General features: G+C 37.3%; 43 protein-coding genes and 1 tRNA gene (1 of these 44 running past the window's edge). 16 read left to right on the top strand and 28 right to left on the bottom strand.

What is annotated here, in order from left to right; all coding sequences use genetic code 11:
* The 7 genes from G466_RS0106815 to G466_RS0106785 all read right to left on the bottom strand — a co-directional run.
* On the bottom strand, positions 1-56 hold the 5' portion of the coding sequence (locus G466_RS0106815) for an efflux RND transporter periplasmic adaptor subunit (protein ID WP_026812990.1). It extends 1,072 nt beyond the left edge of the window; the window shows 56 of its 1,128 coding nt (coding positions 1-56); its start codon is at positions 54-56; its stop codon lies beyond the left edge, outside the window.
* A gap of 83 nt (positions 57-139) precedes the next feature.
* Positions 140-628, bottom strand: a complete 489-nt coding sequence (locus G466_RS0106810) for a GbsR/MarR family transcriptional regulator (RefSeq protein WP_026812989.1) — start codon at positions 626-628, stop codon at positions 140-142.
* A 200-nt stretch (positions 629-828) separates the two neighbouring features.
* On the bottom strand, positions 829-1,722 hold the full coding sequence (locus tag G466_RS0106805; protein ID WP_026812988.1) for a DMT family transporter: 894 nt from the start codon (positions 1,720-1,722) through the stop codon (positions 829-831).
* A gap of 116 nt (positions 1,723-1,838) precedes the next feature.
* Positions 1,839-2,666 (bottom strand): META domain-containing protein, encoded by an 828-nt coding sequence (locus G466_RS0106800; RefSeq protein ID WP_034234895.1) that lies wholly within the window; start codon positions 2,664-2,666, stop codon positions 1,839-1,841.
* A 109-nt stretch (positions 2,667-2,775) separates the two neighbouring features.
* On the bottom strand, positions 2,776-3,264 hold the full coding sequence (locus G466_RS0106795; RefSeq protein ID WP_026812986.1) for a GbsR/MarR family transcriptional regulator: 489 nt from the start codon (positions 3,262-3,264) through the stop codon (positions 2,776-2,778).
* A gap of 142 nt (positions 3,265-3,406) precedes the next feature.
* Positions 3,407-3,910 (bottom strand): GreA/GreB family elongation factor, encoded by a 504-nt coding sequence (locus tag G466_RS0106790; RefSeq protein WP_026812985.1) that lies wholly within the window; start codon positions 3,908-3,910, stop codon positions 3,407-3,409.
* A gap of 306 nt (positions 3,911-4,216) precedes the next feature.
* Positions 4,217-5,719: an aldehyde dehydrogenase family protein gene (locus G466_RS0106785; protein ID WP_026812984.1), complete on the bottom strand. Its 1,503-nt coding sequence runs from the start codon at positions 5,717-5,719 to the stop codon at positions 4,217-4,219.
* A gap of 601 nt (positions 5,720-6,320) precedes the next feature.
* Between G466_RS0106785 and G466_RS0106780 the strand changes: the two genes are divergently transcribed.
* A complete protein-coding gene (locus G466_RS0106780) occupies positions 6,321-7,520 on the top strand; it encodes a CynX/NimT family MFS transporter (protein ID WP_051315555.1) in 1,200 nt (399 codons plus the stop codon).
* Positions 7,521-7,539: 19 nt separating this feature from the next.
* On the opposite strand, the gene G466_RS0106775 is transcribed toward G466_RS0106780, so the two are convergent.
* Complete coding sequence (locus G466_RS0106775) at positions 7,540-9,045, bottom strand: aminotransferase class V-fold PLP-dependent enzyme (RefSeq protein ID WP_026812982.1); 1,506 nt, start codon at positions 9,043-9,045, stop codon at positions 7,540-7,542.
* Between the two features lie 355 nt (positions 9,046-9,400).
* On the opposite strand from G466_RS0106775, the gene G466_RS0106770 reads away from it, so the two are divergent.
* Positions 9,401-10,999 (top strand): arylsulfatase, encoded by a 1,599-nt coding sequence (locus G466_RS0106770; RefSeq protein ID WP_157373823.1) that lies wholly within the window; start codon positions 9,401-9,403, stop codon positions 10,997-10,999.
* Between the two features lie 187 nt (positions 11,000-11,186).
* Entirely contained in the window at positions 11,187-12,485 is a 1,299-nt protein-coding gene (gene nhaA / locus G466_RS0106765; RefSeq protein WP_026812980.1) for a Na+/H+ antiporter NhaA, read from the top strand.
* Between the two features lie 415 nt (positions 12,486-12,900).
* On the opposite strand, the gene G466_RS0106760 is transcribed toward nhaA, so the two are convergent.
* The 3 genes from G466_RS0106760 to G466_RS21570 form a co-directional block, all read right to left on the bottom strand.
* Positions 12,901-14,496, bottom strand: a complete 1,596-nt coding sequence (locus G466_RS0106760) for a sulfatase family protein (protein WP_034234893.1) — start codon at positions 14,494-14,496, stop codon at positions 12,901-12,903.
* Positions 14,497-14,799: 303 nt separating this feature from the next.
* Positions 14,800-16,539 (bottom strand): RagB/SusD family nutrient uptake outer membrane protein, encoded by a 1,740-nt coding sequence (locus tag G466_RS0106755; protein WP_026812978.1) that lies wholly within the window; start codon positions 16,537-16,539, stop codon positions 14,800-14,802.
* 12 nt (positions 16,540-16,551) lie between these two features.
* Positions 16,552-19,665, bottom strand: coding sequence for a SusC/RagA family TonB-linked outer membrane protein (locus G466_RS21570; RefSeq protein WP_084418759.1), 3,114 nt, complete (start codon positions 19,663-19,665; stop codon positions 16,552-16,554).
* A 252-nt stretch (positions 19,666-19,917) separates the two neighbouring features.
* On the opposite strand from G466_RS21570, the gene G466_RS0106745 reads away from it, so the two are divergent.
* Positions 19,918-22,902, top strand: coding sequence for a ligand-binding sensor domain-containing protein (locus tag G466_RS0106745; RefSeq protein WP_026812977.1), 2,985 nt, complete (start codon positions 19,918-19,920; stop codon positions 22,900-22,902).
* A 1-nt stretch (position 22,903) separates the two neighbouring features.
* Here G466_RS0106745 and G466_RS0106740 read toward each other — a convergent pair whose 3' ends face one another.
* Together G466_RS0106740 and G466_RS0106730 are read right to left on the bottom strand one after the other, a co-directional pair.
* Positions 22,904-25,516 (bottom strand): sodium:solute symporter family transporter, encoded by a 2,613-nt coding sequence (locus G466_RS0106740; protein ID WP_026812976.1) that lies wholly within the window; start codon positions 25,514-25,516, stop codon positions 22,904-22,906.
* Between the two features lie 1,124 nt (positions 25,517-26,640).
* On the bottom strand, positions 26,641-27,807 hold the full coding sequence (locus G466_RS0106730; RefSeq protein ID WP_026812975.1) for an AGE family epimerase/isomerase: 1,167 nt from the start codon (positions 27,805-27,807) through the stop codon (positions 26,641-26,643).
* 176 nt (positions 27,808-27,983) lie between these two features.
* Here G466_RS0106730 and G466_RS0106725 point away from each other — a divergent pair, with 176 nt between their 5' ends.
* Entirely contained in the window at positions 27,984-28,703 is a 720-nt protein-coding gene (locus G466_RS0106725) for a FadR/GntR family transcriptional regulator (RefSeq protein WP_026812974.1), read from the top strand.
* 54 nt (positions 28,704-28,757) lie between these two features.
* Here G466_RS0106725 and G466_RS0106720 read toward each other — a convergent pair whose 3' ends face one another.
* The 9 genes from G466_RS0106720 to G466_RS0106675 form a co-directional block, all read right to left on the bottom strand.
* Positions 28,758-29,894: a sialidase family protein gene (locus G466_RS0106720; protein ID WP_034234891.1), complete on the bottom strand. Its 1,137-nt coding sequence runs from the start codon at positions 29,892-29,894 to the stop codon at positions 28,758-28,760.
* A 59-nt stretch (positions 29,895-29,953) separates the two neighbouring features.
* Complete coding sequence (locus tag G466_RS0106715; protein WP_034234888.1) at positions 29,954-30,730, bottom strand: creatininase family protein; 777 nt, start codon at positions 30,728-30,730, stop codon at positions 29,954-29,956.
* A gap of 91 nt (positions 30,731-30,821) precedes the next feature.
* Positions 30,822-31,475, bottom strand: a complete 654-nt coding sequence (locus G466_RS0106710) for a GDSL-type esterase/lipase family protein (RefSeq protein WP_026812971.1) — start codon at positions 31,473-31,475, stop codon at positions 30,822-30,824.
* A 13-nt stretch (positions 31,476-31,488) separates the two neighbouring features.
* On the bottom strand, positions 31,489-33,540 hold the full coding sequence (locus G466_RS0106705) for a family 20 glycosylhydrolase (RefSeq protein WP_026812970.1): 2,052 nt from the start codon (positions 33,538-33,540) through the stop codon (positions 31,489-31,491).
* Positions 33,541-33,585: 45 nt separating this feature from the next.
* A complete protein-coding gene (locus G466_RS0106700) occupies positions 33,586-35,655 on the bottom strand; it encodes a GDSL-type esterase/lipase family protein (RefSeq protein WP_169720738.1) in 2,070 nt (689 codons plus the stop codon).
* A 71-nt stretch (positions 35,656-35,726) separates the two neighbouring features.
* On the bottom strand, positions 35,727-36,629 hold the full coding sequence (locus tag G466_RS0106695; protein ID WP_026812968.1) for a dihydrodipicolinate synthase family protein: 903 nt from the start codon (positions 36,627-36,629) through the stop codon (positions 35,727-35,729).
* A 706-nt stretch (positions 36,630-37,335) separates the two neighbouring features.
* Positions 37,336-38,643, bottom strand: a complete 1,308-nt coding sequence (murA, locus tag G466_RS0106685) for a UDP-N-acetylglucosamine 1-carboxyvinyltransferase (RefSeq protein WP_026812967.1) — start codon at positions 38,641-38,643, stop codon at positions 37,336-37,338.
* A 15-nt stretch (positions 38,644-38,658) separates the two neighbouring features.
* Positions 38,659-39,312, bottom strand: a complete 654-nt coding sequence (locus G466_RS0106680) for a DUF4290 domain-containing protein (protein WP_026812966.1) — start codon at positions 39,310-39,312, stop codon at positions 38,659-38,661.
* Between the two features lie 93 nt (positions 39,313-39,405).
* Complete coding sequence (locus G466_RS0106675) at positions 39,406-39,693, bottom strand: DUF493 family protein (RefSeq protein WP_026812965.1); 288 nt, start codon at positions 39,691-39,693, stop codon at positions 39,406-39,408.
* 103 nt (positions 39,694-39,796) lie between these two features.
* Between G466_RS0106675 and G466_RS0106670 the strand changes: the two genes are divergently transcribed.
* The 5 genes from G466_RS0106670 to G466_RS0106650 all read left to right on the top strand — a co-directional run bounded on the left by G466_RS0106670 (position 39,797) and on the right by G466_RS0106650 (position 44,309).
* Positions 39,797-40,339 carry an AAA family ATPase gene (locus G466_RS0106670; protein ID WP_026812964.1) on the top strand — a complete coding sequence of 181 codons (543 nt, stop codon included), beginning with the start codon at positions 39,797-39,799 and terminating at the stop codon, positions 40,337-40,339.
* Positions 40,339-42,240 (top strand): RecQ family ATP-dependent DNA helicase, encoded by a 1,902-nt coding sequence (locus G466_RS0106665; RefSeq protein WP_026812963.1) that lies wholly within the window; start codon positions 40,339-40,341, stop codon positions 42,238-42,240. Before G466_RS0106670 ends, G466_RS0106665 begins: the two co-directional genes overlap by 1 nt.
* A complete protein-coding gene (gene fmt / locus G466_RS0106660) occupies positions 42,240-43,187 on the top strand; it encodes a methionyl-tRNA formyltransferase (protein WP_026812962.1) in 948 nt (315 codons plus the stop codon). The genes G466_RS0106665 and fmt overlap by 1 nt, the downstream gene beginning before the upstream one ends.
* 176 nt (positions 43,188-43,363) lie before the next feature.
* Complete coding sequence (locus tag G466_RS0106655) at positions 43,364-43,636, top strand: HU family DNA-binding protein (protein WP_026810360.1); 273 nt, start codon at positions 43,364-43,366, stop codon at positions 43,634-43,636.
* A 112-nt stretch (positions 43,637-43,748) separates the two neighbouring features.
* Positions 43,749-44,309: a YqgE/AlgH family protein gene (locus tag G466_RS0106650; protein ID WP_026812961.1), complete on the top strand. Its 561-nt coding sequence runs from the start codon at positions 43,749-43,751 to the stop codon at positions 44,307-44,309.
* Positions 44,310-44,324: 15 nt separating this feature from the next.
* On the opposite strand, the gene G466_RS0106645 is transcribed toward G466_RS0106650, so the two are convergent.
* Positions 44,325-45,170, bottom strand: coding sequence for an aminotransferase class IV (locus G466_RS0106645; protein WP_026812960.1), 846 nt, complete (start codon positions 45,168-45,170; stop codon positions 44,325-44,327).
* A gap of 52 nt (positions 45,171-45,222) precedes the next feature.
* Positions 45,223-45,606: an START-like domain-containing protein gene (locus tag G466_RS0106640; protein ID WP_026812959.1), complete on the bottom strand. Its 384-nt coding sequence runs from the start codon at positions 45,604-45,606 to the stop codon at positions 45,223-45,225.
* Between the two features lie 142 nt (positions 45,607-45,748).
* Here G466_RS0106640 and G466_RS0106635 point away from each other — a divergent pair.
* A tRNA-Met gene (locus tag G466_RS0106635) sits at positions 45,749-45,822 on the top strand.
* A 736-nt stretch (positions 45,823-46,558) separates the two neighbouring features.
* On the opposite strand, the gene recD2 is transcribed toward G466_RS0106635, so the two are convergent.
* Complete coding sequence (recD2, locus tag G466_RS0106630; protein WP_051315552.1) at positions 46,559-49,099, bottom strand: SF1B family DNA helicase RecD2; 2,541 nt, start codon at positions 49,097-49,099, stop codon at positions 46,559-46,561.
* 207 nt (positions 49,100-49,306) lie between these two features.
* Positions 49,307-50,146, bottom strand: a complete 840-nt coding sequence (locus tag G466_RS23060; RefSeq protein ID WP_051315551.1) for a M23 family metallopeptidase — start codon at positions 50,144-50,146, stop codon at positions 49,307-49,309.
* 62 nt (positions 50,147-50,208) lie between these two features.
* Between G466_RS23060 and G466_RS0106620 the strand changes: the two genes are divergently transcribed.
* From G466_RS0106620 to G466_RS0106600, 5 genes are all read left to right on the top strand, one after another.
* Positions 50,209-51,432: a hypothetical protein gene (locus tag G466_RS0106620; protein ID WP_026812957.1), complete on the top strand. Its 1,224-nt coding sequence runs from the start codon at positions 50,209-50,211 to the stop codon at positions 51,430-51,432.
* A gap of 123 nt (positions 51,433-51,555) precedes the next feature.
* Complete coding sequence (locus tag G466_RS0106615) at positions 51,556-52,398, top strand: hypothetical protein (protein WP_026812956.1); 843 nt, start codon at positions 51,556-51,558, stop codon at positions 52,396-52,398.
* Positions 52,399-52,464: 66 nt separating this feature from the next.
* Positions 52,465-54,021 (top strand): DUF3991 domain-containing protein, encoded by a 1,557-nt coding sequence (locus tag G466_RS0106610; protein WP_026812955.1) that lies wholly within the window; start codon positions 52,465-52,467, stop codon positions 54,019-54,021.
* Between the two features lie 90 nt (positions 54,022-54,111).
* Positions 54,112-56,637, top strand: a complete 2,526-nt coding sequence (locus tag G466_RS21560; protein ID WP_051315550.1) for a type IV secretory system conjugative DNA transfer family protein — start codon at positions 54,112-54,114, stop codon at positions 56,635-56,637.
* A 20-nt stretch (positions 56,638-56,657) separates the two neighbouring features.
* Positions 56,658-57,056 (top strand): hypothetical protein, encoded by a 399-nt coding sequence (locus G466_RS0106600; protein WP_026812954.1) that lies wholly within the window; start codon positions 56,658-56,660, stop codon positions 57,054-57,056.
* Between the two features lie 10 nt (positions 57,057-57,066).
* On the opposite strand, the gene G466_RS0106595 is transcribed toward G466_RS0106600, so the two are convergent.
* Together G466_RS0106595 and G466_RS0106590 are read right to left on the bottom strand one after the other, a co-directional pair.
* A complete protein-coding gene (locus G466_RS0106595; RefSeq protein WP_157373822.1) occupies positions 57,067-57,411 on the bottom strand; it encodes a DNA-directed RNA polymerase subunit alpha C-terminal domain-containing protein in 345 nt (114 codons plus the stop codon).
* Between the two features lie 21 nt (positions 57,412-57,432).
* Positions 57,433-57,671 (bottom strand): ATP-binding protein (locus G466_RS0106590; protein WP_026812952.1); only part of this gene is annotated, 239 nt, incomplete at its 5' end.

The following is a 57,671-nucleotide window of genomic DNA, read 5'->3' as shown; positions in this document are numbered from 1 at the left end:
GAAGCTAAAATCGTTAATAATAAAATGGGAATAGCGGTTTTAAAAGTTGTTTTCATGTGCTGTGTAAATTATTCTTAGTTTAAAATGAGCAATAAAATTTTAGTGCGAAATTGTTGCGGTGATGGAATACAATAATTAATTATATAGATTGATTCTGTAAGGCGCTGATTTCCTGAATTTTCTGATCGATAGACTCCAACTGCGCTATCAAGTGTTCTTGATACATCAACCCCACTGTCTTATCACTATAATATTTTTCAGGATTGTTTAATTGATTGAAGGTTCTTACCTTATTAATGACTTCCAACTCCTTTTTAAGTAAACTTCCATAATGACTCATCGCATTTTTTACAAAATTCGGAGAAGTTTTAAAGTATCGTTTTCTGTCCCCAGTTTTTGTATAAAATTCCACATAATCTAGTTGCAACAAAACATTTAAGTTACTTGAAACAGAGCTTTTACAAGCTGCTGTTATCTCAATAATCTCATCAAAGGTTAAGCCTGCATTAGAGGAAAGTATTAATGTGGCATATATACGTGCCGCTAACGGGGCCAAACCGGCCCTTTCCTCCAAAGTAAGTCCTATCTCTTCAATAAGAACCTTTTTTTCTTGGAATACATCTGACATACCATCTAAATTTTACTGCAAAAATAGACTTAGTTCGTAACCTTACGAACTAATTGAACATAATTTTTTGTTAATAGTTTAATTAGTTATAAAAATAGGGTCAAGTAGCATTAGATAGCTACTACAAAGAAGAAAATAAACTGGCTAGTTAACCCTATTAAACGAGTGCCGTGAACCCTTAAAATAGAGGGCATTTAATTTTATGAAAGAAGTTTGGGTTTCTTGTTTTTTCCAATTAAATAGATTCCAATCAGGATTAGGATTCCCCCCACCATATACCATATTGTAAAGCGCTCACCATCCAGCAAACCCCAAATTACTGCCACTAAGGGTAGTAAATAGGTTACGGTGCTGGCAAATACGGGCGAAGTATTCTGTATGAGTTTGTAATATAAAATCATGGCTACAGCCGTCCCCATAATCGTTAGAATCCCAAGGTAGCCCAAGGCTTCATAAGTTGGGGTGCTGGCTTCAAAGTTTTGAAAAAAACCAGATAAAACTAGAATAATAAATGACGGAACCATCCATACAGAGAATACGGCACTTGATAATTGCAAGGAAGGAATATCTTGTAATTTTTCTTTAATGATAAGAGCATTAACAGCGTAACAAGCAGTAGCCAAAACAACTAAAAAGGCATAGAATAGTTGAGATTCCTCTCTGTTTGCTTCCGAAAAGTACATTAGGCTTCCCGCCCCAATAAAACCGATAATCGCTCCAATAAATTGAATCCATCTACTACGGATTCCAAAAAACAAAAATCCGAATGTCAGAACAAAAACGGGAACTAGTGAATCTAAAATTCCTGCAAGGGAACTACTAACCTGTGTTTGTGCCAAAGGAAAAAGAAACATAGGGAAAAAGTTTCCAAAAAATCCCGCCAGTATAACCCAAAACAGTACTTTCTTAGACATCTTCCGCAATGCGGGAATTCCAATATATGCCATTAACAAGCCAGAAACACCTACCCGGATAGCACCAATTTCATATGGCGTAAACACTAATAAGGATTTTTTGATCAGAATAAAAGAACTACCCCAGGTCAGTGCAATAATGAGGAGGAGAAACCATTTGTTTTCAATTAATTTTCCCATAGGTCTGTAAAGTTAAAAAGCAATTGCACCATGCAATTGCTTTTTAATAAATATTATCCTTTAATTATTTTGACAGGAATTTAACCTCCTGTTTATAAGCAGTATAAAGTATAACCTTAGTCTAGATAAACTGCCTCAAAAACTGCCAAAGGAGCTCTTCGTCCCACATTAAACATTAAAATATCTCCATCAATAGTATAGTTATCGGTAAGTTCAAAAACTTTAAAAAATGCTGCTTCATCAACATCAACATCTAGACAAGCCTTCATTGTTGAGAATACTTGAGAGAACCTAATGCGATTCCCTTCTTCAAGAGTATATCCTCCTCCAAATGTATTACAACCAGCAAATCCAGTAAGCCTATTTTCATTTGTCTTAAGAATAAAATAAATCTCACCCTCTTGATTATCGGCCATTTTTACTTCTTTCCCTTCTAAGGTCTTCAATTTCCAATATTTTTCTGTAATCAGGTCCTTTTGTACTTCCGCCTTTTTAAAAACGGCTAAGGGAGCCCTTCTACCCACATTTAACCTAAGCGTGTTCCCATCTAACGTATAATTGTCGGCAATATTAAATACTTCCAATACCTGAGACTCCTTTATAGACTCCTCAGGACAGGCCATACGGGTTACCCCAATTTGACTAAACCGAATCCTATTTCCTTCTTCTAAACTAAAATTTCCAAAACCAGAATTACATCCGAAAAAACCATTAAAGGTATTATCCTCAGCGTTCAGTATAAATCTAATATTTCTATCTTGGGCTTGGTCTAGAGCTACTTTTTCCCCTTCTAGTTCTGTAAGAATCCATTCTGTATTGGTTATTCCTAAATGTTCTTCCATTTCACTTTCCTTATTTGGAGCGGTTTCCGTATTTACTTTTTGAGTCTTACAACTAAGAACACTGATGGTAATCAGCAATATTGGAATCAATTTTATTTTCATTTTATTTATGAATTAAATTTACAAGCACAAAAGTATCTTTTAGTTCGTAACAATTAGAACCTCTAAGGATAAGATTTTGTTAAATATCTCAGTTATCAATAAATGGGAGTTACTGATTTTGATCTTCAAAAAGAGCAGTCATTTTTTTCAATGTAGTTTCCACTAGGTCATGCTGGGCCTTGATGTATTCTTCCATCAAGGTACCCATCGACTTTTCATTTACAAACTTCTCTGGGTAATGCTGTAGATTGTAGGCATTTATTTTGGAAATGAGTTCCGCTTCGCTATTTAAAGTCTGTGCATATTGCATTAAATACTTCTTCTGAAAAGATTTAGATACTTTAAAATATCGCTTTCTATCCCCCGGTCTAGTGTAATACTCAACAAAATTAAGTTGGGTGAGGACGTTAAGGTTAATGGAAGTAGAACTTTTACTAGATCCCAATGCTTCCCTTACCTCTTCAAAAGTGAGGCCGTCATAAGATGAAAGGGTTAAAAGCCCATAAATTCTTGCTGCAAGTGGGGACACCCCCATACGATCCCCAAAGCCCAGACCTATTTGTTCTATAAGCTGTTTTTTCTCTTCCGAAATATTCAAACTAATTGTTGTTTTAAAAATTTAGACCAAGATAATGAACTTATACCTCTAATTATGGAGATATCATCAAATGAAAAAATTTATCTGACGTCTACATATTTATTACTAAGGGAATTGATACACTATCCTTTCTTTTTCCTTCCTATATATAGCTAATATATAAAATTTGAAAAACCCTCTCCTCCTTTGCCAATTGCAAAATTGCCATGTCCCCTACTTTCTTTTCGATTAATATTTTTGCTATTGGAGAGACGAAGGAAACTTTTCCTTTTGTAATATCGGCCTCATCAACACCCACTATCTGAAATTTTTGAGTTTTGTTGGTAGCCATGATTTTTAAGGTAACCGTTGCCCCGAACCTAACTTCATCTTGTGGTTGATCTGCTAGATGTATTACCTTAGCGGTGGAAATTCTATTATTTAGCAATTGCAATCTTGCATTGTTATGGTTAATGGCAATCCTGCTTTCATTTTCATTGGTTCGATCTACATTAACAATCTCCTCCATTAGCTCTTCTTTCTCTGCCAATAATGCGTCTAACCCTATTTGTGTTACATAATTAGTAACCCCATGCGGTAAATCTGCTCTCGGAGGGACTATTGGAATTTCCTCCTGATCTTCTTCTCTTATAAACCCTCTACTCATAATAATGTTCTTGTTATAAAGCACATACTAGGCCATACCTTCACTATAAATTGGTAAACAGTTTATTAATTATCTTCGATATCACCAAATAAAACGAATTATTCAGGATTAAAAACATCAATAGAAACTCAATTTCGGTCCTTTTTTCCATCTACTTTATTAAGTTTTAGAATTTTTAACCCCACTGCCAATAATACAATGGAAATTGGTAAGATCAACCATTCCCATTTTAAGTTGCCAATATCGATAAAACAACAGAACCCCGGTTGTCCAGGGCTCTGCTAAGTGCTTAAGCCTAAACTTCAATTAAAAGAATCCCATAGGCTTTTTATCGTAGGAGATCAACATATTTTTTACAACACGATAGTGATCTAGTGCCATTTTATGGTTCTCACGTCCAAAACCAGATTCCTTAACGCCACCAAAGGGAGCGTGTGCAGGATAGGTATGGTATTGATTTACCCAAACCCTACCCGCTTGAATAGCACGAGGAACTTGGAACAATTCGTGGGAATCTCGGGACCAAACAACTGCACCTAATCCGTAAGGGGTATCATTGGCGATAGCGATGGCTTCTTCCGTAGAACTAAAAGTAGTAAGGGCTACAACTGGTCCAAAAATCTCTTCTTGGAAGACACGCATATTGTTCTGTCCTTTCAGTACCGTAGGCTGAATGTAGAATCCTTTAGAGAGTTCCCCTTCGTAATTACCAGCATCCCCACCAGCTAGTACCATTGCACCCTCTTCTTTACCAACGTTGATGTAGTTTAGGATTTTGTCATACTGTGCCTTGGATACCTGAGAACCTATCATTGTTTCTGGATCTAGTGGATTACCGGTCTTAACGTCTTTTAAACGTTCCTGCATCCTTTCTATGAAGAGATCGGCAATACGCTCGTGTACCAAAATACGCGATGGAGCAGTACAGATTTCTCCTTGATTAAGGGCGAACATTAATGCACCTTCAATAGCTTTGCTAAAGAAATCATCATCATGATCTGCAACAGACGGGAAGAAAATATTAGGAGATTTTCCACCTAGCTCCATGGTTACGGGAATAATGTTTTCCGCTGCATTGTGGTAGACCTTACGACCAGTTTTTGTTGATCCAGTAAATGAAAGCTTTGCAATTCGGTCAGAAGTTGCTAAAGCTTGTCCTGCTTCTGCTCCAAAACCAGTTACGATGTTCAATACACCAGCGGGAAGAATGTCACCAATAAGTTCCATTAAGGCGATAACACTAGTTGGGGTTTGTTCTGCTGGTTTAACAACAGCAGTACAACCAGCCGCTAGAGCCGGGGCTATCTTCCAAGCCAACATCAATAATGGAAAGTTCCAAGGTATAATCTCACCAACCACACCAATAGGTTCATGTAATACAATACTCACCGTGTTCTTATCGTGTTCCGAAATTGTTCCTTCATCAGCACGTATAACACCTGCAAAATAACGAAAGTGATCAATACAGTATGGGATATCCGCAGCACGGGCTTCACGAATTGGCTTCCCATTATCGATAGTCTCTAAAGTTGCCAAGTACTCAAAATTATCTTCCATCACTTGTGCTATCTTTAAAAGCGCATTGCTACGTTCTGTTGCCGAAGTAGTACTCCAAGATGGGAATGCCTCGTGGGCAGCATCAAGAGCAAGATCAATATCTTCCTGTGTGGATTGGGCAGCTTGAGTAAATACTTTACCATCTACTGGAGATACATTGTCAAAATAGTGTCCTTTTACTGGAGCGACGAACTTTCCGCCAATAAAATTTTCATATCTCTCTTTAAATTTGGGTTTTGTTACATTTGCCATTATTGTGATATTAAATTAGTGTTAGTGAATACAGCTCGTTTTAAGAGCACTTTTAATCAGCTATTCGCATAATCAACCTTTGCTTCTACATTTCTATTGTACTTGTGATGAATAGTTCAAAAACGATTTACCGTGGGGAAGAATAGAATGGATTTGAACATCACTCACGGGATTAAATACATCGGAAAGCCAACCCAATAAAATGTTATGGCAATAAATAGTGGTTGGAAAATTGAGTGAAGCTAGTAAGAACGTTTAAAGGTTATTCTCTTTAAAGTTGGCCTTACCTATTCCCATAAGAACATCCAAAAACGCCTTATTGGCATATTTAGCTTTAAGGTACGTATTATAATTTTAAAATAGGTCCGCGCAAAAGCTATTTATTTCAATATATAATAGGAATGGTGAATTTACGACCATTGAAAATAAAGTGATGTTCTAAGGCGGTAAATCATCTAAGTAGAGTCACTTAAACGAAAAATGTACTAGTTTATGTCACTATATTCAACTTTGTCGCCATAAATAAAATGGAAATAGCTCAAATCATCTTTAGGCTTTGATTAGTTTAGTATTGGCTATATTATTAACCATAAGCAGACCAATGTCAGAACAAAAGTCCTCTATTAAAAAGCGAAGATTTAGCTCCAACGATATCTTATTGATAGTAGGAATACTATTCATTGCCATAAATCTTAGACCTGCCCTGGCTAGCGTTGGCCCTTTGGTAAATCATATTAGGGTGTCAACAGGACTTTCCAATTCTATGTTGGGATTACTGACTACCCTGCCTTTGATAGCTTTTGGGATTTTCTCTTCCCTTACCCCTTTGTTTACTAGACGTTTTGGCATTGCTCGAACATTATTCGGCGCCCTACTTTTAATGGCCATTGGGATAGGAATTAGATCTTTGCAGGGTATATTCCCCCTATATTTAGGTACGCTTCTCTTTGGAATTGCCATAGCATTCGGCAATGTTTTACTACCTAGCCTTACTAAGCGAAATTTCTCATCAAACTCCGGTTTTATCACTAGCCTTTATTCTAGCGTAATGGCTATTGGAGCCTCCTTAGCTGCAGGAATTAGTGTTCCTCTGGCCGATAATACCAATTTAGGCTGGAGGGGTTCTTTAGCTGTATGGGCTATATTGGCTTTTATAGGTTTTCTAGTATGGATTCCTCAACTATCTCGGATAAGTATATCGGATCAAAAGCGCAATTATAAGGCGGCAATGAAAGCGCTCGGAAAAGCACCAAAAGCATGGAAAATAGCTTTTTTTATGGGTTTACAATCCCTTACTTTTTATGTGATTCTTGCATGGCTACCCGCCATTATCCAAAGCCGTGGATATGATGCCGATTATGCTGGCTGGATGCTTTCCTTATCACAGGCAACGGGAATTCTTGGATCCATAATTATTCCTCTATGGGCGGGAAAAACAACAGATCAAAGGTCTATTGTAATCATTTTAATGCTCGTAGAAAGTATAGGGGTATTGGGATTGTTACTTCCATCTCTAGGATACATTGCACTTTGGGTATCCTTAATCGGTTTTGTCCTGGGAGGTACATTTGGATTAGCGCTCCTTTTTATAGTCCTAAGATCAAAGGATTCTGATACCGCTACGGAACTATCCGGTATGGCGCAATCCATAGGTTACATGGTAGCCGCTACCGGACCCTTTATTTTTGGTAGTTTGTTCGATTTTACAGGAGGGTGGACCTACTCTCTAATCCTCCTATTTGTGGTTATCATCCTTAAAATGTATATGGGGATTGGTGCAGGAAAACCGGGGAAGCTATAATTGTTCCCCGATATTCATTTTATATATTAAACCATTCCTTAACCTCTTCAATAATCCTGTTATCGCCCTGTTCGCATTCATATTCGTTGCTGGCATTATTATACACGTAAGGGGTACTCCAATGTTCTATGTTTTCTGCGACCAATGCTATGGCATTACAGATCCGTATCACCTCCTCATCGGTCATTATCGGATGTAGTGAGATCCGTACCCATCCGGGTTTGTTGGTTAAATTCTGATTGTAAATTCCCTGTGTCATGGTTTTAGAATCATCCTGATCTATATTAAACAAATGATGACCGTAGGTACTAGCACAAGACCAACCACCGCGTACCTGAATCCCAAAACGATCGTTAAGCAATCTTACTATTAAATTATAATGGATGTTCTGAATTCCGAAAGATACACAACCGATGCGTTTTTGGTCCTTACAACCCAAAATGTAAAGTCCGGGGATATCTTGTAGCATATTAAAACAAAGTTGTAATAGTTCCTCTTCACGTTCCCTCATCTTATTAACATCCATTTTCTCTTTTAGCCCCATGGTAAGCGCAGTACGCATCACCTGAAGAAAGCCTGGTGTACCCCCATCTTCCTTGGTTTCAATATCATCATTATAGGCAAATCCTCCCCATGGATCGGTCCATTTTACATTACCTCCACCAGGCACATCGGGAACCTGTGTATTGTATAGTTGTTTATTAAAAACTAACACCCCACAGGTTCCTGGTCCGCCCAAGAACTTATGGGGAGAGAAAAATATAGCATCTAATTGCGCTTCGGGGTCAGCGGGGTGCATATCCATTTTTACATAGGGAGCCGAGGCTGCAAAATCCACAAAACAGTATCCCCCGTGCTGGTGCATAATTTTTGCAAGTTCCCCATAAGGGGTAATGATCCCTGTAACATTAGAGCAGGCCGTAAAAGATCCAATTTTAAGGGGACGATCTTTATATTTATCTAGTTCCAAGCTCAACTGCTTTGGATCTACCAATAAATTTTCATCGGAAGCTAGGATTACCACATCCGCTATAGTTTCCATCCACGGCACATGATTGGAGTGATGTTCCATATGGGTAATGAACACCACAGGTCTTTCTTTCTCGTGTAATGTAATTTTATTTTTAACCACATCTGGCCACCGAAGCCCCATAATGCGCTGTAATCGCGCTAGGACCCCTGTCATTCCCGTACCACAGGTCACCAATACATCATTTTCGTTAGCGTTTACATGCTTTTTAATAAGGTCTCTAGCGTGCTTATAGGCGTAGGTAGATGCCTTTCCTGTTTCACTGGAAAACGAATGGGTATTAGCCACCATTGGTCCAATCTTATTACACATGATATCTTCTATAGGCGCATAAAGTCGGCCGCTAGCGATCCAATCTGCATATAGCAGTTCTTGTTTCCCGTTCAATGATTTAAAAACATGTGAATTCCCAATAATATGGGGTCTAAACTGTTGAAAGTGATTTTCTAAACTTGCTAATTCCTTTACTGTAGTACTTTTAGACGCTCTCTTCATTTTCTAATTATGTATTCTATTCTCAAAATAGGCTCTCGGATTTATAACTCTTTATCACATAAAAGAAATTATCAAAACCCCATAAAAAACCATACTTCAAAAGTAAGGCTATTTGCCATTTTGGGGGTATGGGAGTTGAAGAATTTTTTAATCCTATAACTTTTCTTTCACCAGTGACTGCTAAAATATGCCGGTCCGTAATGGAGAGCAATCCCGGGTTTTAGATTTATATTATTAGTAATCACCACTGGAATTCGTATAACAAGATATTCTTCTTTGTTCTGGAAATATAACTGTAAAGTGAGTGTTCCAACCATCTAATAGATTCCTTACCTTTAAATTATATTAACTGACGATGTCATCTGATAAAAAATCCATGCATAATCAAATTAATCCCCGTCCTATCATTCTCTTTTCCAGAAATTATGGTTCCTTATTATATGTACTCTTCCTTTCCATCAGCTTATTAGGTTGCACTAATCAAAACGAGCGAGATAAGCCTAATATTATCCTGATTTCTGTTGATGATATGGGTTGGTCGGACTTAGGATGCTACGGTGGGGAAATAAACACTCCCAATTTGGATCAGCTAGCCCAAAATGGAATGCGATTTAGGAATTTCTACAATGCGGGAAAGTGCTTCCCCTCCAGAGCCGCCTTATTGACCGGCGTGTATGCCCATGATTCTGGATATGACCAAACGCATACCAATCCCATTCGCAATGCGGTAACCCTAGGTGAGGTACTACAAGAGGCCGGTTATGCCACTTATTACTCAGGGAAACACCACGGAATTGACAATCCATATGATAGGGGGTTTCAACGTTTTTTTGGTTTAATAGATGGGGCCTTTAACCATTTTAACCCAGGTCAACAAAGGGAGGGAGAACCTCCGCCAGCACAAAAAAGAAATGATCGGCAATGGGGAATAGATAGTATTATTTATAGCCCTTACACCCCAAAAGAAAGGGATTTTTACTCCACAGATTATTTTACCAATTATGCCTTGGATTACTTGGAAGAAAATAAAAGCAACCCTTTCTTTTTATACCTTTCCTATACCGCGCCACACGATCCGCTAATGGCTTGGCCAGAGGATATAGCAAAATATAAAGGAAAGTATAATCTCGGCTATGACCATATTAGACAAAAAAGGTTTGAAAAACAGAAGTCGACTGGTTTGTTAGACGATAAGGTAACTCTCCCTGAACCTACTCATAGGAATTGGGATAGCCTGTCCCCCAAAGAACAAGAATATGAGGCATCTGTTATGGAGGTTTATGCGGCTATGATAGACCGTATAGATCAGAATATAGGTCGACTTTTGGCGAAGTTGGAAGAAATTAACGCTAGTGAAAACACTATAATCCTTTTTGTATCAGACAATGGAGCTTCGGCAGAGGTGGTGGATTTAAAAGATGATGATGATAATGCACCTCTAGGATCCATAGCACGATGGACGTCTCTAAAAAAGGACTGGGCCAATGTGTCCAATACTCCCTTTAGATTGTACAAGAATTATAATAATGAAGGTGGAATAAATAGTCCGCTTATTGCTTATTGGCCAAAAAGGATACACCCCAATACTTTTACAAACTATCCGGGACATTTTATAGATTTCATGGCCACTTTTATTGAAATTTCGGGGGCTACTTATCCAAAAAGTTTTAAAGGCGAGAAAATCACCCCCCTCCGCGGCAAAAGTCTTGTACCCGTTTTTAAAAATCCAGAAATGGAACGGGAAGGCCCTTTATTTTGGGAGTGGAGAAATAGTCAGGCAATGCGACTCCAAAACTGGAAGATTGTCCGTAACGATAAAAATGCTCCTTGGGATTTATATAATATGGCAAATGATCTTACGGAAATCAACAATATAGCAGGAGACCATAAAGAGATGGTATTGAAGCTTAATGATATATATATCAATTGGGTTTTAAAATACAATCAGGAATAAAAGAGTACATCAAATTCAGCAGGTAAAAAACACGGCATAATTTTTCAGAAATCATAATGAAAACCCCAGTAAACAGGTTTAAATCGGAGATTATGAAAAGTTAAAAATAAATACTGCTACCTAATTGAATTCTAAAGAATATTACTATTTTTGAGAGTATAATGTATAAATACAACAAAATTTCAGAATGTTAAAGAGAAGAATACTTATCCCTTTACTAAAATTCTCCAAAGTAGAAAGTTTTAGTGGCATCTTGCTATTTACTGCAACCATTATTGCGATGTTATGGGCAAATTCTAGTTATAGTGAATCTTACCAAGCCTTATGGCACTATCATCTCGGGATAAGTTCAGAAACGTTTGAGTTTACGCTACCATTGATCTATTGGGTCAATGATGCATTAATGGTGTTATTCTTCTTTTTGATTGGGTTAGAAATTAAACGGGAGCTACTCATTGGAGAGTTAAATAGTATACGTAAAGCTGCCTTGCCTATGTTTGCAGCTGTAGGAGGGATGATAATTCCTATGAGCTTATTTCTATTTTTGAACGACTCGCCAGAAACACACGCTGGATGGGGTATACCCATGGCAACAGATATTGCATTTTCGCTTGCTATTTTAAAAGTATTGGGCAACAGGGTCCCGTTAAGCCTAAAGATATTTTTAACAGCCTTTGCCATCGTGGATGATTTAGGTGCAGTTATTGTAATTGCCCTATTTTATAGCACAGGGATAGATTGGATGCTACTTTTTTACGCTTTTGCACTCCTAGGATTACTTTTCTTTTTGTCTTATCGCAATTTATATTCCAAATATCTTATGATCACCCTTGGGATCGTGATATGGATTCTATTCTTTAAATCGGGTATTCATCCCACAATCGCCGGGGTTTTACTTGCATTTACTGTTCCTTTAAGGCAAAGGATAGATATGGATTCTTTTATGAACCAACTTTCTGAAATCTCGAGGGGTTTTGCTAAAACTGAAAGGGATTATCTTCCCGTTTTATCTAGTGAACAAATTGTAAAAATGGATGAGTTAGAGGCTTTAGGCAACAAATTTAAATCGCCTTTGCAGCGATCGGAACATGCGCTGCACGGATGGGTTGCTTATTTTATTATGCCTGTTTTTGCGCTAGCGAATGCAGGGGTTGCGGTAGGTGGCGGCATGGAATTGAACACCTCGTTATTGTTTCATATTGCTATTGCCTTATTTGCTGGAAAATTAATAGGGGTTACCCTTTTCTCTTGGATAGGAATTAAATTGAAGCTAGCAATTTTACCGGATAATATTCCGTTTCGGCGCATTATAGGAGTTGCAATATTGGCTGGAGTTGGTTTTACCATGTCTATATTTATCGCCAACTTGGCCTTTGTAGGGAAAGAAGTGATAATAGATTCTGCAAAAGTAGGTATTATGGTTGGTTCTGGGATATCAGGGATCATAGGGTATCTTGTTCTAAGGTTCACAAGTCCCAGTAATTGACCAAAACGATAAGGACAGTCAAAATTTTTCACTACTCCATTTTAATTTTATCAATATAAAATACAAATAACCCTGTGAGGATTTAAAATTCTCACAGGGTTATTTTTTTGTCGCACAGTAGTTAAAGTTGAGCAAATTCAAATAGGTTTTATAGAAGCCTATGTATAGGTTCAAACCTACTTCCTTATATCCCAGCCTTTAATCCCTTGGAGTGGATATATTCAACTCTTTTTATTATTAATAAGTTCTGACCTCTTGTATCTACGGCACAGGTATATAACTTTATATAAAATAGAAGAGCTCTACATTCCTAATAGAGCTCTCCTTCATAATGTAATGTTAAATACCTTTCTATTGGAGTAAGATGAAGATAAATAACCCGATAATCGCAGGTCCACCAACAAAAATTTTATCCCTAATCCTCTAAGTTGTTGTGATTTTTATCTTGATACAACTGTATATAATGATTATCCAAAGCTTCAGAATCCTTGTATTTCTCACGGATTTCCTTCAATTTTTGTTTCATCTCGGCAACAACATCTGAATATTCAGGATCATTAAACACATTGTTCATTTCTTGGGGATCATTAAGTCGATCATACAATTCCCATACGTCCACATCATGGTAGAAATGAATAATCTTAAATTCTTTGGTAGCAATACCGTAATGTCTTTTTACCGCATGTTCTGCAGGGTATTCATAGTAGTGATAATAAACGGCATCCCTGTCCCAAAGTTCTTTTTTACCCGTTAATAGAGGCACCAAACTTTCACCTTGCATGTCTTCCGGTGCATTTACCCCTGCCATCTCCAAGAATGTTTGGGCGAAATCTAGATTCTGAACCATTTCATCTTCCGTAGTTCCGGGCGTTATTTTATTAGGCCATTTTATCAATAGCGGCGTTTTAAAAGATTCATCATACATAAAACGCTTATCAAACCAGCCGTGCTCACCAAGGTAAAAACCTTGATCCGAAGTGTAGATCACTACCGTATTTTCTGAAAGGTTATTCTCATCTAAATAGGTCAACAATCGCCCTACGTTATCATCAACGGAGGCTATGGTACCTAAATAGTCCTGAAGATATCGCTGATACTTCCACTCCATCAACTCTTTATCATCCATAGAAGAATAACGTTTTTCAAAATCTTCGTTAATGGGACCATACACGCTATCCCAACTACTACGTTGCTCTGGAGTCATGCGGTATACTTCATTTCTATTCATCCCTGAATTAATATCAAGTCGTTTTAAAACATCTTCCTCAATCTTATTATCATAAGACAAGTGCATATGATTTAAAATATTCATTTCTGCAGTTTTCGCTGCTACCCTACCCTGGTAGTCGTCGAACAGCGTTTCTGGCAAGGGGAATGTTTTTTGAGTGAATTCCTTATAGTGCTTCTCATCTGGATACCAAGCTCTATGTGGAGCTTTGTGGAGGTACATTAATAAGAATGGCTTTTCTGGAACCCTGCGATGCTCCATCCAGTCCAAGGCCAAATCGGTAGTAATATCCGTAACATATCCACTAATTGTAGTATCCCCTTTCTGTGTAATAAATTTTGGGTTGTAGTAACTACCTTGCCCAGGCAAGATTTTAAATTCATCAAAACCTTTTGGATTATTTCCAAAATGAAGTTTCCCAAACATAGCAGTTTGGTAACCGGCTTTTTGCAGAATTTGCGGAAAAGTTACATTGGTAGTATCAAACTTACTAAGGTTATCTATCTTCCCATTAAGGTGACTATGCTTCCCAGTAAGAATCACCGCCCTAGAAGGAGCACAAATCGAGTTTGTAACACTCGCATTGGTAAAGAGCATACCTTCCTCTGCAATCCGATCTATGTTGGGAGTTTTAATCAGCTTATCACTATAAGCGCTAATGGCCTGATAGGCATGATCATCCGACATGATAAAAATAATGTTGGGCTTAGCTATTTTCTCTTGTTCTTTTTCGGAACAGGAGTTAAAAAGCATCAACAAACTAAGAACATACAAATACTTCATAATTAAAATAATAAATTAAATAAATTCTACACGCAATATAAACATAGAAAACAAGGACCAATTTTTAAAATGTATCAAATATAACATGATTTCATAAATACCACACTAACACCTCTGTTGGTTAGAAAATTATAGCTGAGTTATTAAAGTTCATTATTTATGGTAGCTGTAGAAATTATAAAACGATCCTAGTTCTCCTAGGTAAGTCACTATTTGGTAAAAAAATCCCGCAAGACAAAAGATGTCAAGCGGGAAATTTAAGTTACAACTAACTAATATGATTTTCCAGTTATAGAATATAGTCTATTCCCAACCAGGATTTTGCGTTACTACACCACCAGTTAGCACAATTTGCTCCGACGGGATAGCTGATAAATAGTCCCTATTAGGATTAAAACCAAACCCAGTTGGTAATGCATTGATATATGGATCAATATAACCTTCGTCATTTACAAGGATAGAACTTCCTATCAAGTCTGCAAATTCAGATTCCATATCACTGCCAACAATTTTGAAACCTTGGTGTCTTTTACCTATAATAAGGTGATCCGCTTTCCAACGCATAAGATCATCAAAACGCTTACCTTCCAAAGCCATTTCCACTCTACGCTCTCTTCTTATCTCATTAATAAGATCACTTAGCTCGGGAAATGCTTTATTGGGATCAGCAACAGGTGTCAGAGTAAGTGACGGCATTCCAACACGGGCCCTTAGCAAGTTAACGGTGTTGTCTAAATCTGCTTGAGTTAAAGTTCCTAATTCTGCTTTAGCTTCCGCATAGTTTAAAAGTACTTCGGCATATCTGTAGATAATAGCTCCAATGGTACTTTCTGTTCTTTGAGCTTCATCTGTGCTACCTCCTTTATAAATTTGATATCCAGTGGTAGAAACTACCTCGTTATTTTCTCTAAAGGTTGGATAATCAAAGAATATATCAGGATTACCGGCTCTTTCAGTGATAAGATCTCCAGGGGTTGCAATAGTTTGGGCTAACCTTGGATCTCTATTTACCACGATATCAGAAAGACTGCTTTCTTGACTAGAACTGTACAAAAGACTTACTCCTATAGGCAGGCCGTCTATACTTAAGTACGAATCTACCAAAGATTTTGTAACCCCAGTACCTGCTCCATTTTGTGGAATATAGTGACCTACTCTATGGTCTACCCCTTCGGAAGTATCGTATTTTTTCCAGAACATCACTTCAGAAACTCCGGAATAATCAACTTTATTGAATAGACTCCAATAGGTGTTCTCTTCTCCGTTGTTGTAAAGCGTATAATTACCTTCATTTATCAATGTTTCGGCAGCATCTGCAGCCCATTGCAAAAACTTGGTGCTTTCATTGGTAGGAGCTGCAAATGGAGTTCCTTCATGGTATTTCTCCCAAGTCCCTTCGTAAAGCGCTACATTAGATTTTAACGCCAAAGCCATTCCTCTATGCACTCTAAAAGCCTCAGTAGATGCTTTGGGTTGTAAACCAGCAATAGCCCTATCCAGGTCCTCGATAATTTTAGTGGCCAATTCGTTTCTTGGTATTCTAGCTGACATCAATTCTGGAGAATCGGTATTTAAAACCTTATCTATATAAGGTACTCCTCCAAATTTTTGTAATAACTCAAAGTAAAACATCGCTCTAAAAAAATAGGCCTCACCGTTGTAAGCATTAATAAGGTCATCTGGACCTTCCGCAGTTGCACTGTTTTCTAGGTAATAATTTACATTCCTAATGTTGCTGTAATTTCCATTCCACGTACCATCGGAAGTAGGCGCGGTGTTATTACTACCAACAAATCTAGTGTTGATGCTAACATCTGCCAAATTATCACTGTTATTGTCGAATTCGAAAATTCCACCATTCCATCCGTTATGCACTGGGAATGTAGTGTAAAATTGATTTAGGAACAACGCCAAGTCATTGGGTGTTTTCCAATATTGCTCTGGAGAAATTTCATCCTCCGGAAGCTTATCTAACAAATCATCGCTACAGGACATCGCAAAAATCCCAAGCAGCAAAAATGTAATGTATCTAATATTTTTCATCTTAATTTATATTTAAAATTGTACGTTCAATCCCATTGAGTAGGATTTTTGTAGCGGATAAATTTTACCGTTCCCCCAGTATCCTCCAGTAGCTTCAGGATCAAATATTCCTGAGATATCTGAAAGGGTAATTAAGTTCTCACCGGTTACGAAGACTCTAAGTTTTTTCAACCCAAGAGACTCAAGAATATCAGACTGGAAATTATATCCTAAGCTTATATTCTTTAAGCGCATATAGGCAGCATTCTGTAAATATCTTGTTTGTACTTGCTGGTTTCTCCAAGTAGAACGGAAAGTTGGTCTAGGGAAAAATCCACCAGGATTATCTTCTGACCAGTAATTAAGGTGCTCTTTCATCCCTGCAGACTGCCAAAGGTTACCAACTGCTCCAAAAGTATAGGCATCACCAGTCCACACATCTCTCTTTGCAACTCCTTGCCATAACATGGAGAAATCGAACCCTTTATAATCTAGTCCTGCATTAAATCCAAAACTATATCTTGGAGTAGAGTTCCCTATTATTTTTCTATCACCTGGCTTATCAGTAGTAGAATCGCCATAATCTATCTTTCCATCTCCGTTGATGTCTTTATACTGTACATCCCCAGGGAACCAAACACCACCATAAACCGGAGTTTGATCTGGTCCATTGTCAATTTCAGCTTGATTCTGATATAATCCTACCGTCTCAAAGCCCCAGATTTCTCCTAATTTTTGACCAGCTCTATAGGTATTCAATAAATTGTTTGGGTTTGAATACTCCGTTACCGTAGTTACTGCATCCGAAAGTACTAACCCCACATTATAGTTTACATCCCCTATCATGTCTTTCCATGATACGTTAAAATCAAAACCTTTGGTCTCTAGGTTTGCATTGTTAGATTGTGGTGCATTGGTACCTAGCACTGCTGGAAGGCGTTCTGCAGGACCAAACATATCTTTTGTGGTCCTTATAAAATATTCGAACGAGAACTGTAAGCGATTGTTAAGTGCCGCTATATCCAAACCATAGTTATCTGTAGATACCGTTTCCCATGTAATATCAGGGCTAATAATACCAGGAGTTAACGTATAATTAGGTCTTCCGTTGTTACCCAACCACCATAAGTTGGTTCTAATTGGCATACGACCAATATATAGATAATTAGGTACGTTCTGATTACCTATACTACCTGTTGAATAACGAAATTTGAACATGCTGATCTGGTCTATACCCCAGAAATTTTCCTTTGCAACGTTATACCCTGCCGATACGGATGGGAAGAAATCCCAACGACTATCCGAAGCAAAACGTGAAGAGGCGTCATAACGACCATTTACTTCAAAAAGATATTTCTCCTTATAGTTATAGGTAAATCTACCAAAATATCCTTGAGTCGCGAAAGATCCTGCTGAATCACTAACATTGTCTTCACCTACTCCAGTTGAAATAGAAGGTACTCCGTCAGTGATAAGATCATTTTTAGATCCATATATACTAGTATATTTAGTTTCCTCTTGTTGGTATCCAACTAAAGCTGCAAAATTATGTACATCGTTTATGGATTTATCATAGGAAACCACCAAGTTAGGAGACAAATATGTTCTCTCACTAGCGTTTCTAGAAAAACCGTTGTTACTTCTTATAAATCTTTCTTCACCATCTGGTTCCAAAACAGATACTTTAGCATTGTGATTGCCATAGCTATAGTGATTAGTGGTATACAGTAAACTTGGCTTGATTTTTAAATCTTTAATAGGCTCTATAACCAAGTTTACAGATCCATCCATGCTTTGATCTATATTTTTATAGCGACCACCTTGCAAAAGAAAAGGAATCTCAGAACCATCGCTATAGCTGCCATTGGGCATAACTACCCCATTGGTAGGCCATCTTCTAGCAATGTTATGCAAATACAAACCTCTGTCATAACTAGGACGATCAGTTTCAGCTCTTGACAATCTTAAGTTAGCATCAAAAGTTAACCAATCATTAATTTTACTTGAAACTTTGGAATTAAAGGTATAACGCTTATAAGAATCATCTCCATAATTCATGATTCCTGGAGCGTCAAGTATCGAACCAGAAACATTATAGGCAATCCCTTTTTGTTTACCAGAAAAGCTAAGGTTATGTTGTTGACGGAATACAATCCCCTTATACATTTCCTTAAACCAATCTGTATTGGCGTTAGATCCGGTATATTGTTGCCAACGGGTACCGTCCGGATTAGGAACCGTTACCGGAGTATTTTCGGGATCTGCTAAATAAGCCTTAATACGGCCCATAACTTCATCCGAGAACACAGCACCACTACCACCATTTGTAGCAGCAAGGTTAAAATAATTGGCGAACTCCAAAGAGTTCATCATATTTGGTGTATTTAAGGGAGAAGAGTAGATAAAATTATTGGAATAGGTAAACTTATTACCATCCAATGCTTCACCACTTTTTGTTTTTACGATAATTACTCCAAAAGCCGCTCTAGAACCATATATAGCAGAAGAAGCTGCATCCTTAAGAACTGAAACGCTCTCAATGTCGTTTGGGTTGATATTGTTTAGATCCGATGGATTATCCAATGGAATATCATCTACAATTACCAATGGGGAACCTGTTCCTTGAAGGTTTCCTACCCCACGAATACTCATATTCATGTTTGCTCCAGGCTCACCCCCTGAGTTTCCAACAGTTAGTAAAAGACCGGGTGCTGCACCTTGTAACGCCTGCATAACATTGTTTACAGGACGACTTTCCAATTGCTCAGCTGCAATGGTACTTACCGATCCGGTTAGGTTTTCCTTTTTCTGAGTACCATAACCTACTAATACAACCTCTCCCAGCTCCTCGGCTTGGGACTCCATACTAATTCGTAATTGGGTTTGTCCATTCACCTTAACAGCAGTAGGTGCGTAACCCAAATAACTTACTTCTAATGTAGCGTTACTTGACACTTTGATTTCGAATTCCCCATCAAAATCGGTAACTACACCATTACCAGTGCCTTTTTCAACTACACTAGCTCCCGGAATGAGCTCTCCTGTCTCCGCATCCGAAACCGTTCCGTTTACGGTAATCGCGGGCTGCTGTGCAAATAAGTGCATCTGCACCATTAACAAGCAGCAAAAAATTGCAATTTTCTTCATTTGAATTGTTTAGGTTAAATAATTTAGAGACTTAGATTAATTCTTAATCCAAGCCTACATTTATAGGATGCGAAACTAAATTATATTAACAGAAAATTAAGATAGTATGGGTATAATTTTAGGTTACATTAGATTACAAATAGGTTACATTTTAGTAACTTTTTATTAATATATATCTTCATAAAATCCTTTTAACCAATATATTTAAGGGCGTATACTCTATATTTGCCCAGAATTAAGAGAAGTGAACCTATGTATAAAGTTAAGTTAACAGTCCCCTTACTATTTGTACTGTTTTGTATAAACGGCTTTACTCAAGACCGCATCATTCAGTTTCAAAAAATTACATTTGAAGATGGTATTTCGGATAATAGAATAAACAATATTATACAAGATAAGGAAGGTTTTATTTGGTTTGTGACTCCATTAGGTATCGACAAATATGATGGCCAAAAATTTAAAACCTATCTTCTTCCTAATGAAAATGATCAGGCAAATGACTTACTACAAGATAGTACCGGTATAATATGGGCCGCTACATCTAGTGGTCTATTTTATTTTGATGTGGAAAAAGACTGTTTTGAAAGGTTTTCTTCTTCGGATCAATCCATTAATAACAGCATTAATGGATATATTATCAGTCTAATGGAAGCTAATAATGGGACACTTTGGTGTACTAATGCAAATAGTGAAATTATGGCACTTAGCCCTAACTCCAATAATGAAACAATTATTCATAAAATGCCTTTAGGGGAATCGGAAAATAGCATTAGTAATGGTACTGATCTTTTCCAAGATGAAAATGGCGTTATTTGGATAAGCACTAGTCGTGGGGATGTTTTTAAATATCAGGAATCAACATTTTCACAGATTAATCTGCAAAACAACGACATTTATATTAATGCTATATCCAAGGATCAAGAAGGTCACTTATGGATAGGGACTAATGGTAATGGATTGTTTAGGTACAATACCAAAGACAGTACATCTGTACATTATACTACTTCTAATAATACCAGAATGAACAGTATTTCTAACAATTTTATCTTGGATCTGTTAGTAGACAAAGACAATAATGTATGGATAGGTACTGATGGTGGAGGGCTAAACCTATATCAACAAGATGAAAACAAGTTTTTCGCTTTTAAGCAAAATACCTATACTAACTACCCCATAGCGGACAATTCTATACTGAGCATATTTCAAGGATCGAACAATATAATGTGGGTGGGTACTGTGCATGGTGGTGCCAGCTACTTTAAAAATCATATCACTATAAGTCATATTCCCCCTTCTAAATTGGCCTTTGATCAAATAGATGAACAAGGCTCTCAACTATTGGAAGCCAGCAATGGGGATATTTGGATTACCGCTGGCAGAAATGGGTTGAGACGATATAATCCACAAAATGGAAAGGTTACGGTTTTTATTGACACCCCTGCTAAAGATGATGATCTAAGCGGTAACAATATAATATCACTACTTGAAGACGATCAGGAAAGAATCTGGATTGGAACTTACCGTGGAGGTTTAAATATTTTCGATACTAAGAATAATACTTTTCTCCATGCAGAAAATCGATTTGAAGCCAAGGCAATCTTTGCCATTGAAAAAAACAACTATGGAGAAGTATGGGTAGGTACAAGTTCCGGCATTTATATCTATGATTCGGATTTAAAAGTTGTTCGGACAATAAATACAGATAATACAAACAACCTAAACGCAAACTTCATTACGGCTCTTTATAATGACATAAAGGGGGAAATGTGGGTAGGAACCAACTTAGGGTTAAACGTTTTTAAGTCAGATACGGTATTGTCCTATACATCCGATAAAACTACCCCCCATTCCCTTAGTGGTAATCGTATTAGATCCATAACCGAAGACGAGGACCTTTCCCTATTAATAGGAACATATGGTCACGGTCTAAATAGGTACGATAGAAGTAATAACAAATTCACGCGAATAGGGAAGGAAGAAGGTATGGAAGCCAATATTATTGGGGATGTATTTTTAGACCGTGATAAAAATATATGGTGCAGCACTAATTTAGGACTCAGCAAAATTAAACGAAATGGTACCGTAGAAAACTTTGGCTTACGATATGGAGTTCACTCCTACAGAGGCGGAAGTGCCATTATAACCAAAAGCAATCATATACTAATGGGAGGACGACTAGGATTATCTTATTTTAAAGCATCTGAGCTTAATGAAAATAATACAGGTACTCCTAAAGTGTTTTTTACATCTGGCACTATTTTAGGTGGAAACGGCACAAGAGATTTAATTATAGATTCTAAAGGAAACAACCATATAACGCTAACCCCTGATGACAATATCCTATCTATAAATTACTCAAGTTCTGATTATTGGAACCCTAAAAAAAATAACTATGCCTATAAACTGGAAGGCTTAAATGACGACTGGCAAATAATTGGCAATCAGCAAGCGCTTACTTTTTCCAATTTAAAACCTGGCACCTATTCTTTGAAAGTCAATTCTGCCAAAAATATTGATAAGGATGATTCCTCGCTTGCTTCAATTGGGATTACCGTACTCCCCACCTTTTGGCAAAAAACATGGATAAGAATTTTAAGTGTTTTAGTGGGTTTTTTACTAGTGTTATCGTTTATTAAACTGCGATTATCCGCCATAAAAAAACAACAGGAACGATTAGAATCATTGGTAGCTTCTAAAACTGAAGAGGTCAAAAACCAGCAAGAAAAGGTCCATCAAAGTGAGATAGCTCTTTTACAGGCGGAAAAGGATAACCAAGAATTGACACAAAAGAAGCTAATTGAAGAGCTGAATTTTAAAACTGAAGAACTTACCAATTACACCCTTAGAACCGTTCATAAGAACCACTTGTTATCAGAAATTAAGAGCAACCTACTAAAAGAAACCAAAGAGACCACTCCCAAAAAGCGGAATCTAGAAAAGATTATCGACCTAATTGATGATAGCTTAATGCTGGATGAGGATTGGGAAAACTTCTATAATCTTTTTAATCAGATTCATACCACATTCATTAAGGATCTAAAAAACAATTGTCCACATCTTACCGATAGAGAATTACGGTTGTGTGCACTAATTAAATTAAATTTTAATTCCCAGCATATTGCGACTCTATTTGGCATCTCTCTGAGTTCCGTAAAGGTGGCACGTCACCGATTACGGAAAAAACTAAATATTTCCGAAAACGAAAGTTATGAGGATTTTTTCAGTAAACTAACCTAATTTATTCCTGTGATTTTTTGTCTTTAAAAAATAAACTGAACATATACCCAAAACCAAAACAAGAGGCCACTCCAACAAAAGAATACATTAAAAAGTTAATGGAAGTATACACGCTAATATACCATAACAAAATAGCACTAACTACCAAACCTAGCAGTGTTCCAGTACTGTTTGCGCGTTTGGTTAGCATTCCCAATAGGAACATGCCACCCAAGCCACCGGTAAACAAACCTAAGAATCTATAAAATTGATCCCAAAGCGATTTTATATTGGAATTGGCCATCCATAACGCTAAAAGCACCCCAAAGATTCCCACAATGACGGTGACTATACGTGCAATTTTTAGCATACCTATGTCACTCAATTTTGGATTATAACGCTTGTAAAGGTCATTACAAAAAGCGGTAGAGACCGAATTTAAACTACTACTTATACTAGACATAGCAGCAGAAAAAATTCCTGCTATCAATAATCCAGACACCCCCACAGGCAGCTCCTTAACAATATACCAGGGAAATAGAGAGTCGTTATTGGAAATTGCAGGTGAGAGCCTTTCTGGCCTTTCTGTATAAAATATAAATAGGAGCGTACCGATACCGAAAAATATTATTGTTGCAGGAAGCGTTAACAAGGCATTGGTATACAACGTTTTTTGGGAGTCTTTTATACTTGAACTCGTTAAATACCGCTGCACAATGGTCTGATCTGTTCCTTGGGTAACCATAGCCGAAGCCAAGCCCCCTATAAACACCACCCAAAAAGTAGAATCGGTAAAATTAAAATCGAAGTTTATAATATGAAATTTTTCCTTTTCTGATGCGTAGGCAATCATTTCATTTACAGGGGTATCTGTATGCAGAAGAATCCATACTATTGCCACAATACTTCCCCCCATTAATACTACAACCTGCAGCACATCAGTCCAAATTACAGCCTCTATCCCACCAAATGCAGTATAAACAACACATAATAGTCCCATTAATAGAATACACGTCTCAACAGAAATACCGGTAACTATGGAAATTGCTAAGGATGGCAATAATAACACAATCCCTATTCGCCCTAATTGAAATAAAATAAAGGAAATACTACCAATGGCCCTAGCCAAATAATTGAAGCGATTTTCTAAATATTCATAGGCCGTGGATATATGCATTCTATTGAAAAATGGAATAAACAAGAAGGCAATCAGTGGAGTAATGGCAATTGCTGCAATATTCAACAGAAAGAACGACCAGTCCGTAATAAAAGCTTTCGCGGGGATGGCCATAAAGGTAATGGCACTTAATAAAGTACCAAAGACACTTAGTCCAGAGGCCCACCAAGGAATACGCCCCCCACCTACAAAGTAATCCTCCGTAGACTTCTGTTTTCTGGCAAAATAGACTCCTATCAATAACGAAATTAAAAGATACAGCCCCAGAACTGCATAGTTTAACGCTCCAAAGGAATGATCAGGCTCATCCACGCTGATGCTATACACCTCAGGGGTTCTAATACCTGGAGAAATTTCTCCGGACACAATTAGAAATTCATTATCCTTTTTAATACCTAAGGTAGTAACGGGTAGCTTTACATTAAGGGTATCATACACATACCATTTATCTGTAATGGAATTAAATGCTAGAACCTCGTGGCTAAAACCAGAATGAGTATTTAATATCTCATCTCGTTTTGCGATTAACTTTTTGGCAATACTATCATTTTTAGCTTGGTTTATCTTTTGCCCTAAAGTTTCTAATTGGGTAAATAAGACGTCATCTGATCCTCCATAAAGTAATACGTGCATAGAGCCCATAGGTTCTGCCACAGCTCCCATTAAAACCCTAGGCTTGCCATTTACTTTTAGATCTCCTTTATTAATCCAATGTTTTTTATTGAGGTCGTAGGAAAGGTATTCCGTAAGAGGAGTAGAAATACTTCCCTTAGTTTGATTTCTACCACCTATTAAAAAAATGTTTCTTGAATGTGAGGTTTCTTGCACCACCATTGCCTGAAGGGCGCGTGGCTCTCCAGGGAAATCCTCCAATTTCTCCCAGGATGTTTTTTCCTTTAAATTTAAACGATAAAAGGAATTGCTGCTTTTATCCGCATTCATCCCCCCTGCCACATAGACATAGTCCTCTTCCAACACCGCCGAGGTATAAGCCAACGGTTCAGGCAATTCTGGATAGGATATAATTTCAATATCCTTTTTAGATTGATTATAGGATAATAAAAATACACTATTACTAACTTGGTCTTGGTTATCTCCCCCAATAATTAGCACTCCCTTATCCGTAGAAACAGATGCCCCATATCCTAAAGGTGTGGGCAAAGTTTCAGAGGATAACCTCCAGCTATCCTTTTCTAAAATATAAATAGCATTGTGCCATATTTTTGCTCCACCTTCCCATGGTAGTCCTGTAGGGAAATTTGCTCCTCCAGCAACGATCACCATGCCATTGTGAATACCACCCATCATTCCTGCAAACCCTAAGGATTTAGCACCTGCTTCAACAGCTGGTAGGGCTGGTAGATTGGATACCCTTATTTTGGATTCTTCTTGCCCATATAGACCAATAGAAAACAAAATAAGCAATATTATGAGCGAGGGAACTTTACGAATTTTCATTTTGTAACCGTTTTTCTATATTTTAAGAGCCACAAGATAATAAATCAAGTATTATGTATAACATATAAACAGGAATTTATTTTGAAGATAGGCGATTTTGTAAATATGCTAGAAAATCAAGCAGAAATAGACCTTAAAAAATATATTTAAGAGCCTATTGGAAGGTAGATTTTAGAAGACAAGAAAGGCAATTAATTCATCCCTTGCTTAGTACGGTAGACCTTGGATTAGAGGAGCCAGCCTTAGCGATAGCAAAAAAATCTAAACCATTACTTTTTTTTTGGCACTTAGGCCAGAATACCATTAAGAATGATTTACATAAAAGTGAAGGAGTAATAATTCAAGTTAGGATGTAACAAACAAATCTAACTACTATCATCTAACTTAACCTATAAAAAACTGGTTTTATGATGTTTACGTAGATGTGTTTATAATTTAATATTTCAGTTTTTATAGGATAATATCTAAACATATATTGGGTATGCATTATGTTGTTAGTTTTGTATTTGAATCATAAGTGCTTTTTATCAATTTCTCTAACCTACTTGCTTTCATTTAGTTCATTGCTTTCTATTTCCTTTTTAAAGGTATTCATGAACCTCCTTCGTCGGTTTCTTTTGCTCGCCCAAAAGAAACGAAACAAAGAAAAAGGCGCCTTCTCCTATGAATTTTTTCGACACCGAGGTCGAAAAACCATGGGCCAAACTCCGCGTCGCTACGTTCCTTCGCTCCTGATTTCGGAGCTTTGGCCCATTATTCTGAGGATAAGGAATTTTGCTTCGCTATTTAAATAGGATATTATTAAAAAGATACTCAAACTTAAGTTAGCTAAAGTTCGTGTTCTCGAGCGTGCCCGGGGGGGAATGACTCAATACTCACTACTCAATACTCATTTCTCAATTCTCACTACTCAATACTTTGTACTAACTACTTTGTACTTAATACTATATAACAATCCCTCCGTTTTGTTCTTACAAAAAAAAGGCTCCTCCTTGATCTTAAAGGAAAAGCCTTACTTTATGAATTATTGATCCGACTAAGTTAAGTACGAGCAATCGGTCTATAAATTCTCAATACTTAATACTCACTACTTTGTACTCAATTCTCAATACTATATACTTATACTATTTCCTCTCTTTTGCTTCTATGTTTTCAAAGCTCTTCCAACATTGGAACATGGCTCTTGGCACATGGAAACATCCTTTCCACTTCCCTCCTTTTAAGGTCAGTAAAGGTTTTCCTTCCCTATTAAGGTATCCAAACCATTCACCATTATCTGGATCTGAAAAATGAGTCCATGCATAGTCATGCACCTTTTGATACCACTCTCCTATTTCCTTGTTCCCGGTGTGTTCATACGCTTTTGCTAAAGCTACCAAGGTTTCCAAATGCACCCACCATAGTTTTTGATCCCATTCTAACTGCTGTGGGGGTTTTCCCATAGCGTCTAAAAAGTAGAAAATTCCGCCATGTTCCTCATCCCAACTATAATCAAGTATATTTAATATAACCTTGGTAGCCTTTTCTATTAATTCTGTATCGTTTCTCCTAGCTCCTATATCGATCATAAACCACATAGCTTCAATACCATGGCCAGGATTTAATAACCGACCATTAAAACTATCACTGAGCGATCCATCCGGACTTACAAATTCATATATAATACCGGAATCTTTTTGTAAAAAAACATCCATTACTTCGCTTACGCTAAAGTTTATGGTTCTTTCTATTTCCTCATTGTCCAGTACATCTTCTAACTCTAAGACCAAATTAGAAAGAATCATAGGTAAGGAAAACCCTTTTAAAGGTCTTACGTCCGTATTTTTCTCATAAACCCCTTTAGAGTTGTCCTTTTTCTTTAAAATGTTATAGTAAGTCTGTTTTGCTAACTCTCTTACCGCCTCATCTCCTGTAGCCTTTGCATATTGACTAAATGCCATTGCCGCAAAACAATCTGAAAAAATATTATAAGGCTGCACTAATGGCTTTCCCTCTTTGGTTACGGAGAAATAGAAGTTTCCATCCTTGTCCATACCATGCTTCCTGAGAAAATCGATTCCCGATTTTGCAATTTCCAACCACTTTGGATTTTTTTCCACTTGGTTGTACAGCATCGAGAACGTCCAAGCCTGACGCCCTTGTAACCAGATAAACTTATCGTTATCAAACACTTCCCCCTTTTGATCCAAACAGGTAAAATAGCCTCCATGCTCTAAATCTAGGGAATGTTTTTCCCAAAACGGAATTACATCGTTTAGCAGGGAATTTTTATAAAGAGTAGAATTTTTCATAATCAACTTATGTTATACATAATACAAATCTAAAAATAATTCTTATATTAGTTGTGTTCTATTCTAGAAATAGTTGAGAATAGACTGACTTACGGAGTATAATTCAATTACAATGCTATTTTTGCACCTTGAAGTATTGAAATCTTGCTGGTCATGAAAATAAACCAACCAATATTATGAATAATTTTTCAAAAATAGAACCGTTGGAAACTTTATCTCTTACAGATAAAGTAGAAGCGCGTTTGTTACAGTTTATAAAGGAAAACAATTTAAAGGCGGGGGATTCCATCCCTAAGGAAATGGAGTTCGCACAATCATTAGGTGTTAGTCGCACTGTGGTAAGGGAAGCTATTTTACGTTTGCGTACTTTAGGGATAATTGAGTCTAAAAAACATAGGGGAATGATTATCACCAACCCAGATATCATGCATAATTTTGAGCGCATGTTAGACCCCACTCTTTTGGCTACGGGCACACTGAAAAACCTATTTGAATTCCGACTTATTATGGAAATGGGGATGGCCGATTTTCTTTTTGAGCATAAAACTCAAAAGGATATAGATGATTTGGAAAAAATTGTAGTCATGGAAGAAGAGACCAGTTATAACAAGAGCATGTTTTCTTTAGATAAGGAGATTGCATTTCACGGGAAACTCTATGAAATGTCTAACAATACTACTCTCAAAAAATTCCAGGACCTTTTGCTCCCCGTTTTTGAATTTGTACATCAGAGCGAAACCAATCTAAAAGATTATGAATATTCTAGCGGCCAGTTTGTTACCCATAGAATGTTATTGGATAATTTAAAAGTAGGCACACCAGAAACCTTTAGGGTTGCTATGAGAAGGCATTTGGAACCTCATTTCGACAGAATATTTAAAAACAATAAAAAATAGCGGGCAATGCCCGCTATTTTTATCCTTTATATACTGGAGTTAATAACTATAAAATTATTTTCTCTTTCTCTTAGAAGGCTTTTTATACTTATCATCACCGTCAGTCAACCATTTCAAGGAGAAGCTCACATAGGGATTCTTAGTATATCCATCTTGCTCAAAGAATAACCCTATATCTCCATTTTTTAGCACTGTCATTGAAGAGTACGCAGAACCACCAGAATAAATAGTTTTTCCTTGTGTCCAAGTTTCTCCTTCATCATAACTAACACGAACAGTCATATTCATTCTTCCTTTTTCCATTTTTGCATTTGAAAAAAGTAGTCTGTTTTTCTTATAGCCATCTTCAATAGCGGTATATCTAATTATACTAGCATTACACCCAGGATCTATAAGTTCTGGTTCTTCTGTTGTGGTCCAAGTTTTCCCCTCGTCAGTTGATCGGTGCACATAACGCATTCCAGCACCATTTACACGAGCATTAATCATCCAAGTACCGTCAGCAAGTTCAATTACTTTTGACTCATCTGCAGGTTGTATAGGCGTATCTATTAAATACCAAGATTTTCCATGATCATCACTTGCAAATAAATGAAGTCCGCTATTAAGGTTCACCATAGTGTGCAATAATTTCCCGCTTCTGGTCTGGATGCCCCGACCTGAAGTAATAAACTTAAAATCGTTATGCCATTGTTCTTTGGCAATCTGACTGGTAATATCTTCTGGCTGGGTCCATGTTTTTCCATTATCGGCACTTTTAACCACTTGGAAATAGTAAACATCCTTTTCCTTATCCAAGTCCATATAATTATAGAACATAAAAATTTCCTTGGTATCGCGGTCTACTATAAGCGAAGGATCGGAAGCCGACTGTCCATAAGGCAAGTCAACAACAGTTTCTATATCACTCCAAGTCTTCCCATTATCACTACTTCTTCTAATTACAATGTTTATGTCCTTACTAAATTTAAGGTCACCACAACCAGGCACCCGTTCATCAATAGCGGCGATAAGATCGCCGTTAGGGGCTGTAATAATCGCAGGAATCCTAAAACAAGCTACTCCATCTACCTCTTCCGCATTAAATAGGTCTTGATAAACCTTTACCCCATCAGCAATTTTATGCTTCTCCGTTTGCCCTGATAGGACCATGCTGGTACCAAGTAACAGCCCAATAAATACTTTTTTCATTTTACTTTTATTAATTTATAATTACTCTACTATTCTCTAATTTAAGTCTTTATGCTTTATTATTCGTACATATCATTGACGTCCGATTTAGAAAGCGACTCCAAAAACTCCCCTATATTTTTTGCAGAAACCTCAAAAAACTTTTTTCCTTTTTCGGCAGTGGACAATTCCGGATTTCCAACACCGGTATCTTCCGTTACTTGTGTCCACCTACGTTGCGAAGTCACCCAGCCTTCTTTTAAACCTTTTATTTTAAAGGTTTTAGCTGCTCCAGATCCAGCTTCTTTTAAATCCAATACCCATTCTGGAGTTAAGTGCATAACTACCGAAGTTTCCAATTCCCCAGCGTGGTCTCCAGGTTCATCAAAATAAGGTTTAGGATCCGTGTTATTCCACCAGTTTAATGCGCAGACAAACACTTTTGGAAACTCTAAACTTAATTCCCTTATAAATTGTTTAAAGTTATTTCCACCATGCCCATTTACAATAACCAGTTTATCTATGTTCTGTGCATCCAAAACCTGAACCACATCCCTTAAAACCGCATATTCCGTACTAGGGCTCATATTCATACAAAGCTTAACATCCATCTGCCCAGTATTTACCCCAAAAGGTATCGTTGGTAACACCACCACCTTTGCACCATTTCCCCAGGCCTGTTTTGCCGCTTCCATCGCAACATTTTCAGCTATAATATTATCTGTTGCATATGGTAAGTGATAATTATGGGCTTCCGTTGCACCCCATGGTAACACAGCTACCTCGTAATTGGTTTCCTTTACCGATTTCCAATTGTTTTCTGCTAATACGTAAGGTCTGATATTTTGCTTTTTCATAGTTTATACTATTATTATTGATGGTTAGTGAACAAATCCACCCGTTGTTACACAATCTATTTCTTTATACAGTGCCCTCCATAGACCCTATTTATTTTAGATAAGGTCTTAGCACTTTCTTCCATTTTTGATACCCATACTTATTCAAATGCAATCCATCATGAGTATATCTCGCTTTTAATTCTCCTTTTGCGTTTCTAAACTTTTTATGGAGATCAATAAATTTTACATTCATCCTTTTAGAGAGGTCTTTTAACACGCTATTCACGGAGACGATCAATTCCTGATTCTCTTTATGACCCAAGAATTTATCACCTACGGTTGGATTTACAGGAAGGATACTTTGCAAAAATATTGCCGTATTTTTCGATTCCCTTTTTATTTCTTGCACAATGGATGCAACATGGTCTACCACATATGATTCTGTCTTCCCCCTAGCAAGATCATTGGTCCCAATAAGTAGAAATATTTTTTTCGGCTGGGAAGAGGTTACTTCGGATAACCTGTTGAGAATCCCTGCAGTTACATCGCCACTTATTCCTCTATTCACCACGTTTTTATTAGGAAATAATGCATTCCAATCTCCACCTTCGGTAATACTATTCCCTAAAAATATAATTTCGTCTTCAGTATCAGGCGCTGCCTCAAACTGTGCTTTTCGCTTATAATAATGGTCAGAAAATGTTTGTGCTTCTGTACTAAACACCATTAATATAAATCCTATAAAAAAATAAAATCGTTTCATACGCTGATATCATTTAAAAGGAGGCGTCAAACTTTAAGTCGGTTACCTCCCTAACGTCTTTACCAACTATGTGAACTGGCATAACTGTATACATCCATTTCCAAGAGCCACCTCCATGGGGAATTTTCAATAATACCGTATTCCAGCCCTTATTCAATTTTATCATGGTGGGCTCCCTATAAAAATAATCTTCATCCATAAATGGAATCTCATCGGTAGCTACCGCCAATTCCGGCTGTTTCCAAACTGGGGGCAAGATTTCCTCATTGTTCACCCAAATCTTTGGTTCGGTAATATGCCATTGCCCAAGACTAGGTGCGGGACCTCCCCTTCTACCTCCAGATCTAGACCACCCGTAGAACCCTACCCAAAATGCCTGTTCCCTAGTTTCTGGGGAATAAATTTTAGTATGGGCATAGTAGGTGCCCTCTTTGGCGTTCGTGATCGCTGGGAAACCGAAAAAATGCTTTAAATGTATGGTTCCTCCCACAGGACTATCGTCCCACGAATACGCATTACCGTCCACCAAATAAGAAGACACCAGTACCTTTTCAACTGGAAAAGAAGTTGTAAAATCACCCTTATGATCAAAAGGACCTATAACCTTCCATGAGGCGTCTGTTTGCCTTACATAAGGAAATTCTTTATCCCTAAAAAACAAGTCCCTATGCACTAACACTTTGTGTTCAAAATGCTTAAACCTATTAAACTCCTCTGTTCCTTTTGGGGGGAGTTTGGCCCAATACTCTGGATAATTTTTCTCCCTTCCCTTCCAGACAGCATCTGAATAAAAAACCATTGAAGGATAAATTGGATTCTGTTTTAAAATATCACGTTCCTCAGCCACATTATTGTCTGGCCATGCACAAAGTATCCCTCCCAATGCCAAAGAATCTCCAGCAGGTTGTCTACAGGGTTGCTGAAAAAACAGTCGTGCCATCCCAGCAAAAGGATCCAAATGATTAATATAATTAGCTCTAGAATCAATAAATCGGTGTCCCTCACGCACATTATGCTGAGCCCAAAGTTGATTTATAGAGGTTGAATCTTCTTCAATTACAATACCTTCCTTCCAAACTATTAGCTCACGCCCCTTACTTTTTATGTGATTCATTAGGGTAAGAATCATCTCGTCCTCCACATATTCAGGCGCATTCCGTACTTCATCGGTCCCAATATGGATGTATGGCATTTCTTCAGCATCGGCAAGTCCCATCAGCTCATCAAAAAGATCGATAAGAATGGGAATCACCCTTTCTTCCTTCATAGTTTTAATCCCAAAAGCTTTTCTAAAGGCATTGGTATGCCCGGGAATATCGAATTCAGGGATTAAGGTTATTTGACGTTCCTTACAGTAGGCTAATATTTCCTTGAAATCTTCTTGAGAATAGAATTTACCTACGTGCCGGCTAAAAGAGTTATCTGTTTTTAATTCTGGATATAATTTACTTTCCAAACGCCATCCCGGATCATCGGTTAAATGCCAATGAAAAACATTGTATTTGTATTGAGCGAGGATATCTATTTGTTCCTTAAGTTGTTCTATACTTTGGAAATTACGCCCAGTATCGTGCATAAAACCTCGAATCTTAAAGGCTGGCCAGTCTTTTACACCCACCTGAGGCAGGGTAAACTTTTTTCCGTTATTTCTTATCAGTTGTCTTAACGTCTGAAGCCCATAATAAGCACCCTTTACGGTAGGGGCGGTAATAGTTATGTTCTTATCAATTTTAAGGGTATACCCTTCCTCATTGGATTGTTTCTTATCCTGAATTATTTCGATGTTTATATCTTTGGATCCCGTCCCTAGTCCCTCTTTAGTTAAGACAATTTGTGGAACTAGATCTAGCTTTTCAAAATCATTCCTAATAATGCTAATGGATTTAAAAGCCCTTTCTTTCTTTCCGTATTCTACTTCCTGCGGGGTCGGAATTATAGGGTATTTCTTAGCTAGTTTATTAAATTCTATCTGCGCATTAACACTTAAAGAAAATAGTGCTACAACCAAGACCGTTAGTCCTTTATGTACGCTTTTAGAAAATGTATTATTAAAAATAGTTTCCATGAATTTTTTAAGGTTAATTAAAAGATAAGGATTATTTGGGATTTACTAATCTACCAAATTGGAGAAAGTAGACGTAGGGAGACCATGTTTATTAATCAAATTCCCATCAGTATAGGAACTATATCCATACCTAACATATCTTGGTTTCTCAACGCTCTTATTCCACACCTCTAAAACATTATTATTAATTTGGCTCTCTGCCTTTACAAACACTTTATCGGCACCAGCAATTTCTACATCCCGAACAGCCTTCCCATCATTAGTTCTTAAACCGTCTGCATGGGAAAAATGAATTTCCAAAACGCTATTATTTACATTCACATAATCTAATAAAGGTCCTGAATGCGGAATATTAAAGCCATAATTATTTGCTAAAGCAATATTAGACAAACGTTTACCTAACACCCACTTCTCTTTGGGATGCACATCCGTAGGATGCCCCACATCTAAAGACACGGCCATTCCTGTATTGGGAATGGATAACAATCTCCGTTGAGAATCCCTAAATACCCCCCAATTAGGCCTGTTTATACTACCCAACTGTACAAAGTTAAATGCCAGGTTTGGATTATTCCAATGATTACGCCAATCGGAAACCAACATTTTAAACAATTTAGAGTGCAACTCCTCTCGCTCTGCATTGGATTCCCCCTGATACCAGATAACACCTTTTATAGCATAGTCCTTAATAGGGTAAATACCCGCATCAAACAGCATTGTAGGATCAAAAGGGTGTCTGGCTTTTATTCCAAAGTCCTTCATGCTAGCTAAATTTTTTGCTTTTCGCTCGGACACCCATGGCTGTACCAAGGGATTTAGATGGGTATCATTTAGCAAACTAATGGTTTGGTGTGTTGTTTCCATAGCTTCCCTACTAATCCAACTCTGCGTGGTAGAACCACCTACCGCGTTATTTACAATTCCTATGGGTATATTTAGTTCTTTTTGAAGGTTATACGCAAAGGAATAAGCTATAGCTGAAAAATTCGCGATTATAGCACCAGGCTTATTACTCCAACCAGAAGGCTCAAAATAATTTGCTGCATTACTGTTTTGCAACTCTTCTTTTGTAAAGGTATGATTACTGGCATGCGCCTTAGGATCCAATGAAAAAAGGAAAACATTCACATTTAGGGAATCTTTTAAGATAGAAGTCGCGTTTTGCTCATCTTTTACTTTAAAACCCATATTGGACTGACCTGAAGCAAGCCACACTTCGCCTATATAGACTTTAGATATACAAATCTCTCCCGATTTCTTAGACGTTATAGAAAGCTTATAAGGTCCGCCAGCCTCTTTTGCAGGAAATGCTACCTCCCATTGTCCGTGCTTAGTAACATTTGTTCGTATTGTCTCCCCGTTAAAACGTACCGTTATGTTGTCCAAAGCGTTGGCCGTACCATTAATAACCAAGGGTACATTTCTTTGGAAAACCATATTCTCCCCATATAGCAAGGGAAGCTTTAATCCACCGTAATTCCCGCTTATAAAACGAACTATTTTATTGGCGATAATTGTAGCTCCTTCCTTGGCGGGATGAAGATCATCTGCATAATATTCGGGGAAGCGATACAAAGGTTCTTGTAAATCTATCACATCAACACCTGCAAGTACTCCTATTGTGTCGATTTTAGCTTGAATTTCTCGATAATTTTCGCGCATCCCTTCTTCAAACCAATGATGACCTGAAAAGGAAGGGGACATTTTACAGATAATAACTTCAGGTGAAGAAGGAAGGTTTCTATACTCTTGAATTAGGTCTAGATAATCAGAGACAAATTCCTCCTTATGCGCTGGCCAATTATTATTCCCCTGATCGTTAAGACCAAGATGAATAACAACTAGATTGGGCTGAAAGGACTTAGACTCCTTAAAAATAGGAGTATCCCAATAGGGCTTATGCCCCTTTTTAAGAGCCGTTGCCCCTGGATAACCAAAATTAGCCACTTCATAATTATCACCCAACAATTTCTGTAATTGCACAGGATAAGCGTTTCGCTCCCTTTCCGCTACTCGGGTACCATAGGTAACACTATTCCCTACGCAGGCGACTTTTAATTTTTGTCCCTGCATAGAAAAAGTGAGTAAAATGGTAAGCAAATAAAAATATCTCAATATAATACCGTTAAAAACAATTCATCTTCCGCAGGGAGCGAACACTAAACTCGCTAAAGACTTGTATCCCTTTAAATCTTACCCAAGTAAGGTGTTATCCCCAATGCATCTAATTCAGCCTTTGCCTCCTCTATCTGTGCATCGGTAAGAGTAACATGTGGAAATCTACTTGGACCAAGATCTAGACCTAATGCTTTCATAAACGATTTTGCAGCACCGTTAAATCCGCCTTTAGCATTTAGTGTATCCACAAATTTCATGGATTTCTGTTGAAGATCTGCGGCCAACTTATGATCGTTGTTATTAAAAGCCTCTATAATAGCTAAGTATAATGGCGCCAAATGATTATAAGTACTACCTACCCATCCATCTGCACCAAAAGGCAAACTAGAAAGCAATATCTCATCAAATCCAAAAAGGATATTAGCAGAACCATTGTTAAATTCTTTGGAGTACTTATAGTCTATAAGGTTATTGTTAGTAAACTTAATACCTGCCAGGTTTGGAATCTGCGGGGTAGCAAGTTCTAAGAATTCTGCCATATTGAAATTTGCTCCTGTTAGCACAGGAATATGGTAGTAATAGAAAGGAATAGTAGGAGCGCAAGCGGCAATCTCCTTACAATATTCTACCAACTTATTAATATCAGACAATCTAAAGTAATAAGGTGCAAGAGCAGCAATACCATCTACCTTATCTGCAGCGTGCTTAGCCAATTCCTTTGCTTCGTTTAAACTGGTATGCCCAACATGATCTATCACAAAAAGATCAGCCGATTTATTTTCACCCCAGGCTTTGGTAATTTCTTTCCTTTCAGCTACGGACAAAGAAGCAAAGTCACCTGTAGAACCATTTATAAATGCGCCTTTAACCCCATTTCCAATTAGGAATTCCGCGTAATGTGGAACAACCCCCAAATTAAGCGAAGAATCCTGGTGCATTGGAGCATAGGTCGCTGCTATAAGTCCTTTCATATCTATTTGTCAATTATGTTATACATAATACAAACTTAAATAAAGATTTTGAGCTTTACAATTTATATTATTGCGGAAATATAAAAATATTTAAACCCAAAACCGCTAAACTTCACAAGTCTCCATCTGACAAAGTAAAACGAGAATATATTAACGCATTCACATTGTGGGATACAAATTACATCCTTCATCTCAAAATAAACCCCTTAGAAATAAATGAGAAAATTTTGTTAATGTTTATCTTTTCAATATTATTGTATTATGTTATACATAATAACTAATAAAATATTAAACAAAAACAAACTTTTAAAGTATACTGATTGCCGCGTTAGCTATTGCAGCAGCATCCTTTTTTTTAACTTCTGTGTTTTGTAGCACCTGATCCTGCAAGGTTTTCCAACCTTGTAGGAATTGTGATAATGTGCACATGAATTACACTTATAGTTGAAGAGCGAAAACAAAAAAAAGATATAGCGGAAAGAGCGGCCCGATAGGGAAACGCCCAACTTTCAATTAATCCAGGAAAAGTGGCATTCATTGTGATTATACCAGATCGCCGCCGCCAAGCGAATAAATCATAAAGGAAATTAGTGTTCCAAAATATTTATAAGGAAGGGAACATATACATAAAATAAAACTCCCATGAATCAACTTCACGGGAGTTTTATTTATATTCTTACAAACTATAAGGTTAAAATAAGCAACCTTATACTCTAGTTATTTTGGCTCCTATAGCTCTTAGACGGGTATCTATATTCTCATACCCTCTATCTATTTGCTCAATATTGTGGATAGTCGAAGTACCTTTTGCAGACAAGGCAGCTATCAGTAGGGAAACACCCGCACGAATATCTGGTGAAACCATGGTGGTAGCCTTTAAGTTGGACTTAAAGTTGTGCCCTATTACGGTGGCTCTATGTGGGTCGCAAAGGATAATTTTAGCGCCCATATCAATCAATTTATCTACAAAGAAAAGTCGACTTTCAAACATTTTTTGGTGTATTAAAACCTCCCCTTTTGCTTGTGTAGCCATTACTAGGATAATACTTAACAAATCTGGAGTCATCCCTGGCCAGGGTGCATCCGATACCGTTAAAATAGAACCGTCTATATAGTTTTGTATTTCGTAACCATCCTTATGCTCAGGGATAAATATATCATCTCCCCTACGCTCTAATTGTATGCCTAGTTTCCTGAAAACGGTAGGAATTTGCCCTAGATCTTCCCAGCTTACATTTTTAATGGTCAACTCACTTTTTGTCATGGCTGCCAAACCAATCCAGCTACCAATTTCAATCATATCTGGAAGCATTCGGTGTTCTGTACCCCCTAAGGATTCTACTCCTTCTATTTCCAGTAGATTAGATCCAATACCACTAATCTTTGCCCCCATTCTATTGAGCATCTTGCAAAGCTGTTGTAAGTAAGGCTCGCAGGCCGCATTGTAAATAGTGGTTTTTCCTTCGGCAAGTGAGGCTGCCATTACTATATTGGCGGTTCCAGTTACGGAAGCTTCATCCAATAGCATATACGTTCCTTGCAAACGTTCTGCCTCTACCCCGTAAAAATGTTCTTCTTTATTGTACCTGAAATTGGCTCCCAATTTAATAAAACCTTCAAAATGGGTATCCAATCGTCTTCGTCCTATTTTATCGCCTCCCGGTTTTGGAATATATCCTTTTCCGAAACGAGCCAATAAGGGTCCAACCAACATAATTGAACCTCGTAATCCGCGTCCGTCTTCTTTAAATTGGGTAGATTGAAGGTAATCCAAATTAACGTCATCTGCTTTAAAAGTATAGGCACCTTGACCTTTTTTCTGGACTTTTACCCCTAAATCCTTTAATAAGGAAATTAATTTATTGACATCTACAATATCTGGAATATTGGTTATGGCTACTTCCTCTGAAGTAAGTAGTACTGCACAAAGTATTTGAAGGGCTTCATTCTTTGCCCCTTGTGGCGTTATCTCACCATGCAACTGGTGACCGCCCTCAATTTTAAATGTTCCCATAAAAGGTGGAAAATATTAGTAACGCTTTTTACCGCGAGGATGATTTCTTTGAGATTTTTTTGGTGAAGAGTTTCTAGGAGTCTTAGCTACGCGGTTTTTTAAAAATTGACCACTTTCTGTGAGGTTCTCCCCTTCACTAGCAAGGTCTATCTGCCCGTCACTAAGCTCATATAAATGTTTAAATATGTTCTTATCTTCTACAGTGTCCTTGTTCCAATTTAGGTAACACTTCTTCATATGATTGGCAATGGCGTACTCTAAGCCTTCCCGTTTATCACCTTTTTCCCATTTTACGGCAACATCTATCATCCTTTTGATATTATTACCATAAAATCTATATTTTGGGAAATTTTGCGGATATTTTAATGGTTCTGGTCTTTTTTGCAATGTCTCCTTGGAAGTAATTGGAAAAGGGGATTCTACGTTCAGTTTAAAATCTGACATAATGAAAAGCTGGTCCCATAATTTGTGATGAAAATCAGGGACATCACGCAAGTGCGGCTGAATATTCCCCATTACACTAACGATAGCATTTGCCACCTTATTTCTCTCTTCATCGTCCTCTATGGAAACCGCGTAGTCCACCATTTTTTGAAAATGACGACCGTATTCGGGTATAATAAGCTTTGAGCGCTCAGTATTATATTCTAAGTTTTCTACTAAATTCAAATTGAAATGTTTTTGCTAATGATTTATGTTATGATAAGAGAAGTATTCTTAATAACGGTTGCAAATTAATAAAATTATGCTAGATATGCTATTTTATAGCGATATTACCCCTTCTATCTTCCCTACTTCCTTGTATTTTTCAATAACTTCGTCGGGATTGTTTAGATTAACCGTGATGGATAAACTAGTATATTTGGCGTTCTTAGATGTTTTGGATTCTATTACAGCCCCAGTATTATTAAAACAATCTTCTATTTCCTTTATTTTCAATTCATTGGTAGGAACAATAAACTTATACAAGTAATTGGAAGGCCACTTACTAACTGATGATAATTGTTCTTTTAGTCGACTATAAAATTCGTCCTCTGTATTTTGATCCATGCCCTTTTTTTGGCAAATATATAAAGTATCCTTGTCAATTTTTTAATCTTTATGGTATTTCCTTACTTTGCAAGACTATTTATGCAACTCTAAATTTCATTATTTGAATTCTAAAAAAATTGTCATCACGGGTGGACCTAGCACCGGCAAGACTTCTATCATCAACAAAATAGAAGCACTTGGATACTTCTGTTTTGAGGAAATTTCCCGAGAAATTACTTTGAAAGCTAGAGAAGAGGGAATTCCGCACTTGTTTAAAACAGACCCTTTACTTTTTAGCCAACGTATTATGGAAGGGAGAGCCAATCAATTTAAAGAGGCAGAAAAAATAGATGAGCCAATAATTTTCTTTGACCGCGGCCTTCCAGATGTCACGGCATATATGGACTGCTTTGGTCAGGCTTACGGACCGCATTTTGTGAAGGAATGCAAGTCCCATAGGTACGACGTGGTTTTTTTACTCCCTCCATGGAAAGAAATTCACGCTTCGGACAATGAGCGATATGAAAGTTTTGAGGAAGCTCAGCGCATTCATTCATTTTTAGAAAAAACCTATAGGGAATACGGATACACCATTATTGAAGTTTCCAAAGGAACCGTGGATGAAAGAGTTACTTTTATATTAAATAGCTTAAAAAATATCTAGTGCCACTGCAGCCCAAGGAGATTTTGCAAAAATATTGGGGGTTCCAGGATTTTAAAAATTCACAGGAGCAAATTATCCATGCTGTATTAGGCGGACAGGATGTAATGGCCCTACTTCCTACAGGTGGTGGAAAATCGATCTGTTTTCAAATTCCTGCATTGGCTAAAGAAGGAATCTGTATAGTGGTATCTCCCTTAGTTGCCTTGATAAAAAACCAAGTAGAAGCATTAAGGTCTTTAGGAATAAAGGCTATTGCATTAACTGGTGGAATTTCCCAAGAAGAGGTAAACCAACTTTTAGATAACTGTTTATACGGCAATTACAAGTTTCTATACCTCTCCCCAGAGCGCTTACAACAAACCCTGATTAGGGACCGTATTCAGCAGATGGACGTAAACCTGATCGCTATAGATGAGGCACATTGTATATCGCAATGGGGCAACGATTTTAGGCCCGCCTATCTAGAGTGCTCAATAATAAGAGATTTAGTGCCCAATGTGCCCGTAATAGCCCTAACAGCCACAGCAACTGATTTGGTTGTCCAGGATATTTGCGAAAACCTAAATCTTAAAGAGCCCCTAAAAATAAAAGACTCTTTTGGTAGGGACAATATTGCCTTTAATGTGTTTTGGGATGAGGATAAAAACTATAGGTTAAGGGAATTGTGCCAGGAAGCTAAATCAAGCGTCATTGTTTACGTTCGAAATAGAAGGATGACAGTGGAAATAGCCAATTATTTAACTAAGTTAGGGCACACGGCCACTTTCTTCCATGGTGGAATCAGCACAAAGGAAAAAGAGGAGCGATTAGACCATTGGTTGGCGAACAAAGTAAAGGTAATGGTAGCTACCAATGCCTTTGGGATGGGTATAGATAAGGCCGATGTTGGCCTGGTTGTCCACTACCAGATTCCAGATAGCATGGAGAATTATTTTCAGGAAGCTGGGAGAGCAGGACGTAATGGGGAGCCGGCTCTCGCTGTGATGATCTTAAACCAAAAGGATGAATCTCAAGTACGCAATCAATTTTTAGGGGCATTACCCGATGTGGCGTTTATAAAACTCCTCTACAATAAGCTTAACAATTATTTCCAGATCCCTTTTGGGGAAGGCAGCTTTGAAATCTATCAATTGCCCTTTAACTCCTTTTGCGACACCTATAAGTTAAATAGCAACCTAACTTATAATGGCCTACGGATATTAGATCAAAACTCGGTGATCTCCCTTACAGAATCTTTTTCTCAAAAAACCACCATCCGATTTATAGCTTCTAAAAGGGAAATATTCGATTATTTAGACATACATAAAGTATCGGCTCCCATCATACAGACCATTTTACGTACCTATGGAGGAGTATTTGACTTTAATACTAAAGTAAATGTGCTATTAATCGCTAAAAAAGTCAATAAATCAGAAAAAGAAGTGATACGTACGCTAGAAAAAATGGAGAAGGACGAAATTATTGACTACCAAGCACAGCACAACGACTTAGAGATTACCTTTTTGGTCCCAAGGGAAGATGAGCGGACCATTAACATTTTTGCAGGTAAAATAAAGCAGATCATCGCCATAAAAACGGAAAATGTAAATCAAATTCTGGCCTATGCAAAAAATAGTACGGTTTGCAGGAACACACAACTACTTTCCTATTTTGGTGAAAAAACATCCTCAGACTGTGGTAAATGCGATATTTGTATTCAAAAGAATCCCGTAGACCAACATATTATTGCTATTATACAAGAGGATATAGTTAAGCACTTAGCTATAAACAGTCAAAGTTCCAGAGATTTAATCCGTATCCTAACATATAAGGAGAGTTCCGTTATTTTAGCGTTACAGGGATTATTGGAAGACGGGAAAATCAAAATAAATTCAACAAATCAATACGAAATAAACAAATGATGGAAAAACCGAGAATCGTATTTATGGGTACCCCAGATTTTGCAGTGGCCACTTTAGCAGCCTTGCATAAAGAAGGTTTTCCCATAGTAGGTGTAATTACCGCCCCCGACAAACCTGCTGGTAGGGGAAGAAAATTAAACGAATCCGCTGTTAAGAAATATGCCACCGCTAAGGGATTAACGCTTTTACAACCCACCAATTTAAAAGATGAGGAATTCCTAGACAACTTAAAATCCTTAAAACCAGATTTACAGGTGGTAGTCGCTTTTAGAATGCTACCTAAGCTAGTATGGGCAATACCTACTATGGGTACGTTTAACCTTCACGCTTCCCTCCTACCCAATTACCGTGGGGCAGCACCTATAAACTGGTCTATTATAAACGGAGAGAAAGAGACTGGAGCCACCACTTTCTTTATTGATGAAAAAATAGACACCGGTGAAATATTACTACAGGACAGTACGGCTATTAGCAAGGAAGATACCGCGGGATCCCTACATGATCGATTAATGGTGCTTGGAGCCAAACTTGTAGTTAAAACGGTAGAAAAGTTAATGACGGGGGAAGTAAGTCCGAGAAAACAAAAAGAGGATGGCCAATTAAAACTCGCACATAAACTTCATAAGGATACTTGTGAATTGGCATGGGACCAACCATTAAATAAGGTTTATGATAAAATTAGAGGATTAAGCCCCTACCCAACGGCTTGGAGCACTCTTTATAATGGAGAGGACAAATTAACCATGAAAATTTATTCAGCAACTAAGGAAGAAGTGAAACATGAGGTGGAGTTTGGTGCTATAAGCTTCACTAAAAACGAATTAAAGGTTGCGGTGATGGGAGGTTACATAAACCTACTAGAAATTCAGCTTCCAGGAAAACGAAGAATGACGACTAAAGAAGTATTAAATGGATTAAAACTAGAAAAAAACGCCTTTATGCGCTAAACCCCCATGTACATTGATGTAGCGAGAAATGTACAATTAGTCCAACTTTATCAACAATGACCCGAAGTTATTAACAAAATTAGCGATTTACCCCCGTTTTACTTGCGTTACTGCCAAATCCGTATAATTTTGTTGAAGTATTAAAATATAAATAATAACAATTAATTATTGAAATTATGAACAAAACAGAATTAATAGATGCAATGGCAGCCGATGCTGGCATTACAAAAGCAGCAGCAAAAAAAGCATTAGAGTCATTTTTAGGAAATGTTGAAGGTTCTCTTAAGAAAGGTGATAGAGTATCTTTAGTAGGTTTCGGATCATGGTCTGTATCTAAAAGAAATGCAAGAGAAGGTAGAAACCCATCAACTGGAAAGACGATTCAGATTGCAGCGAAAAATGTTGTTAAGTTTAAGGCAGGTTCAGATTTAAGCAATTCTGTAAACTAGTCATACGCTAAGAATACTTCTAAAGCACTTCTCAACAGAAGTGCTTTTTTTTTATAAAAAACCCTTTTATATTACATTAAATTCATTACTTTAGAAGATATAAGAGAATATTATGATTGCGGAAAAACCAAAAAAAGGCAAACTACTTATTGCCGAGCCTACTCTTTCTGGTGATGTTTCCTTTCACAGATCTATTGTACTGCTTGCAGAACACAATAAGGAAGGATCCGTTGGTTTTATCCTAAATAAACCTTTAAACTACAATATTAGCGATCTAGTTACCGAGATTGAAGTTCCTTTTAGGGTGTATAATGGAGGTCCTGTCGAGCAGGATAATCTTTATTTTATCCATAAGGTGCCTGAATTGGTAGAAAATAGCATCGAAATTTCCGATGGGATTTATTGGGGAGGTGATTTTAACAGCATTGTTGAAATGATCAACAATAAAGTAATATCAGAAGATGATATACGATTCTTTTTAGGATATTCTGGCTGGTCTTCTCTTCAATTGGAAGCAGAGCTCAACTCTAAATCCTGGATTGTGGTAGAAAATGTGTACCATTGCGCCATCATCCAAAAATCTGCAAATGCATTTTGGAAAGAGAAGATGTTAGAATTGGGGGGCAATTATCTAATATGGTCCAATTCTCCTGAAAACCCTAATTTAAACTAATTTCAATACCCTTCCTTAGGTCAGTCTTGCTGCAGCATTTAATTTACCTATCAGATCCAAAGCTACGGTAGTAGCATATTCCTTCTTCCTATATTTACTAATTGGCTGGATCCCTACAACGGCATTGGTTATAAACAGCTCGTCTGCCTTTTGAAGTTCAAATGGTGAAATAGGGGCTTCTTCAAGTACATAATGATCAAGATTTTCTAGAATACCGATTAATTTTTTGCGGATAATCCCATTTAGACAACCGTCTTTTAATGGCGGGGTTTTAATATGATTGCCTTTAACTAGGAAAAGATTTCCATTAAGGGCTTCCACCACCATTTTATTGTTATTTACAAGCAGACAGTTTTGATATCCATTTTCTTTCGCAAAAACACTCCCTACCACATTTATAAGCTTATTATTAGTTTTTAATGTTGACAACATATCGGGATTGACATAAAAGTCTTTAAAAAGCTCCACTTCGTATGCTTCCGCATTAAGAACAAAAAAGGGAGATTCTAGTGCAGAAGCCTCAATAATATAAGAAACATCATTAGTATTGGGTAAATAGAATCCGCCATCATTCCTAAAAACGGTCACACGTACACGTGCCGGACTTTCCTTCAACGTATTTTCGGTAACTGATTCCATTATCTGTTCCTCCAAGAATTCCATGGTAAAGGACATTGGTATTTCCATACGTAAAATACGCATAGAGGCCATTAGTCTAAGATAATGGTCTTCCCAGAAGAACAGTTTACCATTAACCACCCTTATGGTTTCAAAAAGGGCATCACCGTAGCGTAGTCCTCTATTATTGTGGTTTAAAAAAAAAGAATCTTTGGAATGGAGGTCTCCATTAAAATTAATCATAAAAAAAGCCTTGAAAAATCAAGGCCAAAGATACATTTATTTCACTAAAGGATTAAGTAGATCCCAAAACTTGTTTTAAACTAGACACTTGGTTTTCCCAGAGCATTTTAGCTTCGTCTACTTCGTCTTCTTCAGCAAAATCGGTAATAAACAAGGAGACATCCTTAGTTATTTCGTCAACTATAATTCGCATTTCAAAAAAACTTTCATCTTCCTCGGCGACCCAGGTAAATTTAACAAACTCCTCACTTTTGCGTTTTAGCAATTTTGCCTCCTCTTCGGAGCCATCCCAAATAAAATTGAACTTCTCACCTCTAGAGTTTACGTTATCGGCAAACCACTCCGAAAGCCCTGAGGGAGTGGATATATATTGATACAGAAGCTGTGGTGAAGCCTGTATCACAAATTCAACTTCAAATTTAACTTTATCGTTCATTACTATATAGTGTTTAATGGTTGTCAATATATATATTTATATAGGATAAAAAAATAAAAGAAGAATATTAATTTTTTTACGTTCTAATTTTGAAAGACTAAAAATTAAACTATATATTTGCAGCCGTTTAAAAAACCAAAATGGCGAGGTAGCTCAGTCGGTTAGAGCGTCGGATTCATAACCCGGAGGTCTCGGGTTCAATTCCCGATCTCGCTACAAGTAAAATAAGGGAACCCAGGAGATTTGTCTTCTGGGTTTTTTTATTGGGTACAACATAGGTACAACATTTTGCCCTTTTACTGCCTATTATCCACCAACTTATACATTTTCAGAACGTCTTATTCTTTGGCGAAAGCTCTACCTCTATTGGTTTTTTTAGGACCTTTTCAATAGGCAAATGATACGTGATTGGGTAATTTAATATTCGCAGATAGGATAACACTTCTTTCAAAAACCAGTATAATTTGAATAGTTTTACTTTGTCCCGCCGCGTCTGTTTTCCGATTTCTGTTTGATAAAAGGATCTACTTTACATTTTTTTACAGTATATCCTGACTCAAAAAAGCTTTATGAGACGGATATTTTATTTGTTTTGCATAAATAAATTGCAGAGTGCATCCTGTAAACAGATTTAATTTCATGTGATAGTATATAGGACTCATCCTTTGTTTTGCTTCAATCCCTTAAAACTTCCTGATACTAGCAGAACATTATTAACGAAGATTTGGACCTCGCACTGTATATGTTAATGAGTGTTCGATTTAACTTTATATCATACAAAGCTTGTAGGATTAGTAAACTATCTCAGGGCAAACCCATGAGGCATTTTAGAGGAAAAGCACTTTAATTTTCAAGGCAAGCCTCGGAGCATTTAATCTCGATTATCGAGTAAATTAAGGCGCAATTAATTTCTTGCCCTTAAGGGATTTAACCAATAAATAGTGACTAGAAATTATATATCGTTTTGTACGATCGTCTTCAGCATCGTTTTTCTAGTACGGTTATCAATATTTCTAACCGCAATACCCAATGCTTTTCGAGTTCCAACAAATATTGCCATTTTCTTAGCCCTGGTAAGTGCCGTATAAATCAAGTTTTGATATAGCATATTGAAATGCTGCAATACTACAGGAATAATTACCGCATCAAATTCACTCCCTTGAGATTTATGGATTGTAATGGCATAAGCCAAATCTAGGTCTAAAACGTCTTGCTTTTCGTAATGTACTTGCCTTTCATTTTCGCCTGTTTGATAGGTGATTTCCATACAATTCGATTGGTGATCAATAGCAGATATAAAGCCTATATCGCCATTGAAAACTTCTAAATCGTAGTTATTTCTTCGCTGAATTACTCTATCTCCAGTACGAAATGTACGATCACCAATATTTAAACTTATTACACCTTCTTTTTCAGGATTGGCAGTTTCTTGTATGAGTTGATTCAAACTACGTGTTCCCATACTTCCAACGGTCATAGGGGTAAGTATCTGCACTTCCGTATGCTCCCCCAATCGCTCTTTAATTGTTTTAGTATAGAGCCTTACCGCCATTTCCGATGCGGTAAATCCATAATTAATGCTAGACCAAGGGTGGATGTTTTCTACAATCCCTTTTAATGCTTCCGCATTGGATTCCGATCTCATTAGCGATTCAATATTTGTATGCAAGAACTTTTTAGGAACATTAAAAATGTAAGAACGGACCCCTGTTCTTTTTAAGTTTTCAATTTCTTCTTTACTAGTAGTGTTTATATAAATATCGTCTTCTTGGGTTATAGATTTATAGCTGTCATCCAATTCTTCATCTCCCTGCTCCCGGATAAACGCTATACCCTCCTTATCTATTACGTATCTCATCGACTTTCTTATTTTCCTAATAAAAAGCATTTGCTCTTTGGTGGCTTCTTCCGAATCGATAAAAAGACAATCTATTTTTTGATTCCAGATGTCGGGAACATGAATGGGCGATTCTATTCGAGGAATTTGGCGGTGTATTATCTCATGTGCAAATTTTATAATCTGGCTTTCGTTGGCCTGTCTAAATACTTTTCTCAGATGAAAACACGGCACTTTTTCACTTTCAATTAAGTCTTTCAACACATTACCAGCTCCTACCGATGGAAGTTGATTAGGGTCGCCAATAAAGAGTAGTTGCGCCGAAAGAGGGATCGCCTTTAGAAGAGATGCAGATATGGAAATGTCGAGCATGGAGCTTTCATCGATTATGACAAAATCCGTATCCAGTTGATCTTCCTCGTTTTTCTTGAATTGTCCTGTTTGCGGTTGCCAAACAAGCAAGCGATGTATGGTTTGTGCTTCTGCTCCTATGACTTCACTCATTCGTTGGGCCGCTCTGCCCGTGGGTGCTGCGAGTGTTACTCTTTTCTTCATCGCAAATAATAACTTAACCAACGCTTTTGTGGTGGTTGTTTTTCCGCAACCTGGTCCGCCTGTTAAAATAGAAAAGGGGTGTTGGCAAATCCCGAGAACCGCGCTGAATTGTTCATCACTTAAAGGAAATTCTTGAAGTTTGTTAAAGCGCTTCAACCAACTTTCCGCTCTTCCCGTATCAATGATCACCTCATTCTCAAGAAAAGACTGCGTAATTTTTGCGGTGTGCAACTCGTCAAAATATAAGGACTTTGAGTAATAGCATTTAACCGCTAGGTTTTCTTCTTGTTTTAACCGAACTTTTAAATCGTTATTCTTCTCCATTTGATTCACTACCTCTTGGCATAAATCACTATAGTTTTCATTTAAAAGCTTTTTTACTTCTTTTTGAATGTTTTCTAACTCTAAGTAACAATGCCCTTGCTCTCGTGCAGCAGAAAGAACATGACTTACTGCTGCTTGCATTCGTTTTGGGCTATCTTTTCCGATCCCCATACTTAAGGCTATATTATCGGCTGAAAAAAAACCAATACCATAAATATCCTTTGATAATTGGTAGGGATTGTCTTCTACAATTTTAATTGCATCGTTACCATACGTTTTATAAATCTTAACTGCAAATAAGGTGCTTACCCCATATTCTTGAAGAAACAACATTACATTTCTAATCTCTCTATGCTCCGTCCATGAAGATTCTATTTGTTCTAGCTTTGTTTGCGCTATTCCGGGAACCTCCTTCAACCTTTCAATATCACCTTCAAAAACATCCAAGGTATCTTTTCCGAAATGCTTTACGATCCGTTTGGCTATTTTAGGACCAACTCCATATATCAGACCAGATCCAATATATTTTTCCAATGCCGATGCGCTGGAAGGTTTTCTCTCAAAAGTGTTTTGTGACTTAAATTGTTCCCCATACTTAGCATGATGCACCCATTCCCCTTCAAACTCCATTGTTGCTCCGGCAAACACATTTGCTTGATGCACTGTTACTGTTTTCAATTCATGGGGTTTATCAATAGGGGTAACCCTCAAGACAGTCCAACCGTTTTCCCTGTTATGATATGTTACTCGTTGTATTACTCCTATGAGTTTTTCCATGTTTCGGCTATAGTGTACATTTTCCAGCTAAAAATAAGAATTGTAAAATGGAATTTAATCGAATCATAATTATGAACTCGATTTTCAGGCTTTTTCAAATTGTTACAGGACATTATAGAAGCTTTTATTTCCGAGAATCACATTAACTTATAAATCCTAACTTTTGGCAATAGGAGCTTATAGTATTATAAATAATAAGAAAAGCACCTACTTCTCTCCTTCCGTTTCCAGGTTACCCATGAACAACTCATCGTAAATCTTCTTTTTAAGATCAAAGGAAGCTAGCGGATCAATTTTCACTTGGTTTTTTAATATCTCATAGTGCAGATGATATCCCGTAGAATTCCCTGTATTACCTACCATACCAATGATTTCATGCTGATCTACTGTTTGACCCTTTCGGACAAGGACTTTGTTAAGGTGTCCATACAATGTTTCAAATCCAAAGCGATGTTTAATGATAATGTGTGTTCCATAACCTTTTTTGGAATATAGGATATCCAGGATGGTACCTGATGCCGATGCATATACCTTTTTTCCTGGCGTGGTGGCCAAATCTATACCATAGTGTTTCTTCTCTTTTCGGGTAATAGGATGGACACGAATGCCATAGTTGCTTGTAATAGTAAAATTGTCTTTTTCCAACGGGACGGCTGATGGAAATTGCTCTAATAACTTAGGCCGGTACTGTAGGTATGTCTCCAAAGAGCTTATGTAAGAGTAATCGGGAATTTGGTATAGAAAACCAACTATTCGTTCTTCGATGGCCATTAACAATTGATCACGTTCCCTTTCTGTAAGGTTCTCACCAGTTGAGTTTGATTCTAGATTCACTTTAAGTCGTTCTCCATACCGGTCAATTGTTGCCGCACTGTCCTCAAGTCGTTGTTCTGAAACAAAAGGACTGTGCCATATTATATAGAACAGGCACATAAGAATAAGCAAGAGAAAATAAGCAAGCTCCTTCTTTCCAAAAGATTTATCCGGTTTTGGTTTGGTGATACCCGATTTTTTTCTCCATGACCTTGTGTAATCAAAAAAAACCATATATTTGTATTTATACGCAAAGTTACTAATATAATACAAATAACAACATATTTAATAATAGGATGAATAACTGGCTTAACAAAGACCACCTGATACACCTTCCAAATCTCTTTGAACATTTGGGGTTCCGACTCGTGCAATCCAATAATACCCACCATTTATTTAAAAACAGTGGGGATCACTATGTAGTTATAAATACCGAAATAGGATATTTCTATTATAAAGTACAACGTCCACATGAAAAACTTTCTGCATCCGACCTAATAACCGAATATGTATCAAAGGTTGAATCAGAAGGAAAAGAACTGATATGGGATAAGCTGGATAACTATTATAACAAAGTGTTGAAAACCGAAGGGCTATTGATATCGAATAACCCAGACAACACGCTTAAAATAGTTCAAAAGAACTTTAATCATTTTTTATCCTACCAATTACCGCTGGAAGAAGCTTTGGGGAATCTCTATCAGGGGGTGGACATCTCTACGCCCTTTATGGATCGTGTATTCCAAAACGATGAAGGTACCCCCCTATTTCCCTTGTTCAATTTGCAGAATGAGGTCTGCGGATACTTCCAAGATATGGGTAATAAGGTGGTTCCCTATGGGGAATCAGCTATAAAACATTCTCTTTGGTACTCCAATATCCCAAAAAAAATAGAGGGACTTTTTCTTTTTAGTGACCCCAAGGAAGCTTTGGCCTTCCATAATAAATTTCAATTAAAAAATGTAGTGTATATGGCGTTGGGAACAATCAATTCCCAAACAACCGATATACTTTTCCAGATACAAAGGCTAACGAAAGTGGACAAACTATTTTTAAGCTTTACGGGAAATAAAAAAATAGAAGGGTATTTACGGGACCTCCACTTTATATCCTATACAAACGATGCTGATTTTAATTTAACCTTGACCGATAGAGATATGTTATTGCGATTCCCTATGGGAAATGAAAAATCGTTCACCCGACTATACGACCATACAAGGCGTTACAATAAAGAGCTGAGCAAAAGCTTTTTGAAATTCAACAAAATAATAAACCAAAAAAGGTTAAACAAATACAGTATTATGATTTCCAAGGACAACGAAGTTATTAAGGTTCGGTTACCCCTAGAATCCAACGCGATCAAATTATTGGTTTGGTCGTATTACAAAAACTATCTCAACAAAACGATAGATATTCTAAAGCCAAAGTCAGACAATTGGTATACTGAATGGGAAAACACTCAAAATCAAGTCAGTGAAGGGAAGGAGGTGCAATTGAAAGAATATAGAATTGCCCTATAAAATGGAAAAAGGGCGCTCCCGCCCTCTTTCCTTCAAATTCCGTAACTCACAAATCACTCCTGATCTGAAAGTTATTCAAATGTAACAAATTCAAATTCCGTAACAATTAAAAATCACTCAAAAATGGAAAAGCAAGTAGAAAACACGATTCAGAAAGTATTCGTCAATGTCAACCAGGTTTGGCAAAAGGGCGAGGCGGTATCTTTAGATGATAAAACCTTCAAAATAAAATCCCGTAATAATCCGTCCTTTGAAATGTTAAAGAACAGTAGGAATGTTGAAGTCCGAAAAAGTTTGGATCAACAATTTGCTGAGGCCGACACGAAAAGACGTATGGAAGGGGCCTTTATAAGTTTTGAAAAACTGGAACCGAACATTCAAGAGTCTATTCTAGAAGGAAAGGAGCAGTTGATCGAAACCACATACATCAATGATGGTAAATTGAAGGAATCGATCAAGATGGTTCAAATGTTATATAACTCCACCTACGGTTCCAGACTAGACGTACAGATTAAACGTAAGGAACAGGTTAAGCTAGAAGAAGCGAATGCCTACCAATATCAATTTACCAAGGATGAATACCATGATATGGTGAACGAGGGCAAAACCATTCAGTTCACCGGCACTTCCTTAAACGGCGATACATTTCAAAAACTTGCCTATTATGAGCCAAAACTGAACGACATCCGTACAAAATCTGCTCTCTCTGCCAACATGTACGTTTTGGGTCAAATATTGACCAAACAACAAGCAGAAAACCTGAACAAGGGGGAAGAGGTAAAAATCACTATTAGAAAGACACAAAAAGGACCTTTAACCTATATGGTCAGATGGAGTGCCAAAGGCCAACGTTTTCTCTACAGAAATTTGGACAAAACCAATGTAAAGGAGAAAGAAGCCAAGGAAAATGTAACCGCTGAAGGCGAAAAAAAAAAGAATCAGCTTAATAACGCCTTAAGCATGTAATCCATTTATACTAACTCAATATAATAGTCGACCTGCTTGGCATGTCGGCTATTTTACTTCTTTCCAATGCAAAGCCCAAACTATATAGATGACCCTGATCATTATAAAAGATTGATTTCGAAAATCAATGCAGAGGCCAATTTTCCTATGTACTTACATCAGAATGGATATAAGTTAATAAAGAAAAGTGCAGGTTCTATGGAATTCAAAAACGATAGAGATCGCATTGTTCTGCAAACGGCCCGGGCCCCAGTAACCTATTTCAATCGAAACGACTCCCAGGATAAAGGACTTTTTTTCAGGTATTTGATGTTCAGAAATACTAATTTTTACAAGGCGGTGCAAGCCGGACTAGAAATTGTAAATGGGATTGGTTATTTGGGTAATATCCCTATGGAAGTACGAAATACCAATGCAACAAAAAAATCCTTGGAGGATAATTTTACTATTGCTGCTTTAAGTAACTCCAGTTATTTAAGGATACAACGAGGTATTTCTAGGACAACTTTAAACGATCCAATATTTAAAGGTCGTATATATAATGCTTATCCCAATGGGGAAAATGTCAATAAAATAGCCAACATTGCCTTTCCAAAGTACGATTTGGACGGTAATCCCCAAAATTACATTCTCTACAACAAATCATATAGAAGCAGAAGCGACAACAAAATAAAAAAGTTTCGTCTGGTACTGAATCAAAAGGATCATTTCCTATTCCATTCCAGCCCCATCAAGGAACCTTCAAAAATTATAGTCGCGGAAAGTAGCTTAGACCTCCTCTCCTACCACGAACTCCATGGTAGTCCCGATAATTTCTATGTCTCATTTAGTGGAAATTTGTATCAAAAAAAATTACAGTTTTTCGGTCAGTTAACCGAACCTTACTTAAAGTCAAATATGGTGACCTTAATATCCATCATGGACAATGACATCAAAGGTTATGAGTTCGACATAATGTTATTTTCCAGCCTTATGAACCTTTATAATCCGAACATATCTGTGGAATATTCTTATAGAAACGGACATGTAAGCCTACTGTTTAACTACTCTACAGGCGATGGGGTTTTATTGAACAATCAGGCCACATTTATAGAAGAAAAATTGACTGCCTATTTCAAAAGGGAAAAACTTATGTTCAATTTAGTCAAATGGGCAATAACTTCGGACAAGATTCTATTGGAATTCTACTTGCAAGAAATTATTAATACCATTCAGGCTGACGGAGACAAAAACCTTTTCAAAGCCTTATTAGAGACCATTAGCGAACTTTATCTACCGTTTAGGACCACTATTCATAAATCTAAAGGAAAGGATTGGAATGATGACCTTAGGGACTCCAAGAAGGAGAAATACATTAAGATGGAAACCGTTAGCCCGAATGAAATGGCCATTGGGGATAAAATTGAATTGAAAAAAATAAATGGGCCTCATGGTACTCCCAACATTGGCATTATAAAGGCTGTACACAACAATAGTGTGGAATGCGATTTTGGACTTAAATTTAACTATACCATTCCCTTAAATGAAATTAGCGCACACCTAAAGGAAAAGGTCCCTCTTACTCCTGAAAAAAGGAATGAAAAAATAAAGAAGAACAATGATTTACAAAACTTTATAAAATGATACCGATGGACCCTTATCAATAGAATTAAAGGAGAATCAATATGTTTTAATAATACACTAAATTAATTTCCGTAACACCTTAGATTCATCATGAATGACAAGAATCTTGCATTCTCGGCAATGTTACTATCGGCAACCTTATTTGCTACAATAGGATTTATGACCTATTACCCGATTGTGCAATATCTGGAATGGGATTCACAACTCTCCGTTATTATCCATGATTTCCTTAACCGATTTAAAGCTTTACGAGAGCCATTACCCAGTAGAGTTATACTAGTGATGGTCATTTTAGGGGCGGTAATGCTTTATAATCCCAGGAAAAAAGAGAACCGTTCTTTAATAGTGGGTCTTTCATATTTTTTAATTGGGTGTCTACTTTTATTTATCACAGGTTATTTTAAAGTCTATCATCTCAATTTACTTTGGTGTTCCTTGACTTTATATAGTATCGGTTTTCTATTATCCATTTCCGGTTCAGTACATCTTTTCCAAGTGATAGACTTCTCAAATGAGGCAGAAAATGATCCTTTCAATGACCAGAACGAAACGTTTCGGCAAATGGAAGATCGCATAGATACCAAGTATTCCGTAAACATTCCCTATGAGTACCACTACAAAGGCCAACTACGGCAAGGATGGATAAATTTTGTCAACCTATTCCGTGCTTTATTGGTCATAGGCACTCCAGGTAGCGGGAAATCCTTTGCCTTGATCGAAGAAATTATAGAGCAAATGATAGAAAAGAACTTTACGCTATTGATATATGATTTTAAGTTCGATACGCTTAGCAAGGTCGCTTATAACTATTGGCGCAGAAAAAAGGAACGCACAATCGATGCCAACGAGCTTTCCACACTACCTGTTTTCTATACGTTGAGTTTTGATAATATTGAGAAATCGCATCGCTGTAACCCCATTGACCCATATTTAATGCGTAACCAGACCGATGCCGCGGATGCAGCTACTATTATCATGAAAAATCTGAACAAGGAATGGATAAAACGCAGTGATTTCTTTTCCAAAAGTGCCATTAGCTTTGTTTCAGGTCTTATCTGGTACTTGAAGAAGAAATCCGAAGAAACTGGTGAAAATATCTGCACTCTGCCCCATGTCATTACGTTATCCACTATAAACATTGAATACTTATTGGAAATTATGATGACGGAGGTAGAAGTTCGTAGTTTGATGATTCCTTTCAAAGATGCCATGGAACGGCAAGCAGGTCAGCAGTTGGCCGGCCAAACCGCAAGTGCCCAGATATCCCTTTCCTTGCTGGCCAGCAAGGAAATCTATTATATCATGACCGGTAACGATTTTAGGTTGGACATCAATAATCCACAAAAACCAAAAATAGTCTGTATTCAGAATAATCCCGACCGTTCAGAAATCTATGCCGCTCCAATAGGCCTGTATATCAATAAGATTTTACAGGTAGTAAACAAACCTGGTTGTAGGCCATTAGGTCTTATTTTAGATGAACTACCAACGGTTTTCATAATGGGCCTGCGAAAGATAATCGATACTGGAAGGTCTCATTATGTGGCCTCGGTGTTGGGCATTCAAAGTATTACGCAGTTGATAGCAGATTACGGTAGGGAATTGGCGGAAGTCATCTTCGACAACTGCTCTAATGTATTTACTGGGGCCGCTAAAGGGGAAACAGCACGTAGGATCAGCGAAATATTTGGGCGTATCCATCAAGAAAAAAAGAGCAAGGCAATATCCAACAATGATACTACAGTCAATTTTAGCACTATCCTTTCGGAATTGCTGCCAAAAAGCAAGATCACCAGTATGTCTACAGGCCACTTCGGAGGGATTGTGGCAGATACCTTTGAAAATCCAATTGAACAAAAACTGTGTTTTGGTTTGCTTAAACCCAATATGGAATCCAAAAAGATCCAAGGGAAATACGAAATACCTATCCATACCAAATTTAAAAGTAAAAATCATCAGGAATTAGTGGAGTCCAAACTAAAACTGATTCACAGTCTTAACTTTTTTGAGATAGTGCAAAATCTTGATTTTAGTAAGACTAATTATTTAGACTTTTATACTAACTACACCCAAAAATTTGCTACAGAACAATACGGTAATCATATACAACGAATGCAGTTTATTCCTTTGGCTCTTGAACTGAAATTGTTCGACCACCTTCAAAAGTTGGAGGAAATAACAAAAGATGATTCTGATGCTATACAAAAATTAGAAGGATATATTACTGCGCTGGTCGATCGAATGTACATAGAAAAAGAAATAGATAAAGTTCTAGACGCTAATTTCATGAAGGTAATCCATGATATCAATTTGCTTGTCGAACGGGAGTACATTCGTTGTACGGGAAATAAACCAAAGTTGGCAGTTTTTGACAAACAGAAAATAACCGATGAAATAGCGGCCTCTCTGGAGAAAAACGAAGATATTGCTAAAGATTTTATAAAAGAATATCGCAGTATGCCAAGTAAGGAGTTGGCGGATGCTTTTCGTAGGCAACATGAAATACCTATTTTTGAAAAAGTTTCAGCGATCAACCAAACGGACGTGGTTAATGGTTATTTGGGAATTTTGGAAACCTTATATTCAAGCTATCCAATAGAAATGTATAAGGAGTAATAAACAATTAAATAATATACATGAAAGATATAGACGAGATGATGAGAGCCTCCACTGAGGATTTTGCGTATATCAGCGAACGTTTAAAGATTATTCGCGAAGAATTGATAGAAAAGGATACTGGCAACAAGCGTTCAAGCGCTTTTTCCATTAAATCGATTACCGAACGTTTTGATATGGACTATAATACCTTGGTTAATGTAGAACGTGGGGCCATTTCCCTAACTACCATAAAATTGATTCTGTATTACTATTCCTTGGGCTATAACCCCGCATGGATTCTCTCTGAGGACAACGAATTTATTCCTAAAGACAATATTGGGGAAAATGTGGTGTACCAGGCAGATGTTCAAGAGGAGTACAGAGACTTGGAGACGGCCATTGTTAATGCCCTGACAGAGTTTAAGAAGAAGATTTAAAGTCAAGGTGCTACCTTTTCATCGGAAGGTTTACAAACAAACAAAGCTCTTGAAACTCATCGATAGTTTTGTGACCGGCATGTGGAGTTTTTAAAAGATCCCGCAAGGAAATCTTCGCTAGATCCTCGGTAGTACCTTCCAATACATCTATACCATCCATAGCTTTTAAAACGTTCATTGCGCGGGTTGATAAAGGTAAACGGTAGATTTTAGTATCCTTACTAACTCCAATGAATTTTGATAGGGAACCAACTTCTCCATCTACTTCACGGAAAAGTTCTGAAATTTGCTGGATATTCTGGTGATGTTGACCCCCTATTCTGGCCATACTGACCCCCCTAAGGATTTTGGTCAAAAAGATAAGTTAATGACAATATTACAGTTTTTTTCTTAGACTTTCTCCCTTTAATTCTATCCGGTGAGAGGTGTGTACCAGTCGGTCCAATATCGCGTCAGCGATGCTTGCTTCTCCAATAATATCGTACCAGCTTCCCACAGGAAGTTGACTTGCAATAATGGTAGATGATCTTCCATGCCGGTCCTCAATGATCTCCATCAGGTCCATTTGCTGTTTTCTATCCAAGTGAGCCAGTCCAAAGTCATCCAGGATCAACA

Origin of the sequence: Arenibacter certesii DSM 19833, from assembly GCF_000429545.1 — a bacterium.
In the GTDB taxonomy this organism is placed as follows: domain Bacteria; phylum Bacteroidota; class Bacteroidia; order Flavobacteriales; family Flavobacteriaceae; genus Arenibacter; species Arenibacter certesii.
Note: the sequence above shows the minus strand (reverse complement) of the source record. Positions and strands in the feature narration are given on the sequence as shown.

What these genes read in the sequence shown, in the direction of transcription:
- G466_RS0106760 (WP_034234893.1), bottom strand. Translation starts at nt 14,496, where the DNA reads ATGAAGTATTTGTATGTTCTTAGTTTGTTGATGCTTTTTAACTCCTGT.
- G466_RS0106725 (WP_026812974.1), top strand. Translation starts at nt 27,984, where the DNA reads ATGAATAATTTTTCAAAAATAGAACCGTTGGAAACTTTATCTCTTACA.
- G466_RS0106780 (WP_051315555.1), top strand. Translation starts at nt 6,321, where the DNA reads ATGTCAGAACAAAAGTCCTCTATTAAAAAGCGAAGATTTAGCTCCAAC.
- G466_RS0106755 (WP_026812978.1), bottom strand. Translation starts at nt 16,539, where the DNA reads ATGAAAAATATTAGATACATTACATTTTTGCTGCTTGGGATTTTTGCG.
- G466_RS0106785 (WP_026812984.1), bottom strand. Translation starts at nt 5,719, where the DNA reads ATGGCAAATGTAACAAAACCCAAATTTAAAGAGAGATATGAAAATTTT.
- G466_RS0106800 (WP_034234895.1), bottom strand. Translation starts at nt 2,666, where the DNA reads ATGAAAATAAAATTGATTCCAATATTGCTGATTACCATCAGTGTTCTT.
- G466_RS21570 (WP_084418759.1), bottom strand. Translation starts at nt 19,665, where the DNA reads ATGAAGAAAATTGCAATTTTTTGCTGCTTGTTAATGGTGCAGATGCAC.
- G466_RS0106730 (WP_026812975.1), bottom strand. Translation starts at nt 27,807, where the DNA reads ATGAAAAATTCTACTCTTTATAAAAATTCCCTGCTAAACGATGTAATT.
- G466_RS0106615 (WP_026812956.1), top strand. Translation starts at nt 51,556, where the DNA reads ATGGAAAAGCAAGTAGAAAACACGATTCAGAAAGTATTCGTCAATGTC.
- G466_RS0106740 (WP_026812976.1), bottom strand. Translation starts at nt 25,516, where the DNA reads ATGAAAATTCGTAAAGTTCCCTCGCTCATAATATTGCTTATTTTGTTT.
- G466_RS0106770 (WP_157373823.1), top strand. Translation starts at nt 9,401, where the DNA reads ATGTCATCTGATAAAAAATCCATGCATAATCAAATTAATCCCCGTCCT.
- G466_RS0106775 (WP_026812982.1), bottom strand. Translation starts at nt 9,045, where the DNA reads ATGAAGAGAGCGTCTAAAAGTACTACAGTAAAGGAATTAGCAAGTTTA.
- G466_RS23060 (WP_051315551.1), bottom strand. Translation starts at nt 50,146, where the DNA reads ATGGTTTTTTTTGATTACACAAGGTCATGGAGAAAAAAATCGGGTATC.
- G466_RS0106640 (WP_026812959.1), bottom strand. Translation starts at nt 45,606, where the DNA reads ATGAACGATAAAGTTAAATTTGAAGTTGAATTTGTGATACAGGCTTCA.
- G466_RS0106805 (WP_026812988.1), bottom strand. Translation starts at nt 1,722, where the DNA reads ATGGGAAAATTAATTGAAAACAAATGGTTTCTCCTCCTCATTATTGCA.
- G466_RS0106705 (WP_026812970.1), bottom strand. Translation starts at nt 33,540, where the DNA reads ATGGAAACTATTTTTAATAATACATTTTCTAAAAGCGTACATAAAGGA.
- G466_RS0106620 (WP_026812957.1), top strand. Translation starts at nt 50,209, where the DNA reads ATGAATAACTGGCTTAACAAAGACCACCTGATACACCTTCCAAATCTC.
- G466_RS0106600 (WP_026812954.1), top strand. Translation starts at nt 56,658, where the DNA reads ATGAAAGATATAGACGAGATGATGAGAGCCTCCACTGAGGATTTTGCG.
- G466_RS0106610 (WP_026812955.1), top strand. Translation starts at nt 52,465, where the DNA reads ATGCAAAGCCCAAACTATATAGATGACCCTGATCATTATAAAAGATTG.
- recD2 (WP_051315552.1), bottom strand. Translation starts at nt 49,099, where the DNA reads ATGGAAAAACTCATAGGAGTAATACAACGAGTAACATATCATAACAGG.
- G466_RS0106710 (WP_026812971.1), bottom strand. Translation starts at nt 31,475, where the DNA reads ATGAAACGATTTTATTTTTTTATAGGATTTATATTAATGGTGTTTAGT.
- G466_RS0106720 (WP_034234891.1), bottom strand. Translation starts at nt 29,894, where the DNA reads ATGAAAAAAGTATTTATTGGGCTGTTACTTGGTACCAGCATGGTCCTA.
- G466_RS0106655 (WP_026810360.1), top strand. Translation starts at nt 43,364, where the DNA reads ATGAACAAAACAGAATTAATAGATGCAATGGCAGCCGATGCTGGCATT.
- G466_RS0106810 (WP_026812989.1), bottom strand. Translation starts at nt 628, where the DNA reads ATGTCAGATGTATTCCAAGAAAAAAAGGTTCTTATTGAAGAGATAGGA.
- murA (WP_026812967.1), bottom strand. Translation starts at nt 38,643, where the DNA reads ATGGGAACATTTAAAATTGAGGGCGGTCACCAGTTGCATGGTGAGATA.
- nhaA (WP_026812980.1), top strand. Translation starts at nt 11,187, where the DNA reads ATGTTAAAGAGAAGAATACTTATCCCTTTACTAAAATTCTCCAAAGTA.
- G466_RS0106745 (WP_026812977.1), top strand. Translation starts at nt 19,918, where the DNA reads ATGTATAAAGTTAAGTTAACAGTCCCCTTACTATTTGTACTGTTTTGT.
- G466_RS0106675 (WP_026812965.1), bottom strand. Translation starts at nt 39,693, where the DNA reads ATGGATCAAAATACAGAGGACGAATTTTATAGTCGACTAAAAGAACAA.
- G466_RS0106650 (WP_026812961.1), top strand. Translation starts at nt 43,749, where the DNA reads ATGATTGCGGAAAAACCAAAAAAAGGCAAACTACTTATTGCCGAGCCT.
- G466_RS0106645 (WP_026812960.1), bottom strand. Translation starts at nt 45,170, where the DNA reads ATGATTAATTTTAATGGAGACCTCCATTCCAAAGATTCTTTTTTTTTA.
- G466_RS21560 (WP_051315550.1), top strand. Translation starts at nt 54,112, where the DNA reads ATGAATGACAAGAATCTTGCATTCTCGGCAATGTTACTATCGGCAACC.
- fmt (WP_026812962.1), top strand. Translation starts at nt 42,240, where the DNA reads ATGGAAAAACCGAGAATCGTATTTATGGGTACCCCAGATTTTGCAGTG.
- G466_RS0106715 (WP_034234888.1), bottom strand. Translation starts at nt 30,730, where the DNA reads ATGAAAAAGCAAAATATCAGACCTTACGTATTAGCAGAAAACAATTGG.
- G466_RS0106790 (WP_026812985.1), bottom strand. Translation starts at nt 3,910, where the DNA reads ATGAGTAGAGGGTTTATAAGAGAAGAAGATCAGGAGGAAATTCCAATA.
- G466_RS0106695 (WP_026812968.1), bottom strand. Translation starts at nt 36,629, where the DNA reads ATGAAAGGACTTATAGCAGCGACCTATGCTCCAATGCACCAGGATTCT.